Here is a 48,837-nt window from a genome sequence, read left to right on the forward strand (position 1 = left end):
CCCCCGGGCCCTCCGGCCCCGGGCGGGGGGGGGGCCCCCGCGGGGGGGGGGGGGGGGGGGTGCCGCCGCCCCCCCGCCGCTGGTGCCCGAGCCGGAATTCTCCAGGCGCGAAAGCCTGCCCTTTCTGACATTCGTCGCCATCGTGGTGGTGGCCGGGCTGGCGCATCTGACCGGGGCACCAATCTTCATTAGCGTCGCATTGCTGGCAACCGGTCTTGCCGGTCTTGCCCTGCATCTGCGCGCCAGGCGGAGCGAACATCGCACCTCTGCCCTTCTTGACGAAACCACTGCCCGCAGCCGCGCCGAGATCGAGACGCTGGCCGACCGCATGTGGGAGATGCAGGAGAGCGATGAGCGCTTTCGCGGCCTGATCGACGCGCTTGGCGATCTCGTCATCCATCGCGACCGCGATGGCTACATCGTCTATGCCAACAAGGTCTTCGCCGATCTCGTCGAGATCGACCAGCGCGACCTTGCCGGCAAGACCCTGGCAGAACTGGGCATCGAGGTCGGCATGGTTCCCGATGCCGCCTTTTCCGACCATGAGTGCCTGAGTTCCACCGATGTCTCTATCAGCACGCCGAGCGGGCAGCGCTGGTTCTCCTGGATCGAACTGTCGGTGCGCGACAAGGACAGCGGCGCGGTTTCGCACCGCGCCATCGCCCGCGACATCACCGCCCGCAAACGCGCCGAATCCTCGCTGATCACCGCACGCGAACGGGCCGAATATGCCAGCCAGGCCAAATCGCGCTTCCTCGCCACCGTCAGCCATGAAATCCGCACCCCGATGAACGGCATCATGGGGATGGCCAGGTTGCTGGCCGACACCAGCCTGTCGCCGGAGCAGCAAACCTATGTCGGCGCCGTCTCGACCTCGGCCAGCGCATTGCTTGCCCTGATCGAGGATCTTCTCGACTATTCCAAGATCGAAGCCGGGCGTTTCGACCCCGAGCCGCAGCCGATGTCGGTGCGCGAGATCGCCGACAACATCATCGAATTGCTGGCAGCGCGGGCTTTCGCCAAGGATATCGGGCTGGGTTGCCATGTCGAACCCGACGTGCCGCAATTGATCACCGCCGATCCGGGCAAGGTGAGGCAGGTGCTTCTCAACCTCATCGGCAACGCCATCAAGTTCACCGACAGCGGCGGCGTGCTGGTGAGCATAGCACGCGCACGCACCGAAACCAGCGACCGCATATGCTTCACCATCGCCGATACCGGTCCGGGCCTGCGTGATGCCGACCTGGAGCGCATTTTCGAGGAGTTCGAGCAGGCCGACGGCACGTCGACACGCACACATGGCGGGGCCGGCCTCGGCCTTGCCATCTCCAGACGCCTGGTGGCCGCCATGGGCGGCACGATCTCGGTATCCAGCCGGCTCGGCCAGGGATCCGAGTTCGTCTTCGAAATCCCTGCGATAGCGGCCACCGAAGCGCCGCAGGGCCACCAGAATGCTCTCTCGGGCAGACGCGCGGTGATCCTGTCGAAGAACGCCGTCGAGGCCGACGCCATCGCCCGCACCATCCGCGCCAATGGCGGCGCGGTCGACATCGCCACCACTGCCGCACAGGCCGCGCCTTTCGCCGCCGGCTGCGATGCGATCCTGGTCGATGCAGCGATGGAAGAAGGCGACGGAAGGCTGCTCAAGCGCCTGCGCCAAAGCGGTTTCTCCGACTGTGAGGCGATCACGCTGATCGCGCCGACCGATCGCGGCATGCTTGGCGAGTTCCGAGCCAGCGGCTACGCAACCTTCCTGGCCAGACCGGTGCGTGGCGGAACACTTCTGCGTGTGCTGTTGAGCAGCCATGCTCCGAGCCTCGGCCCGCCGCAGCCGGAAAGGCGCGGCGCGCCGACGCTGCGCGCCATCGGCAACCGCCAGCGCGGCCTGTCGGTGCTGATCGCCGAGGACAATGACATCAACGCCATGCTGGCCCGCGCCACGCTGCTGAAGGCCGGGCATCGCGTCAAGGTGGTCGGCAACGGCAAGGCCGCCGTCGAGGCTGTCACCGGCGCCGCGCACAAGGACCGCTTCGACGTGGTCTTGATGGATCTCCACATGCCGGTCATGGACGGGCTGGACGCGATTGCCGCCATCCGCCGCCATGAGGAAGAAAGTGCCGTGCGGCCGGTGCCGATCATGGTGCTGTCGGCCGACAGCCAGGAAAAGACCCGTCATGCGGTGTTGGCCCATGGCGCCAGCGGCTTTGTCACCAAGCCGCTCGACCCCGAGGCGCTGGTCAATGCCGTCGAGGGGCAGGTCGTCGCGGCCTGAGCTTTCCACCGCCATTCGGCACGGGCGATCACTTAAACGTAGCCGGTTGATCGTATTCGCCAGCCGACGAAGTATTGCCCATGACGTCGTATCACGGTACTGTCACAATCCTGTTGCACCTACACCGTATCCCCGTGCCAAGAGGGATGGCTCGAAGGAGAATCACTCGTGCATACAGTTATGCCGGAATGTGACACTCGGCCGAACGCCAGCAGCGCCTTGCTTGCCGGACGTAACGTCGATTCCGTCATAAAGGGCGCTGCGCTGGGCCGTATAGGCAATCTTGAAGTGCGGCTCGCTCGCAACGAGGCCGAGATCGCGGCCGCGCAGGAAGTGCGCTACCGGGTGTTCTACGACGAACTTGGCGCCAGGAAGGACCTGTTCCAGGCCCATGACCGCCGGGACGCCGATCGGTTCGATCCGCTCTGCGACCATCTGCTGGTTTTGGACACCACGCTTTCCGGTCCCGAACATCGCCGCATCGTCGGCACATATCGGCTGCTGCGGCAAGAAATCGCGGCCACGGCCGGTGGCTTCTATTCCGAAGGTGAATTCGAGCTGACCAAGCTCATCGCCCGCCACCCCGGCCAGCGCTTCCTTGAACTCGGCCGCTCCTGCGTGTTGCCGGAATACCGCTCGAAGCGCACCATCGAGGCGTTGTGGCAAGGCATCTGGGCTTACATCAACCATTACGAAATCGGTGTGATGACCGGCTGCGCGTCCTTTCACGGCACCGTGCCGGCGGCGCATGCCGAGGCGCTCACCTACCTAGCCCACCACTGCCGGACGAACTCGGCCTGGGACGTGCGCGCGGTGTCCGGGCGCTATTGCTCGATGGATCTGATGCCGATCGAGGCCGTCAATGCCAAGGCGGCGATCGCCGCGATGCCGCCTTTGGTCAAGGGCTATCTGCGCGTCGGTGCCCGCATCGGCGATGGTTGCGTCATCGATCGCGAATTCTCGACGGTCGATGTGTTCGTCGTGATGCCGGTCAAGGAGATCGGCGCACGCTACGTCAACTATTATGGCGGCGAAGCCCAGCGCTTCGCGGCGTGAGATTGAGTAGGCAGTAGGCAGTAGGCAGTAGGCAGTAGTGATGACGCCACGATTAAGCTCCTGTGACTACTGATTATTCCCTATTCCCTATTCCCTATTCCCTATTCCCTATTCCCTATTCCCTATTCCCTATTCCCCATTCCCTATTCCCTATTCCCCATTCCCTATTCCCTCTCTTCACGGAATATCTTCCGGCCGCCTGCCGGGTCGGCTCTTGTAGGACGGAAACGACCAGCCGAATTTGAGCGCACCACCGCGCACGAGGAACGCCGCCGCAAAACCGGCGAGGTCCGAGGCGAGCGGCGGCAGTCCGGCAAGTTCGCCAAGCGTGTAAAGGCCGGCACCCGCAAGGGCCGCCGTAACGTAGATTTCGGGCCTGAGCAGCACCGATGGCTCGCCGGCGAGGAGATCACGCAGAATGCCGCCGAAAGTGGCGGTGAGCACGCCGGTGATGACGGAGACGACCGGCGAACCGGTAATCGCAAGCCCCTTGGCCGCGCCCATCACCGAAAAAGCGGCGAGCCCGACGGCGTCGAGCCAGAGCAGCCATTTCCAGCGCGATTCGACACGATGCGCGCTGAAGAAGACCAGCACCGCAACCGCGGCGCAGACCAGCACATAGCCGGAGTTGGCGACCCAGAAAACCGGCAGGTTGAGGATAACGTCGCGAAGCGTGCCACCGCCTATCCCGGTGACGCTGGCCAGGAACAGGAAGCCGATAATGTCGAGTTGCTTACGCGAAGCCGCCAGCGCCCCGGTCGCCGCGAAGACGGCGACACCGGCATAGTCAAGAAGCGCGATAGGGTTCATGAGGCCAAGGCAGTAGGGATTAGGGATTAGGCAGTATGAATAGCACGAAGCCGCGCGATTGATACGACTGCCCTAGTTTCCTACTGCCTACTGCCTATCCCCTGCCTCACGCATCTTTCTCAGCCTGTTCGTTCACCGGCCCCGGCTCAACCGGTGCTTCAGCGGCGACGAACTTTGGCCCGCCCTTGGCGACGCCCACCATGGCCGGGCGCAGCACGCGGTCGCCGATCGAATAGCCCGGCTGCACGACCTGGACCACGGTGTTGGCCGGGACATCCGGATTGGGCACTTCGAACATCGCCTGGTGGAAATTGGGATCGAACTTCTCGCCTTCAGGCGCGAGCTTCTTGACCCCATGCCGTTCCAGCGCCGACAGCATGGCGCGCTCGGTGAGGTCGACGCCTTCGATCAGCGCCTTGAAGCCGGCGTCACCCGATGCTTTGGCCTCGGCGGGAATCGCATCCAGCGCGCGGCGCAGATTGTCCGACACCGACAACATGTCGCGGGCGAAATTCGCGACCGCGTAGGTGCGCGCATCGTGCACATCGCGCGCCGTGCGGCGCCGCAGGTTTTCCATCTCGGCCGCCACGCGCAGCGCGCGGTCCTTCAGCTCTTCATTTTCCTTCAGCAGCCGCACAAGGGCTTCATAATCACCGTCGGTGCTGCCTTCCGTGCGCTCGGCTGTGGGCTCGGTCGCCTCGACTTCATCGGGCGCGCGTTCGTCTTTTGCCTGGTCGCTCATCGCCGTTTCCCGTCAATCTCGAATGATGTGGATTTTGTGCCCGATATCGATGTTTGGCGGCCAAAAATCAAGGGGTAAGCGACTATGGAAGCCGCCGGCCAAGGCGGGACAATGACAGGCAAGACATTTCGACTTTAATTCAAATTTTACCTTAACCGCCGGCTTTGCTTGCCACACAGGCATGATGGGGGAACCATTCTCTTGCTGCAGGAGTTTCGAAGCCGAGACAGGATTTTGAGATGATGACCCGCAACATGGGCGAAAAGGCAGAGGGGCTGGCCATCGAGATCAGGCGCCAGTTCGGCGCCGAGGCGGTGACCCGCTTTCTGCGCACCTTGCCGGCCTTCCGCACCGAAGCCGACATCCCCGACCGGCTCAGAGAACTGCTCGACCGCCTCGATGGGGCGGAGCGCGGTGACATCGGCTGGCGCCGGCCGTAACGCAACAATCGATCTTGGCAGCAAACCTCCTATCGGCAATAGCCGGGGAGAGCCGAACCATCTAAGGATAGATGGGTTGGTTCAAATGGAGGACGTAATGCGCAAGGTTTCGATTACCTCATCGCTGATGGCGCTTGTCGGCCTCGGCGCCATAACTTTGGCGGCCTTTCCGGCACAAGCAGACAATCTGCAGCTGCAATTGGGCAAACATGGCCCGCGGCTGAAGCTCATGGAAGATTGCGACCCCGCCTACGACGATTGCGAAGGTCCCCGTCGCGACGATCGGCGCGACCGGCGTCAACGAGGCTGCACGGAAGACCGGGCTCTCGACAAGGCAGAGCGAATGGGCATCCGCCGCGCAAGAATTGAGTCCATCGGCCGCCGGGAGATCACGGTCCGCGGCAGACAGGGTGGCGACCGCGTGCGCGTGACTTTTGGCACCGAGCGCGGCTGTCCTATCCTCGATCGCGAATAGCGGTCGACGTCATCAGCAGGTTGAGCTGGCGGTTGGCTGGCTCGACCGCCAAGCCACGCGACAATTACGCACAGTAATTTTGCGTGATGTTGCCTTGCGGCGGCGAGGCACCGCGCCTATGCTTCCTGATGAACATGATTTCCCCTGAGGCGGTGGCCAACAGCAAGCGCGCCTGGCTGAAGATTCTCGCCCGCTACAAGAAGCCCGACAGGCGGCGCAGCGCCGTCGAACTCGCCATCACCCTCATTCCATTCGCCATACTCTGGGGACTGTCCTCGGCGGCCTATGCCTATGGCCATTGGTGGGGACTGGTCCTCATCCTTCCCGCGGCCGGGTTTCTGGTGCGCATCTTCATGATCCAGCACGACTGCGGCCACGGCTCCTTCTTCGCCAATCGCTACGCCGACGACTGGATTGGCCGCGCGCTCGGCATCCTGACGCTGACGCCCTACGATTGCTGGCGGCGTGCCCACGCGACGCACCACGCCAGCGCCGGCAATCTTGACGAACGCGGCATGGGCGACATCCGGACGCTGACCGTTGCAGAATACCGGCAGATGTCGTGGCGAGGCCGCCTCGCCTACCGTCTCTATCGCCACCCGCTGGTGATGTTCGGGCTCGGTCCGATCTGGCTGTTCATCTTCGAGCAAAGGCTCCCCGTCGGCATGATGCGCGGCGGCCTGACCCCTTGGGTGTCGTCGATGACCACCAATCTTGGCATCGCGGTCGCGGCAGCCATCCTCATCTGGTTCGTCGGCCCAGGCGCTTTCCTGGTGGTCCACCTGCCGATCGTCATCCTCGCCGGTTCGGCCGGCATCTGGCTGTTCTACGTCCAGCACCAGTTCGAGGAAACGGAATGGGCGAAGGATGCCGACTGGGAATTCCAGCACGCTGCCCTGCACGGATCGTCCTATTACGATCTACCGCCGGTGCTGAACTGGCTCACCGGGAACATCGGTGTCCATCACGTCCATCATCTCTCCGCCAAGGTGCCGTGCTACCGGTTGCAGGAAGTGCTGCGGGATTATCCCGAGTTGCGCGACATCGGCCGTGTCACGCTGCTCGAAAGCTTGCGCTGCGTCAAATTGGCATTGTGGGACGAAAACCGCCGCAAGCTGGTGTCGTTCCGCGAGGCACGGGCGGCGGCTTAAGCAATTCCAGGAGAAGTTTGAACGGTTTCCCAGGGAAAGCGCGTAACGTTTTCCCTGGGCAATTGCGTCATAACAAAAGGACCGCCGCGCTATGGGCGCCGCGGCCTGGAGCTCCGATCAGGCAGCCCTGATCATGTCGGCGGCCTTTTCGGCGATCATGATGGTTGGGGCATTGGTGTTGCCACCAATCAGTGTCGGCATCACCGAGGCGTCCACGACACGCAAGGCTTCAAGCCCGCGCACCTTGAGTTGCGGATCGACCACCGCCATCTCGTCGACCCCCATCCGACAGGAGCCGACCGGGTGATAGACCGTGTCGGCGCGGGTACGGATATGGGTCATCAGATCGGCATCGCTCGGCTCGCCGGCGATGTGCATTTCCTTGTGCCGGTAGCGCGTCAGCGCCGGCGAAGCCAGCACCTGCCGGGTGATCCTCACGCCTTTCAGCAGCAGTTCCGCATCGCGCTGGTCGCCGAGAAAGCGCGGATCGATGCGTGGCGCGGCAAATGGATCGGCGCTGGCCAGCCCAACCTCGCCACGTGAGTGCGGCCGCAATATGCAGACATGACAGGAAAAACCGAAGCCGTAGTGCAGCGTGCGCGCATGGTTTTCGACCAGGCCGATGACGAATTGCAGCTGCAGGTCAGGGCGTTCAAGCGCCGGGTCGGATTTGACGAAAGCGCCGCTCTCGGCCGCCGGCGAGGCGATCAGCCCGGTTCCATCCCGGCGCCACTGCGCGATGTGCCTGAGGAAACCCAACGCGCCGCGCGGGCTCATGCCAAGCATATCGGTGTCCTTCGATCTCCAGCCGACGATGAAATCGAGGTGATCCTGCAGGTTCTTGCCGACGCCCGGCAATTCGTGGACGACGGGAATGCCATGCACGGCAAGTTCGGCCGCCGGGCCGATACCCGATAGCAACAGAAGCTGCGGCGAACCGAAGGCACCGCCACAGAGGATCACCTCGCGCGACGCCTGTGCCACTGTCTCGCCTTTGCGTGTCCGGTAGCGGATGCCGGTGGCGCGCTTGCCGTCAAGGACGATGCCTGTGGCGTGCGCCCGCGTGACCACGGTCAGATTGGTCCGCTGCATCACCGGATGGAGATAGGCGGCGGCAGTCGAACAGCGCTCGCCATTACGGGCGCCACCGGCAAACTGGGTCACCTGGAAATAGCCGGCGCCCTCTTGTTCCGGTCCGTTGAAATCGTCCGAGGCGCGAATCTGGTTTTCGCCACAAGCCTCTATGAAGGCCTTGGCGATCGGCCTCGGCGAGCGCTGGTTCGACACTTTCAGCGGGCCGTCCCCGCCATGCAACGCATCAGTGCCGCGCTCATTGCCCTCGGCGCGCCGGAAATAGGGCAGCACCTCATCCCACGACCAGCCCTCGCAGCCTAGATTTGCCCATTCGTCATAGTCGCTGCGATGGCCCCTGACATAGAGCATTGCATTGATTGCGCTGGAGCCGCCCAGCGCCTTGCCGCGCGGCTGGTAGCCCTTGCGGCCGCCAAGACCTTGCTGCGGCACGGTCTCGAAGGCCCAGTTGTTGATTCTGGGCCGGCCGGAAAGCATGCTGATAATGCCAGCAGGAGCGCGGATCAGCATATCCCTGCCCTCGCCGCCAGCTTCGATCAGGCAGACCGTTTTCGATGGATCTTCCGAAAGCCGCGCGGCAAGCGCACAGCCGGCGGACCCACCGCCGGCTATGACATAGTCGTAACGCATGAAGACCCCTCCCCGATCGTCCACGGATTTCCATCCGGATGATCAAGAAAAGGCCTGAACACGACTGATGTAAAGACGCGCGGAATTACCGCAACGTCAGCTGCTGCGAACGCGCCGCCAGGAGTATTTCGGGCCTTTTGGTTCCGGCACGGCGGCTGGCTGGTAGTAGAGCCCCAATCCGCCGGTACGGTCCTCCTCCAGGCGCTTCAACAGCACCGGATTGGAAATCTCGAACTCGTCGAAGCCCAGCCGCAGCATATGCGGCAGCTGGTCCACCAGCACCTGGCCCGTGGCGCGAACGGCACCTTCGAAATGGTAGCGGCCGCGCAGCAGTTCTCCCTTGGAGAACGAGCGGCCGTCGCTGAAGGCCGGGAAGGCCAATGCCACCAGCGACAGCTGGTCGAGCAGGTCGGCAATCTTCTCGAGCTGATCACCCGGCTGCAGCACGACGCCGAGCCGTTCCTTGGCCGAGCGGCGTACCTCCGGATCGAGATCGAGGAAGGCTTGCAACGGCAGGATGAAGCGGCCGTTGCCGGACAGCGCATCGGCGCTTTCGGCATGCGTCCACTCATCCTCGTGAAAACCCGCAGTGGTCCAGAGTCGGGTCTCCGGTGTCGTCGGTCCAGTCATAAAGATTCCTAAAGCCCCAAGATCCAGGTCCGCTGAAAGTCCATCCCACGCAAAGCCGGCGGTCTCCGGACGAAGGTCGCCGTTTGCAGGCCGGCTGAATTTCGGCATACCCTATAGTGATGCGTCGGTCAGCGACTTCTCCAGCCCCGACAGGTGAATGCCGCACTCGGTCTTGGCATGACCGGCCCAGCGGCCGCTGCGCGCGTCCTCGCCCGGCTGCACCGGCTGCGTGCACGGGAAGCAGCCGATCGACAGATAGCCATAGGCGACCAGTGGATTTTCGCGCAGCGCATGCGCGCGCATATAGTCGGCCTGGTCCGATGTCGTCCAATGCGCCAGCGGATTGATGCGGATGCGTGGACCGACCGCCTCGAACACCGGCAGCGCTGCCCGCGTCGCGGCCTGGAAACGCTTGCGGCCGGTGAGCCAGGCTCGAAATGGCGCGACACCGCGCGCCAGCGGCTCCACCTTGCGCACGTCGCAGCAGGCGTCGGTGTTGCTCTGATGCAGATTGCCCGTCGGATCGATCCGTTCGAGTGCTGCTTCCTCGGGTTTGATCACCCTTATGTTGGTCAGCCCGAAATCGGCGGCGAGCGCGTCGCGATAGCCGAGCGTCTCCTCGAAATGCTTGCCGGTGTCGAGGAAGATGACCGGCAGTGTCCGGTCGATCTTGGCGATCATGTGCAGCAGCACAGCCGAATCCGCGCCGAACGACGACACCGCAGCGATCTCGTCAAGGAACAGTTCGCGGGCCGAGCGTTCGATGATCTCGAGCGGCTTCAGATGACCGTAGAGCGCATCGAGCCCCGCCGCTTTGGCGGCGATGCCGTCATCGACGTCTCCAATACGGTCAAGCGGCCTTGGCTTCGCCAGCATAGAGCGCCTCCTTGAACGGCGCGGGACCGACTCGGCGGTAGGCGTCGATGAATTTCTCTTGTGGGTCGAGCCGAAGGCCGAGATAGGTCTCGACGATCTGTTCGATGGCGTCGGTGATCTCTTCCGACGAGAAGCCGCGGCCGATGATCTCGCCGACCGAGGTGTTCTCGTCTGCCGAGCCGCCCAGCGTCACCTGATAGAGTTCGGAGCCCTTCTTCTCGACGCCGAGGATGCCGATGTGGCCGACATGGTGATGACCGCAGGCGTTGATGCAGCCGGAGATCTTCAGCTTCAGTTCGCCGATCTCGCGCTGCCGTTCCAGCGAGGCGAAGCGTTGCGAGATTTCCTGCGCGATCGGGATCGAGCGCGCCGTGGCCAGCGCGCAATAATCGAGGCCCGGGCAAGCGATGATGTCCGATATCAGGTTGGAGTTGGCTGTCGCCAGACCGATGCCGACCAGCGCATCATAGACCGCCTTGAGGTCGGCGCGGGCCACATGCGGCAGGATCAGGTTCTGCTCATGGCTGACACGCAGCTCGTCAAAGCCATATTTCTCGGCGATGTCGGCGATCGCTTCCATCTGGCTGTCCGAAGCGTCGCCGGGCACCTCGCCGATGCCCTTCAGCGAGATCGTCACCGCCGCATAGTCGGGATGGCGGTGCGTCACGACGTTCTGGTCGAGCCACTCCGAAAACCCCTTGGAATCGAGCCGCGCCAGCTTGACCGCCTGGTCGCCTTCCGGCCGCCCAGCGAGCACCGGTGGCGCGAAATAGGCCTCGATCGCGCGGATGTCGGCTTCCGGCAGCTTCAGCTCGGCGTCCTTCAACTCCAGCCACTCGGCCTCGACCTGACGGGTGATCTCCTCGACGCCGGTCTCATGGACGAGGATCTTGATGCGCGCCTTGTACTTGTTGTCCCGGCGGCCATAGAGGTTGTAAACGCGCAGGATCGCCGTGCAGTAAGACAAAAGATCGGCTTCCGGCAGGAAGTCGCGGATTTTCCGGGCAACCATCGGCGTGCGGCCCTGGCCGCCGCCGATATAGACGGCAAAACTGAGTTCGCCGGCGGCGTTCTTCTTCAGGTGCAGGCCGATGTCGTGGGTCTGAATGGCGGCGCGGTCGCGCTCGGCGCCCGTCACCGCGATCTTGAACTTGCGCGGCAGGAACGAGAATTCCGGATGCACCGACGACCACTGGCGCAGGATTTCCGCGTAGGGACGCGGATCGGCGACTTCGTCGGCGGCAGCGCCGGCGAAGTGGTCTGCGGTGACGTTGCGGATGCAATTGCCGCTGGTCTGGATGGCATGCATCTCAACGCTCGCGAGATCCGCCAGGATCGCCGGAATGTCAGACAGCGCCGGCCAGTTGAACTGGATGTTCTGGCGCGTGGTGAAATGGCCGTAGCCCTTGTCGTATTTGCGGGCGATGTGGCCAAGCATGCGCAACTGCTTGCCGTTCAGCGTGCCGTACGGCACCGCGATGCGCAGCATGTAAGCATGCAGTTGAAGATAGACGCCGTTCATCAGCCTCAATGGCCGGAACTGGTCCTCGGTGATCTCGCCGGCAAGACGACGCTGCACCTGGTCGCTGAACTCGGCAACGCGGGCCTGGACAAAATCGTGGTCGAACTCATCGTAACGGTACATGCTTGGTCTTTCAGGGCGCGTCCGCCCATGCCTGGTGTCTTGGTTATGCTGCCCGCGCAGCCTGCTTGCCGAGATCGTTGCGAATGGTCGGGCCGGCGGCGCGGATCTTCTCGCGCAGCCGCACCGGTTGGACGACGCCGTTGACGACTTCAGCGTCGATCAAATTGACGTCGACCACTTCGTTGGCGGCATAGGCCTTGGCGCCGGTCGCCTCGAGCCTGTCCTCGGCTGCCTTGTCATGGGCGAGGTCGGCATGGTCCACCGTCTCGGCCCAGCCGCCATCGGCGTACCAGACGGCAATACCGTCGGTGAGGCGGTTGGCGGTAAGTATCTTCATTGCTGAACTCCTTCGGCGACCGAACTGGACGCGCCTTCATGCCTGTGTGCCGCCAGCGGCTCGGACCGTTCAAAGTTGGCGCCGGCGACCGCATCGCCGATGATGGTCATGACCGGGCCGGAAAGATCGGCGCGCGTTTCCAGCGACGGCAGGTCGGCAAGCGTGCCGTGGAAGCGACGCCGGTTGGCGAGGCTGGCATTCTCGACCACGGCCACCGCCGTATCTGGCGACAGACCCGCCTCGATCAGCCGTCCGGCAACCTCGGCGGCCACCGAGCGGCCCATATAAACGGCGACGGTGGCGCCGGAAATGGCGAGCTTGGCCCAGTCGGGCAGCGAATTGCCCTTGAGGTCGTGGCCGGTGGTGAACACCATCGACGAGGAGACACCGCGCAAGGTCAGCGGCAGTTCGAAATCGGCGGCGGCGGCAAAGGCCGCGGTGACGCCCGGAACCACCTCATAGGCGATGCCGGCATCGCGAAGTGCCGCCATCTCTTCGCCGGCCCGGCCGAACACCAGCGGATCGCCTGACTTCAGCCGCACGACACGCTTGCCTTCACGGCCAAGCTCGACCAGCAGCGCATTGATCTCAGCCTGGCTCTTGGTGTGACAGCCCTTGCGCTTTCCGACCGGCAGACGCTCGGCATCGCGGCGACCCATGGCAACCACCGCCTCCGGCACCAGCGCGTCATGGACGATGACATCGGCTTCCATCAGCAGGCGGTGTGCGCGCAAGGTCAGAAGATCCTCGGCGCCCGGACCGGCACCGACCAGCGCGATGTGGCCGCGAGCCGGCGCATTCGAAAGCAGGAGATCGACGGCAGCATCATGCGCCTGCGAAAGCTGACCGATTTCAGCCGCGCGTGCAGGAGCACCAGTGAAGAAATCATTCCAGAAGCGGCGCCGGGCATTGCCTCTCGGCAGCAGCTTCTCGGCAGCCCCGCGAAACGAAGCGGCAAGCGTTGCCAGCGGCCCGAGCGACGGCGACAGCATACGGTCGATGCGGCCGCGCAGCATCTGCGCAAGCACCGGCCCGGCGCCTTCGGTGCCGATGGCGATGGCGACTGGCGCGCGGTTGACCAGCGCCGGGGTGAAGAAATCGCAAAGCTCAGGCCGATCGACGGCATTGACCGGAATGCTTAGGCGGCGCGCATCCGCAGCCACCCGACGGTCGAGTTCCTCGTCGCCGCTGGCGGCAAACACCATGATCGCGCCTTCGAGCTGCGATGCGTCGTAAGCGGCGGCAAAATGGCTCGCGCCGGCCTGGGCGACGAAGGCGAGCAGGTCAGGCTCGGCGTGTTCCGCGATAATCCGCAGGACCGCACTCGACTGTCCGATCAGCCGCGCCTTGGCCAGCGCCTCTTCGCCGCCGCCAACGATGGCCACAGCTTCGCCCTCGACCCGCATGAACACGGGGAAGGCATTGAGCTTGGGAGCAGTGTGCGACATGGACGCGAGCGGAATCCTGAATGAGCTTGCAGTTCTACGCGCGGGCGCGAGAAACCAGAAGGAACGCACTCGCGCATCCCTTATCGGGATGCAATTGCTTTTCTGAAAGCATCCCGGCCAAGAGAAAAATATTTCTCGTTTACAGATGGAGCGGATTCAAGCTGCTGTCGCAGGCCTTGTTTTCCGGGTCTTTTAGCGCCCGGGGAGAAAAGCCGCAAAACCGTTTTTTCTAAATTCTACCAAATTAGTAGATTAAAGCCGCGAACTCTGGATAGCCAGAATGTCCAACGCCGACGCGGCTGCCGACTGGAACATTAGTGGCTCGGGGCGCGTTCTCAAAAGGCCTGTCATATCGGATCGAAACCCCGGCTGCGGAACGCCACGAAAGGCCACCACGCGGCTGAAAAGGAGCCTGTCATCATGAACACAATCATACTCAAGCACGGTATCTGGGTCATGGTGGCCGATGGCGAGAAGGCGCTTTTCCTCCGAAACGCCGGCGACAACAAATATCCGAATCTCGAGGTGGTGCAGGAAATGCAGCAGGACAACCCGCCCACCCGCGAGCAAGGCAGTGACAGCCCGGGCCGATACAATGATGGTCCCTCCGTACACCGCAGCGCAGTCGAGGATACGGACTGGCACCGCATCGGCAAGGAGCGTTTCGCCGATGAAATCGCCGCCCGGCTCTACAAGCTCGCGCATGACGGCGAATTCAGCGAGATCGTGCTCGTCGCACCGCCGCTGGTGCTTGGGACAATGCGCAAAAAGCTGCATAAGGAGGTCGGGGACAAGGTGACCGCCGAAATTCCCAAGACATTGACCAACCATGCCATACCGGAAATCGAGGCCTTGCTGCAGGCAGCCTGATCATTGTCGATCGGCCCTGACCGATCGAGACGAATAGCACCGCACAAATTCCGATTTGACCGGCAGCTTTCTCGGCTGCCGGTCAAATATTTGCGGCAGCGCCGTCGATTTCATGGCTTTGCGGGTTGCATCGCCGACATACCATCCACCATATTGCAAACAGGCGGCGGCTTTGGGCGGCGCTCATCCAACATCGCTGTTTTTGAAAGGCGCTCCATAGACAATGCCGCATGACACGCCCCTTATCGCCACCATCGTCGCCGGTCTGGGGCTGGCTTTCGTCTTCGGGGCTCTCGCCAATCGCTTCCGCATTCCGCCGCTGGTCGGCTATCTCGTAGCCGGCGTGCTGGTCGGGCCGAACACGCCTGGCTTCGTCGCCGATGCCGGCCTTGCCAACGAACTGGCCGAAATCGGCGTCATCCTCCTGATGTTCGGCGTCGGGCTGCACTTCTCGCTCAAGGATCTGCTGTCGGTGCGTGCCATCGCCGTGCCGGGCGCCATCGTCCAGATCGGCTTTGCCACCGCACTTGGCGCCGGTCTTGCCTGGATGCTTGGCTGGTCGATGGGCGCGGGGCTGGTGTTCGGCCTGGCGCTGTCGGTGGCCTCGACCGTGGTGCTGCTGCGTGCCCTGCAGGAACGGCGGATGATCGAGACCGAGCGCGGCCGCATCGCCGTCGGCTGGCTGATCGTCGAGGATCTGGCCATGGTGCTGGCGCTGGTGCTGCTGCCGGCGCTGGCCGGCGTGCTCGGCGGTCAGGAGCAGGCTGACGCCCATGCGAGCGGCCTGCTGTCGCTGCCGGCCAGCTACGGCATCTGGGGCGTCGTCGGCATCACGCTGGCCAAGGTCGCCGCTTTCGTGATCGTCATGCTGGTGGTCGGCCGCCGGGTCATTCCCTGGATCCTGCATTACGTCGCCCATACCGGCTCGCGCGAACTGTTCCGGCTGGCGGTTTTGGCCATCGCGCTCGGCGTCGCCTTCGGTGCGGCAAAACTATTCGGTGTCTCGCTGGCGCTGGGCGCCTTCTTCGCCGGCATGATCATGAGCGAGTCCGAGCTCAGCCACCGCGCCGCCGAGGAATCGCTGCCGCTGCGCGATGCCTTCTCCGTGCTGTTCTTCGTCTCGGTCGGCATGCTGTTCGACCCGTTCAGCCTGATCAGCAATGGCTGGCCGATCCTGGCGACGCTGGCCATCATCGTCATTGGCAAATCACTGGCCGCATTCGCCATCGTTGTCGCCTTCGGCTATCCCATCGCCACGGCGCTGATAATTTCGGCAAGCCTTGCCCAGATCGGCGAATTCTCCTTCATTCTGGCTGAACTCGGCGTCGGGCTGAAGCTGCTGCCGGAACAGGGCCGCGACCTCATTCTGGCCGGTGCGATCCTGTCGATTGTCCTCAACCCGCTGATGTTCCTGGCCATCGACTGGATGAAGCCGTGGCTGGAACGGCGCGCCGCCAGGACGGCACCACCGGTCGAGGCAAAACCGGTTGGTCCGGCGACGGAGCCGGGCCAGGTAGCCTCTGTCGCGGCAACGACGAAAAAGGAGGACGGCCCGCCTCCAAAGACGGCACTCACCGGCCATGCTATCCTGATCGGCTACGGCCGTGTCGGTGGCCTGGTCGGCTCGGCGCTGAAAGACGCGGCAATGCCCTTCCTGGTCATCGAGGACGCCGACAAGACGCTGGCGAAATTGAAAGCGGACAGCATCGAGACCGTCGCCGGCAATGCGGCCAATGCCGAAGTGTTCGCCGCCGCCAATCCCGAAGGCGCCAGCCGGCTGATCCTTGCCATCCCCAATGCCTTCGAAGCCGGCCAGATCGTGCTCCGAGCCCGCACCGCCAACCCTGGCATCAACGTCATCGCTCGTGCCCATTCCGACGCCGAGGTCGAACATCTCAAGGGTTTGGGCGCCGATACGGTGATCATGGGTGAACGCGAGATTGCGCGCGGGATTGTGGAAGAAGTTCTCGGTCCCAAACCGGAGTTGAGGCGCGAAACCGCCGAGCCATCGGTGGCCTGAGTTCCAAAGCCCAGGCTGCACTCTCGCACGCTGGCACCGTGATCGGCTCGACCACCCTTTCAAGCGAGCATCACGCCACGAATGCAGAGCCGCCATTTTGCGCGATACCACTGAGGTATTTGGCCGGCGGCTTCCCAAGCGCCTTCTTGAACATGGTGATGAAGGCCGTAACGGAACCATAGCCGAGATCGCCCGAGACCTGCTGGACACTCTTGCCGGAAGCCAGTTCCCGAATTGCAACGATCAAGTGCAATTGCTGGCGCCAGCGCCCGAAACTCAGCCCTGTCTCCTTTGTCACAAGGCGGGCGAGGCTGCTTTCGCTGAGCGCGACGCGATTGGCCCATTCCGCCAGTGTGCTGCGGTCGGCGGGGTCCTGCGCCAACGCTTCGGCGATCCTGTTCAAGCGCGGCTCGGATGAGATCGGCAGGTGCAATTGCTGGACAGGCATGCGTGGCAACTCGGTGAGCAGTATCTTGGTCAAGAGCTCGCCCCTCGCCTCGTCGTCCTGCAGCCGATCGGAAAGCTCGATGATCAATTCGCGCAGCAGTGGCGAGATCGAAAGTGTGCAGCACCGCTCCGGCAGGTCGGCGGCGCCCGGCTCTATGTAGACGAAAAAAATCCGGGCGTTGGCGGTTGCGACATTGCTGTGCTCCATGCCGCCGGGGATCCACACCCCGCAATGCGGCGGCACCATCCATAGACCGCTTGGAACGCGGCATGTGACGCCGCCGCCGAGCGCGAAGACGAGCTGGCCTTTGCGGTGCCGATGGGCGGGGACTTCCGCTCGGGTGTCGGGGATGTCGACGCGCACGGCAATCGCCAGCGCGGCTGGGTCATCCACATCGAGATCGAGCCAGGGGTAGCTGAGGGGCTGTCTCATGATTGACTGTTATTAGCGATGAAACGCCACGATAGCTAAATTCTTTAACCGCGAAAGTCGATAGGCTTCGGTTCGCGCAGGGTTGATCTCGTGACGCTGCGCGCCCCCGGCGGTATGGCCCGCTACCTACGTGGGTACTCAGCTTGCAGTGCTTTCCAACGCAAGCTGGCACCGACAAGCCAGCAACAAGGTACGCCCATGCTTGCCCTGGTCATCTCTCCAGAAAACGCGACCGGGTTGAGGCTCGCCGACGTCGCCGAGCCTCAACCGGCCTCGAATGAAGCACTTGTCTCGGTCCACGCGACTTCGTTGAATCGCGGCGAACTGCGCCTGCTTGCCATACGCCCCAAGGGTTGGATACCCGGCCAGGACATTGCGGGGATTGTCGAACGAAGAGCAGCCGATGGTTCCGGGCCAACCGTCGGCGCCCGGGTTGTCGCGTTGGTCGACGAGGCTGGTTGGACCGAACGCATCGCAGTCCCAACCGACCGTCTCGCCGTCCTGCCGGATGACGTCAGCTTCGTTTCCGCAGCTACGCTTCCGGTCGCCGGTACGACGGCGCTGAGGACTCTACGCCATGGCGGGGACCTCGCCGGCCAGCAGGTCTTGATCACCGGCGCAAGCGGTGCGGTCGGTCGTTTCCAGATCCAGCTCGCCCGCCATCAGGGCGGATTCGTGACCGCTGTCGCCGCCGCCCGGCACGCCGAGGATCTCCGCGGCCTTGGAGCCGAGCAGGTTGTCGAAGCGATCGATCTGGCCGAGGGACCGTTCTCGCTGATCACGGAGTCGGTGGGCGGCAAAAGCCTCGCTCACGCGATCGAGCGCGTCGCACCTAGCGGGACCATCGTCATGTTCGGTTCGAGCAGCGGCGAACTGACGCCCATTGGATTTCGCCAGTTCGTTCCGGATCACGAAGGGGCGAGGCTTCAGACTTTCGCGTACTACACGTCTGGTCCAGGCATTGGCGAGGACATCGCCTCGCTGCTCGCTCTGGTCGCAGCCGGCCGGCTCGAAACGCGCGTGGCCTTGACCGTGCCGTGGACAGACAGCGCCCAAGCGCTGAACGCACTGCGACAGCGCAGCTTCAGCGGCAAGGCCGTTCTCACCATAACAGGATGAGCATCCTGTTTTGTCACACGTGCTGGCCGCCATTGATGTGGATTTCCGAGCCGGTCACGTAGGACGCCTGCTGCGAGCACAGGAAGAAGATGATGTCGGCGACTTCCGCCGTGGTGCCAAGGCGCCTGAGAGGGATGGTCCCGACGATCTTGTCAGTGCCCGGCGACAGGATCGCGGTGTCGATCTCGCCGGGCGCAATGGCATTGACGCGGATGCCGTGCGGGCCGAAATCATGTGCCATCTCGCGCGTCAGCGAGCCGAGTGCCGCTTTCGATGTGGCGTAGGCCGTGCCGGCGAAGGGATGCACGCGGGTTCCGGCGATCGAGGTTACGTTGACGATCGAGCCCTTGGCCGCCGCCAGTTCCTTGAACAGGCCGCGCGCCAGCATGATCGGCGCGAAGAAATTGACCTGGAACACGTCGCGCCAGACATGCATCGGCGTGTCGATCGAATCCATGCGGCTGTTGCCGTCCTTGAGCTTCGGCGAAATGCCGGCATTGTTGACCAGCGCATGCAGCTGGCCGCCATGCGCTTCCAGCCGGTGGCGGATTTCGGAGACGGCGATGCCGACATCCTCCTGATCGGCGAGATCGACCTTGATGTGGTCTTCCGGCCCGGCCGGCCACGGGCAGTCCTCGGCGAAAGCCTGCCTGGAGCAGGTGATGACGCGCCAGCCCTCGCGCGAAAAACGCTTGACGGTGGCGTGGCCAATGCCGCGGCTGGCGCCGGTCAGCACGATGGTCTTTCTGGTGTCGAGTTCAGTCATCTCAGGGTCTCCAGCCGGCAGATGTAGCCGAACGCCGCCGAGGTGGCGAGAGGCCGAAATGTCACCATTCACGTCAAAGGAGGAACCGGGAAGCCAACTCGCCGTTGGTTCGGGGAGTGCAGGACAAGGGTGCGGGGTTTCACATCAAATCAATCGGACAGAGCCATGACACAGACAGCACCCCTCGACATCGCCACCGCCTTCACCAAGGCGTGGACAGGCCACGACCTCGAAAAGGCAGCATCCTATGTCGCCGACGACGTCGTTTTTGATGGGCCGATGCAGCAATCGACCGGCAAGGCCCCCTACCTGAAGGGCCTGACCAAACTTTCACAGGATGTGACCGGTGTGCGCATGATCGCTGCTTTCGGCGACGATCACCAGGCGCTGCTGATGTATGACTTGATGACAAAGTCGTCCGGCGCGCTTTCCTGCGCCAAGCACCTCACCGTCCGCGATGGCAAGATTCACAGCGACAAACTGACCTTTGACAGCAAGAAATTGGGCAGCGCCAAGCCACGGAATTAGCGGATCGGATCAGCCGCCAAGGAGGTCGAGGATCGAGGTCTGCCGCTTTTTGCGCGGACCGCCGACGTCGCCTGGCGGCACCGGGTGCTTGATCGATGCGGTGGCGCCGTCATCCTCCGGCATGGAAAGGCCATCGGCATCGACGGTTTGGGCGGGACGGGCTGCGCGGGACGGCGCTTGGGCAACCGGCGCTGCTGGCCGCGCCGGAACCTGCTGGCCGACCGACGTTGACGGAACCGGCGCCGTGTTGTTCGCCGAGGGGATCTCGTCGGGGACGATTGTGTCGGCCGGCGTCGATTTCCAGGTGCCGGGCAGCGGCCGCACCGGCACACCCTCGTGGGCCGCAACCATGAACTCGTGCCAGGCCTGCGCCGGCAGTGCGCCGCCGGTGACCTTCTTCATCGGGCTGCCATCGTCATTGCCGAACCACACACCGGTGGTGAGGTTGGCGGTGTAGCCGACGAACCAGGCGTCGCGCGAATTCTGACTGGTGCCGGTCTTGCCGGCCGATGGCCAGGCGAAAGCCGCTTTCCGGGCAGTGCCGATCTCAACCGTGCCCGTCATCATCGAGTTCATCATGCCCACGATCTCAGGCTTGACGACGCGCGGCGCGCTGCCGCCGCCGCTGTCGTAAAGCACTTTGCCCTCGGTGGTCGTCACGCGCCGGATGAAGTGGATGTCGGGCTTGTAGCCGCCATTGGCGAATGGGACATAGGCCGAGGTCAGCTCCAGCGGCGTCACTTCCGAAGTGCCGAGCGCGATCGAGGTGTTGGCTATCAGGTCGGACTGGATGCCCATGCGGTGGGCCGCCTCGACTACCGCGTTCGGCCCGACCTCCATGGTCAGCTGCGCGGCCACCGAGTTCAGAGACTTGGCCAGCGCGGTGGCCAGCGTCACCTTGCCGAAATACTTGCCGCCGTAATTGTCGGGTGTCCAATTGCCGATCTTGATCGGCGCATCGTTGCGGATGCTGTCGGGCGTGCGACCGGCTTCGAGCGCGGCCATATAGACGAACGGCTTGAACGCCGAGCCCGGCTGGCGACGTGCCTCCGAAGCACGGTCGAACTGGCTCGTCGAATAGTCGTAGCCGCCGACCATGGCGCGCACCGCGCCGGAATCGTCGATCGACACCAGGGCGCCCTGGCTGACGTTGAGCTTCTTGCCGCTGTCGTCGATCAGCCTGCGGATCGACTGTTCGGCGAGCTTTTGCAGGTTCAGGTCGACGGTGCTGTCGATGACGATGTCGCCGCGTACGTCGCCGATCAGGTCGGGCAGTTCCTCCATAATGGTATCGGCGACGTAATTCTCCGAGCCGGTCCAGTAGGACGGCGCACGCGTTGCCGGCGCGCTCATTGCCGAGGTCAGTTCTTTGGCGCTGATCTTTCCCTCGTCGCGCATGGCGGCAAGCACCAGTTGCGAGCGTTCCTCGGCGGCCTTCGGATCGCGTGCCGGCGACAGCCGCGACGGCGCCTTCAACAGGCCGGCAAGCAATGCGGCTTCCGACAGGGTGACGTCACGCGCGCTCTTGCCGAAATAGCGGCGCGAGGCGGCCTCGACGCCATAGGCGCCGGAACCGAAATAGACCCGGTTGAGGTACATTTCGAGGATCTGGTCCTTGGTGTGCTTGTGCTCCAGCCACAGCGCCAGCAGCACTTCCTGCACCTTGCGCTCCAGCGTGCGGTCGGGTGTCAGGAACAGGTTCTTCGCCAATTGCTGGGTCAGCGTCGAACCGCCCTGCGAGAAATGCCCGCCAAGCACATTGGTGACCATGGCGCGAGAAAGCCCGATCGGGTCGATACCGAAATGCGAGTAGAAGCGCCGATCTTCAATAGCGATGACGGCTTCCGGTATATAGGGCGACATTTCATGCAGGCCGACGGCCTCGCCACCGCTCATGCCGCGATTGGCGAGCAATTGGCCGTCGGCAGAGACGATCTTGATGTTGGGGGCGCGGTCGGGAATCGACCAGGTCGTCGCCGCCGGCATCTTGGCGCCATAGTAGACGACGATGCCGGCCACCGCGATGCCGCCCCAGATGGCGAACACAAAGCACCAGTAGAACAGCCGGCCGAGCACGCCGAACAGGCCGCGCCGGCTTCTGCCGCGCTTGACCCGCGACGATTTCCCTTTGGCCGGCTTGCGTTTTGCGGAGGCTTTGCGATTGCTCGGCACGACGCGATCCTCCTCGTTCACCGAAAGACCCGCCGAGGACCGCGCCTGCGGCGGCCCCTCGAAACTGGGTTCGATGCGACTGTCCCTGCGGTTCGCCATGCGCTGTGCTTGATATCCCCGATGCCTATGGCGTTCGGGTTGAAGAGTAGATGCGGCGGTTTAAAGGCGGGTTAAGTCGTGTTCGAATGCCGGCCTTGGGGTTGGGCAGCGAAAAGGCCAGCGTCCGCTCTTTGCAGGTCACTGCCACCACGCTGTTCGGTGTCTCGTTCAGATGGGCTCGAACTTCACGTCCGGCTGGTCGGGACCGCCCGCTTGCCGCAACAGCGCGACAATGTGTTCGCCCCTGTCAGCCGGCTGTCGCCTCCAGTTCGAGGCGTTCGTCACGTGCAGCCAGCCATCGACCACCATGAAAAAATCCTCGGATTGATCATGTCCAGCGCCGAAGCGAAGCGATTTGTTTTCAGCGAACCGAACCATCGCCGGGTCGATCGACCTGTAGAGCACCGGCCAGTTGCCGCCGCCGGAATCCATATGAAACTTGTAGCTCGGGGCGAAATCCAGCCGCCGCCGCAACAGGCTTCCATCGAAAAAACAGAAGCCGGGCCACAAGAACCAGCCGCCTGGTGTCGGCGTATCGCGCCGCACGCTGCCGTAGAGGCTCTTGCCCTTCATCCGGTCGCGGATCGAAAATGGTTCAGTTGGAAAGATGTCATGATCGATGAAGCCGAAAAGCTTCGGCCCGAACCCAGGCAAGAAATTCCGCACGATCCAGTTGAGCGCTTGACCGTGCGATCTGCTGACGACCAGCCTGTTCTTCGGCAATGCGACATAGGGGACATGCTGGCGACGGCAGAGATCGCGGATCGCTTTCCTCGCCTCGTCCTTCTTGCTGTTGTCGAAGACGATGTAGCTCTCGTGCTCGGCAAGGTATCGGCGCACCAGGTGGATCTGCCATTCGATCACGTCGGGCCGGTTGAAGGCCACGGTGGCGACGACCGCATCACGGAATACCTGCTCTTGCCCCTGCAATTCGCTGACCGGCGCGGATGTCCTCAGAAAGCGAAACACCCGCCAATGATAGCGCAGCAGCGCCTCACGCCTCGGCGGCCTGTTCAGCCTCTCCCATTCCGCCACGGTAATCCCAGGCTGATCGACGCCTTCCGGGGCGTCAGAAGCAACCATGTCGCGCTCCCGCATGGCTTAGTTCTGCTGGATCGAAATGCCCTTGTCGTCGATCTTGAGTTCGACGCCTTTGGGTTTGGTCTGCTCGCGATAGACGTAGATGCCGAGCGCAATGACCACGACGACGAGCGCGCCAATGACGAGATAGAGCGTATTCTGTTTCATGGCGCGCTCTTTGCGTTGTCGAGCCTCAGGCTCTTTTCAGGACCTTGACCAGCACCAGCAGGATGATGGCGCCGATTGTGGCATGGATGATCGCGGCGAGAGTGCCGCCGCCGATGGAAAATCCGATCCTCGGAAACAGCCAGCCAGCGATGAACGCGCCGACGATACCGACAATGATGTTGCCGATCAGACCGAAGCCGAAGCCGGAAACGATAAGACCGGCGAGCCAGCCGGCGATGGCACCGATGATGATGAAGACGAGCAGGCTTTCGACACCCATAGAGAGTTCCTCCGAGCAAGAGGACGACGGCGGAACGGAAAGCTCCGAATCGGCCTCGATATCAACGGCTTCAGGCTATTCGAAAGCGGCCGGCCTCACCAGCGGCGCCATCATTGATCGTCATCGTCGCTTGCGGCAGGGCGCCAACTGGTCGGCTCGACCTTCTTTTGCGTGTGACTGTCGATATAGACCCACCAGCCGTCGTCGCGATATTGCGCGATGGATTCGTTGATGACGCCGTCGCTGTCCTTCCAGGTCACGGAGACCTTGGAGCCATCTGTCGGTGCGGTCGCAATCGGCTTTCTGTCCGCCATGTCATCATCCCCCAATTGCACCGACAAACTGAGCCGACAGAACGCGGCGGCCTGCATCCGGTTCCAAACGCTCACCGGCCGCGGAGCGCGCCGACGACCGTCAGCTATGGGCGAAGATATCCTCTTCGTCCCAGCCCATCAGGTCAAGCTTGGCACGCGTCGGCAGGAAGCGGAAGCAGGCATCGGCTTCCTTGATCCGCCCATCGCGCGCCAGCCGTCCGGCAAGCACATCGCGCAACCGGTGCAGATAGAGCACATCGGAAGCTGCATATTCGAGCTGTTCGGGCGACAGCGTCTCGGCCGCCCAGTCCGACGATTGCTGCGCCTTGGAGAGGCCGACGCCAAGAAGCTCGAAGCAGATGTCCTTCAGCCCGTGGCGGTCGGTGTAGGTGCGGGTCAGCCGCGAGGCGATCTTGGTGCAGAACACCGGCTCGGGCATGACGCCGAACGCATTGTAGAGCACGGCGAGGTCGAAGCGTCCGTAGTGGAACAGCTTGGTTACGCCGCGGTTCCGCAGCAGGCTGACGAGGTTCGGCGCCTTCTTCTGGCCGGGCGCGATCTGGATCACATCGGCCGTGCCGTCGCCGGGCGAAATCTGCACCACGCACAGCCGGTCGCGATGCGGATTGAGCCCCAGCGTTTCGGTGTCGATGGCCACTGCCCCGACATTGTAGTGCGAGAGGTCGGGCAGATCATGCTTGTGGAAACGGATATCGGCCATTGTCTTCTCCGGTCGAGCCTTGCGCGTCCCTTGACCCGCAAGGGACGCTGTAGCGCTTTGTCTTGTGGCCCGTCCTCGCCGCGTTCCGCTGAAAAATCAACTGAAAGTTGATTTTCACGCCGCGTCAGCGGGTCAGCGCATCGAGAATCCGCGCCCAGGAGCGCTGGCCCTTGTGGAAGGAGCTGAGCTCGTATTTCTCGTTGGGCGAGTGGATGCGGTCGTCGTCGAGGCCGAACCCGACCAGCAGCGATTCCATGCCGAGATAGGTCTGGAAGTCGCCGACCACCGGGATCGACCCGCCGCTGCCCGTCGTCACCGCCGGCTTCGGCCATTCGTCGGACAGCGCATCCTTGGCCTTGGCCAGGAAGGGCGAGTCGTAGGAAAGCTGGATTGCCGGCGAGCCGCCATGCGGATGGAATTCGACCGAGCAGTCGGCCGGAATCCGCTCCTTGACGAATTTCTGGAACGCCGCGCGGATTTTCTTGGGATCCTGCTTGTGTACGAGGCGAAACGACACCTTCGCCGAGGCTTCGGCCGCGATCACCGTCTTGAAGCCCTTGCCGGTGTAGCCGCCGATGATGCCGTTGAACTCGGCCGTCGGCCGCGCCCAGGTCAACTCCAGCACGGAGCGGCCCTCTTCGCCCGACGGGATCGACAGGCCGACTGGCCCGAGGAACGTCTCGGCCGTCTCGCCCAGCGTCTCCCAAGATTTCAGGATCTGCGACGGCGTTTCCTCGACGCCGTCATAGAAGCCGGGAATGGTGATGTGACCGTCCTTGTCGTGGATATCGGCCAGCACCTTGGCCAGGATGCGGATCGGGTTGGCGGCGGCACCCCCATAGAGGCCCGAATGTAGGTCGCGATCGGCCGCCTTCACCGTGATCTCCTCACCGACCAGCCCGCGCAGCCCGACGCAGATCGACGGCGTGTCGCGGTCCCACATGCCAGTATCGCAGACCAGCGCGAAATCGGCCTTGAGTTCGTCGGCATTGGCTTCGAGGAACGGCTTCAACGAGGGCGAGCCGGATTCCTCTTCGCCCTCGAACAGGATGGTGATGCGGCAAGGCAAATTGCCGTGCACCTGCTTCCAGGCGCGGCAGGCCTCGACGAAGGTCATCAGCTGGCCCTTGTCGTCGGCCGAGCCGCGTCCGGTGATCACCTTGTGATCCGGGCCGACCTCCTTGACCGCGGGGGCGAACGGGTCGCTTTCCCACAATTCGATCGGATCGACCGGCTGCACGTCATAATGGCCGTAAAACAGCACATGCGGCGAACCGGCCGGGCCATCGTGATGGGCGACCACCATCGGGTGTCCGGGCGTGTCGCGCACACTGGCATCGAAGCCGATCAGCTTGAGCTCCGCCACGAGCCATTCCGCCGCCTTGCGGCAGTCGGCGGCATAGGCCGGATCGGTGGAGATCGACTTGATCCTGAGCAGGCCGAACAGGCGTTCGAGGCTCTGGTCGAGATTCTTGTCGAGACGGTCGAGGACGGGGGAAACTGCGGACATATGTGAAGCCTTTCGATTCAGAACCCGAACCGTAAAGGCAGGACAGCAAAACGAAAAGCCCGCGATCATTGGACCACGGGCTGCAAACGTCTGTCTGGGATAAAAAAGACCGCCGTGGTGGAGGGGGAACCACGGCGGCCTTCTACTCGAAACGATGCGGCAGCCCGGAGAGGGGGGATAGGCTGCCGCAGGTGTCCGGGATAGGCGGGGGACGGGCCTTGCTCCGGACTCGGCGAAAACTGCCGATGACGTGTATTTGGGTCTCTGAACATGGCGATTCAAGGGCACGAAAATTACAGTTTTGTAACATAGGCGTGAGCGGGGTGACGGCGATCTGTCAGGGTGTTGCCGGAACCGATAGTTGAGGCTGCCTTTGGCATGGACCAAGCCGCCGCGCCGCGCTATCCCTGCCGGCATGAAAAAAGGCGATCATCTCTTCCTTGTCGACGGCTCCGGCTACATCTTCCGTGCCTATCACGCGCTGCCGCCGCTGACCCGCAAATCCGACGGCCTCCCGGTCGGCGCCGTTTCCGGCTTCTGCAACATGCTGTGGAAGCTGATGCTCGACGCCCGCAACACCGATGTAGGCATTGTGCCGACGCATTTCGCCGTCATTTTCGATTATTCGTCGAAGACCTTCCGCAACGACCTCTACCCCGAATACAAGGCCAACCGCTCGGCACCGCCGGAAGATCTGATCCCGCAATTCGGCCTGATCCGCCAGGCGACCAGGGCGTTCAACCTGCCCTGCGTCGAGATCGAAGGCTACGAGGCCGACGATCTGATCGCCACCTATGCCAGGCTCGCCTGCGAAGACGGCGGCGATACCACCATCATCTCCTCCGACAAGGACCTGATGCAGCTGGTTGGCGATACGGTCGCCATGTACGACCCGATGAAGGACCGCCAGATCGGCATTCCGGAGGTGATCGAGAAATGGGGCGTGCCGCCGGAAAAGATGGTCGACCTGCAGGCACTGACCGGCGATTCAGTCGACAATGTGCCTGGTGTGCCCGGCATAGGGCCGAAGACGGCGGCGCAACTGCTCGAACAGTTCGGTGACCTCGACACGCTGCTGGCCCGGGCCGGCGAGATCAAGCAGGACAAGAGGCGCGAATCGATCATCGCCAATGCCGACAAGGCGCGCATTTCACGTCAGTTGGTGACGCTGATGAACGACGTGCCGGTGACCGAGGGACTGGAGGATTTCGTCCTGCACGCGCCGGACGGCCCGAAGCTGATCGGTTTCTTGAAGACCATGGAATTCACGTCACTGACCCGCCGTGTGGCGGAAGCGACCAGCACCGAGGCCGGCGACGTCCAGGCCGTCGCGGTCACCGTCGAACGCGCCGATCATGCTCATGGCCCAGATGTCGGGGCCGGGTTGCCGCCGGTTGCCCGAAACGCGTCCGGCACTGAACCGGACGAAGCCGGCGGGACGGCGGAGACGTCAAAACAAGGCGATACCCCTTCCCTGCTCGCGGCATTGCGGCTGGAGCGCGCGGCCACCGGCAAGATCGATATTTCTGCCTATCATTGCATTCGCGATGTCTCGACCCTGAAAGCCTGGGTGGCCGAGGCACGGGAGGCGGGCATCGCCGCCTTCGATGTCAGGGCAACATCGGCTGATCCGATGCAGGCCGAACTGATCGGCATGGCCATCGCCACGGCGCCCGGGCGTGCCGCCTATATCCCCTTTGCCCACATGAGCGGCAATGGCGACCTGCTCGGTGGTGGCGCGCTCGAAAACCAGATTCCGCTGCGCGACGCGCTGGCGGTGCTGAAACCGCTGCTGGAGGACAGATCGGTTCTCAAGATCGCGCAGAACCTGAAATACGATCTTGTCATCATGAGCCGCTACGGCATCGATGTCGCACCGTTCGACGACACCATGCTGATCTCCTACGTGCTCGATGCCGGCACGCCCCATGGTCACGGCCTGGACTCGCTAGCCGAGAAATGGCTGGGTCATACCCCTCTCCTGCTCAAGGACGTCACCGGCTCCGGCAAAAGCTCCGTCGGTTTCGATCAGGTCGACATCGACAAGGCGACCGCTCATGCCGCCGAAGACGCCGATATGACGCTGCGGCTCTGGCTGGTGCTGAAACCGCGGCTTGCCGCCAAAGGCCTAGTGTCGGTCTATGAGCGGCTGGAGCGGCCGCTGGTGCCGGTGCTGGCGCGCATGGAACAGCGCGGCATCTCGGTCGACCGGCAGATCCTGTCGCGGCTCTCGGGCGAACTGGCCCAGGGCGCCGCTCGCCTCGAAGAGGAAATCTACCAGCTCATCGGCGAGCGCATCAACATCGGCTCGCCAAAACAGCTTGGCGACATCCTGTTCGGACGCATGGGCCTGCCCGGCGGTTCCAAGACCAAGACCGGCCAGTGGTCGACCTCGGCGCAGCTTCTCGAAGATCTCGCCGCCGAAGGTCACGAACTGCCGCGCAAGATCGTCGACTGGCGCCAGCTGACCAAGCTGAAATCGACCTATACCGATGCGCTGCCGGGCTTCATCCACCCCGACACCAAGCGCGTTCACACCTCCTACGCGCTGGCCGCGACGACGACGGGACGCCTGTCGTCCTCCGATCCGAACCTGCAGAACATCCCGGTGCGCACCGCCGAAGGCCGCAAGATCAGGACCGCCTTCATCACCGACAAGAGCCATCGGCTGGTCTCGGCCGACTACAGCCAGATCGAACTGCGGGTGCTCGCCCATGTCGCCGAGATCCCGCAATTGCGGCAGGCTTTCGCCGACGGCGCCGATATCCACGCCATCACCGCGTCTGAGATGTTCAACGTGCCGGTCGAGGGCATGCCTTCGGAAGTCCGTCGCCGCGCCAAGGCGATCAATTTCGGCATTATCTACGGCATCTCGGCCTTCGGCCTCGGCAACCAGCTGTCGATCCCGCGCGAGGAGGCCGGCAACTACATCAAGAAATATTTCGAGCGCTTCCCCGGCATCCGCGATTACATCGAGGAGACCAAGGCCTATGCCCGCGAGCATGGCTTTGTCGAAACGATCTTCGGCCGCCGCATCCATTACCCCGACATAAGATCGTCCAATCCCTCGCTCCGCGCCTTCAACGAACGCGCCTCGATCAACGCCCGCCTGCAAGGCACCGCCGCCGACATCATCCGCCGCGCCATGATCCGCATGGAGGAGGCGCTGGAAAAAGCAGGGCTTTCCGCACGCATGCTGCTGCAGGTGCATGACGAACTGATCTTCGAGACAGTCGAGGCGGAAGTCGAGGCAACGATCCCGGTCGTGCGTCACGTCATGGAAAACGCGGCGATGCCGGCGGTATCGATGTCGGTGCCGCTGCATGTCGATGCGCGGGCCGCCAACAACTGGGACGAGGCGCATTGAAGCCTATCGTGGGCATCGGTCGCGATCCTTCACACCCCCCTCTGTCCTGCCGGACATCTCCCCCGCAAGGGGGGAGATTGGCAGCTTCGCGGGCAGCGCTTTTATTTCAACGCTGGTAATTGGTGGAAGCAGAAACGATATCCGATCTCCCCCCTTGCGGGGGAGATGTCCGGCAGGACAGAGGGGGGTGCTGTCCCGCCAGCATCGAAGGTTTCTTCACGCCTGACTTGGCTTCACGCCGCTTCCGCCAAACACTTGGCACACGTCCCGCGAAACTCGATCACCGCCTTCTTGGCGGCGAAGCCTGTCGAGCGCACCCATTCGTCCAACCGGTGGCCGACATCGTGGTCGGACATTTCGGTCACCTGCCCACATGTGTCGCATATCGCGAAGGCGGTCATCGAATGGCTGTGGTCGTGCGGCTCGGCGCAGGCGACGAAAGAATTGATGCTTTCGAGCCGGTGCACGAAACCTGACTTCACCAGCGTGTCGAGCGCTCGGTAGACCTGCAGAGGCGCGCGAAAACCGCGCTCGCGCAGTTGGTCGAGCAAGGTATAGGCACTGAGCGGTCCGCTGGCGGTCTCGAGTTTCTCGAGCACGCACAGCTGGTTCTTCGTCAGCACATCCCTTGCCGCCATGATCCTGTTTCCAACTCGCCTTCCGTCGCTTGCGCCGCGCACAAACTATCCATGTACCCATCCAGATAGCGACGAACAGGCATTTTTGCTACTGTTTCCAGCATTCTGCCCGCAAGGCGGTCGAGAACATCGATCGGAGCGGGGCAACAGGCAGGTTGCTCTGCGATGTAACGTTCAAAATACTGACAATATCTTCAGCGAGGATTGCCGCGCTTGGAATTTCGGTCGGGCTTGGGGAAGCAATCATGATCAAATTGACGCGGCGGACGCTGCTGGTCGGCACGTCCGCTTTGACCATGGCCGGCATGGTGTCGTTCCCGACCATGGCCGCATCGCGCACCTATCATGCGCTGCTGGTCGCCTGCACCGAATATCCCAACCTGCCGCAGAGGAACTGGCTGGTCGGGCCGAAGAACGATGCAGCCCTCATCCGCGACTATCTCCTGAAGAATGTGCCCGACCCGGTGCGCTTCGCGCCGGAGAACGTCACGCTGCTCGCCAAGGATGTCCCCGGCGCCAGTGGCCTGCCGACCCATGCGGCCATCAAAACCGCATTGGCCGACCTTGCCGCCAAGGTTCAGCGCGACGACTTCGTCTATCTGCATCTGTCTGGGCATGGCGCCCAGCAGCCGCAGATGGTCAAGGGCGACGAAACCGACGGGCTCGACGAGATCTTCCTGCCCGTCGATATCGGCAAATGGATCAACCGCGATGCCGGCGTGCCCAATGCGCTGATCGACAACGAGATCGGCGCGGCACTCGACGCCATTCGCGACAAGGGCGCTTTCGTCTGGGCCGTGTTCGACTGCTGCCATTCCGGCACCGCGACACGCGCCGTCGAGGTCAATGACGAGCTGGAGCGCAAGGTCGAGTTCGCCGACCTGGTCGGCGGCAACGAGGCCGAACGGGCTGCCGCGATCAAGGCCTATGACGAGGTGATTTCGTCCGCCGGCTCGCGCGGCATCGACGACAATGGCACGCGCAAGCCTGCCTTCAGCCTGAGCCCTACCGGCGGCGAACCGATCGCCAAGGGCAAGCTGGTCGCCTTCTATGCCGCGCAGACGGTGGAGACGACACCGGAAATGCCGCTGCCGAAGGGCACGCCGGATGCGCCCCGGTTCGGCCTGTTCACCTTCACCATCCTGTCGAAACTGGCCGAAAACCCCAACGTCACCTATCGCCAGCTCGGTCAGGCCGTGCTGCAGCAATATTCGGCCGACAGCCGCACCCGGCCGACGCCGCTGTTCGAGGGCGAGTTGGACGCACGGGTGTTCGGCACCGACAAGACCGACGCGGTCATGCAATGGCCTGTCGTCATCAAGGACGGCGAAGCGACGATCGGCGCCGGGCTGCTGCATCGCCTCACTCCGGGCAGCAAGCTTGCCATCCTGCCTTCAGCGCTATCGCCGCTGTCCGACGCTGTCGGATTTTTGGAAGTGCAGTCGGCAAAAAACCTGGAAAGCCGCGTCAAGTCGGTCGAGTTCGACAAGAAGCCGGCGCTCAAAGTCGCCGACATTCCGGCCAACGCCTATGCGCGGGTGGCGGAGATCGCCGTCGACTACAAGCTCGTGTTGGCGCGGCCGGCCATAGCCAAGGGACTTGAGAAGGAAACCGGTCTGGTCAATTCGGTTCTCGACGAACTGGCCACAGCCAGGGAGACCGGCTTCAACATCGAGCTGGTCGAGCCCGGCAAGAGCGCCGACCTCCGCCTCGCGATGATGCGCGAGAATGCTGTTCCCGGTGCCCCCAAGGATGCGACAGACAAGCCGGCGCTGTGGTTCCTGCCGGCATCGGGCGACGTGAGCCTGAAGGAGGGCGGCAAACCGCCGCTGATCATCATTCACGACCGCCAGAAACTGGCCGATGCAATGGCCAGGAACCTGCGCACCATCTTCCGCGCCACCGGGCTTTCGCGGCTGGCGGCGGCCTCGGACTACAAGCCCGAGGACGTCGACGTCCAGTTTCAGGTCAAACGTCGCGACAAGGACGGCCTCGAACCGCTGCAGGCTTCGGTTGTGCCGCGCGTGTCGCCGGGCGACGAAGTGCATGTGCTGGCCAAGAACGGCTCGGATCTGCTGGTCGACATCAATGTGCTCTATGTCGGCAGCGACTACTCGATCACCCACATCGTTGCCGAACGCCTCGCCCCGCAAGCCATGCTAGAAGAGGGGCTGCTGGCTTTCACCGACACCAGTTTCGGCATGGAGCGGATGATCGCGGTTTTGACCGAGGCGCCGCCGGAGAGCGAGAAGCAGGATCTGAGCTTCCTGGCGCAGGACGGCGTCGCCTCGGCGACACGCGGAATGGGCTCCGCCGGCTTCTCCGACATGCTGACCGATCTCGGCATGGCGCCGGCAACCCGCTCGGTGATGCGGCTTGCCGACAAGAGTGGCCCGAAAGGCGCGGTGATGATCTTCCCGATGGAGACGGTGCCGCGCGCCTGAGCGGATGCCGGCGCCGCATGGCTCTGCCGGCTCTTGCGCGATCGGCGCGATATGAGAACATTCCCGGCCGCTGACGCATGACGGCGGATGAAACGGATAGGATCGATTGTGAAGAATTCTGTGTTTTCCTGGCGTGGAACGCTAGCCGGCCTTGCCGGCGGCCTGTTGCTGATCGCCAACGCTTCGGCGGACGAGGCCTGCGGCCTGTGCGTCAAGCAGATCGTCACCAACTCGGAACTGGCGACGTGTTTTCTCGATCAATACGACCAGTTCGCCAAAAGCGGCAGCGACGCGGTTGTCGTCGATCTCAGCAACTGCCACTCGCGTGGCGTCGTCGAAGCCTTGCCGTCCCCGAACAAGGGGGCGGCGGAGCCTGACGTACAGTTCATGATTTCGCGCCTGCAGTTGCAATGCCTGAAAAAGAAGCTGGAGACGCCGGGCATTGTGCTTGATCCCTCCGCCACCATTGAACTGGACAGCTGCGGATGAAGAAGCCGACGGGCAACACCAGGCAGACAGCAATGACCGCACCCGCAAAAGCGCAGGCCGGCAAACCGGCCCTGCAGGAAACCACCGAGGGTTTCCCGTGGCCAAGCAGCCACGAGATCAAGAAGGAGAGCAACCCCTTCACAGACCGCGATTGGCGGATGCTGGTCTATGCCTGGTCGGGCATGGCCGTGCGTCTCGCCATCATCTTCACCTTGATGTTCTCGGTCTACCAGTTCCTGGCCAACCAAGAGCAGAAGCGTGTCGAGCAGACCATGTCGCTTGTCGAACTTTGGGAGAACAAGGACTACCAGCAGGCGCAGCGCGCGCTGAAAGATCGTCTGACGGCGCTCAACGCCAAATATGACAATCTGCTCAGCGCCAACCCCTCGCCAACCGAGGAGCAGGTGTTCCGGCAACGCATCGGCATCGAGGCGATGACCGCCTCCGGCGGCGACATGCCGCTCGCCGATTTCAGCGAGAATTTCGATCGCATCGTCTATTTCCTCAACCGGCTGTCCTTCTGCATCGACGGCGATTTGTGTTCGCGCAAAGTGACCGATGCTTATTTCCGTGACTATGCCGTCTCTTTCTGGAGCTATTTTGCCGGCTACATAGATAAGCAGCGCAAGGCGGGTTCTCCCACTTTCGCTTCGGCAATCGAGAACTATGTGCGCAACGGCCCGCCTGCACCCGCAGCCAAATAGCGACGCGAAAATCCGGCCTCCGCCTCCATGCGCGCCTGCCGCTGGCCGCGTGCAAAGGGTCGCAACGAATGCGTCCGCCAGAAAAAAGGCGGCGGGATTGCGCCGCCGCCTTTGTCTCCACCGCGAAATGCGCAGCGATTACTTATACAGGCTGTTGATCCACTGGACGTTGGCGGCGTTCAGGCGCACGGCGGTGTTCGCGTCGGGGCTTTCCGCCACGTTGATGCCGGTGATGATGCGCTGCTTGGCCTTGTTGTCGTAAGCATAGACCGAGCTGCCGCTCGACCCTGGGAACGTATCGCAGTCATACTGGAAATATTCCGGCGCGATGTTTTCGGCGTGCACTTCGCAGTTTGCCTTCCACATCGTGCCCATCGGCTTGTCGCCGGGATAGCCAACGAGATTGGCGGTGAAGTCGCCAAGATCGTCATAGTTCGCATAGCCCAGCCAGCCGAGATTGGTGCCGACATCCTGCTTCAGCGTGACTATGCCGAGATCCCACAGCAGGACCGACCCATAATAGCCCTGGTAGTTGTCGATGAAGCCTTGCAGCACATAGGCGCTTTCGAAGGCGAAGGCGCCGAACGGTGCGTCGTCGGCCGTGCTGCCGTTGAGGCCCGGCACGAACAGGTAGTCGGAGAGCCAATCCTTGTCCTCATGACTGTAGAGGCAGTGCGCGGCGGTGAGCACCGTGCGCGGGCCTATCAGCGTTGCCGAACAGCTGCCGAAGCTGCCCGTCTTCGGCGATTTGGCTTCGAGATAGCCGATTGCCGAGAACGGATAGGTCTTGGTGTTCTTGACCTGCTCGCGATCGTCGGTGCCGAAAACCTGACGGCCGGCTTCGCCTTCGCCGAGGTCCGGATCCTCGGTCTTGCGCTCAGCCCCGTCTTTTCCAGTGGCCGGAGCGTTCAGTTCCTTGATGATAAGCTCCCGCAACGCTTCGCTCGGCTCGATCTTGATCTCCTTGCCATCGGCGGACCGTCCGACGATGCCGTAGGATTTGACAGCCGTTGCCTCGTCGGCAAGCGGCGCGGCGCGGCTGTCTTCGTCGGTCAGCTTCGGTGGCGCGATTGGCTTTGCCCGCCCGGGCTTGTAGTCGCCTGAAGTCGCGTCGCGCGCGCTTTCGCCATTGCCGGCACTGGCGGAGCCAGGATCGGCGGCGAAAGCTGGAACCGCCCACATTGCGGCGGAAAGTAATGCGGACGCAATGAGTGCGTTTGTCAGTTTTGTCATGGTGAGACTCTCCCAAAAGTCAGCAAGGACTGGATCAAAATACAGAAATATTGTCGAGATCGTGGTGGCGTCGAAAAAGGAGTTTGGTTACCGCACTTGAAATATGACCATCGCCTATGCGGTCGGTCAAAGCCCCCGCCAAAGACACCGGCGCGGATATATTGCCTAAATTAATACAACATTGGAATGACAATTAGCTTCCACATAGCCCGTGGGGGGCTATAGGGTTTTGAGCGGGGTCTGCACAGGAACGCGATAAGCGAAGCAGTGCCTGACTTGGTGTCCCTGCCGTGCTGCTACAACAAAAGCTGCGCGGCCTGACCATCAGTCTGAGGCTTGCTTTGTTGATCATGCGCTGGGGCTGGTCCGCTCGGGAACATATCAGGAGGGCTTCAGATGAACATCATCCATCGGTTCAGGCCGATCGCCGCCGCATCGCTGCTCGGCATCGCGGCCGCCCTTGCGGCAGCCAATTCCACCCAGGCCGACGAAGCGGTCACCCGACCGGAGGCAGCGGTCTCGCCAATGAAGCGCGTGACGGAAGCCAGAGCGAAAGCAGCGGCGGAGAACCCCGACGCGGCCGACCGCGTCTATGGCGGCAACCAGGCCGAAAAGGGAGCCTACCCGTTCCAGGTCGCGCTGCTCACCACCGACAGGCTGGACGAGAATCCAGCATCGCAGGCCAACGCCCAATTCTGCGGCGGCAGCCTGATCGCGCCTGAATGGGTGCTGACGGCAGCACACTGCCTCAACGACAAGGGCCAGCCGGTTTCGCCTGAGAGCGTCACCGTGCTGACCGGTGCAACCGATCTCAGCGAGGGCAAGCGCCACAAGGTGGTGGAGGTCATCGTCAACGAAGGCTACAGCGAGCAGACCCTCGACAACGACCTCGGGCTGCTTCGGCTTGCCGAACCGGCCGACGCGCCGACCATCAAGGTCGCCCAGGACACAACGCCCGACACCGGCAAGACGACCGTCACCGGCTGGGGCAAGATGCAGGACGGCACCTTTCCGACCACGCTGATGGTCGCCGACCTCGACCTGCAGCCGAACCAGGCCTGCAACAGCGGCATCAAGGCCATCTATGCGCGTGATCTGAAGGCAGCACTCGGTGATCTGTCCCGCCGTATGCGCTATTCGGAAAAAGGCATCGACGCGGCGGCCAATGCGATCGCCGCCGACATGACCGACCCGCTGACCGGCAACATGATCTGCGCCGGCACCACCAGCGGCGTGCGCGATGCCTGCAACGGCGACAGTGGCGGCCCGCTGTTCATGACCGGTGCCGAAGGCCCGGTCCAAATCGGCGTCGTCAGCTGGGGCGAAGGCCCGGCTGACGGCAGTGCGGCCTGCGGCCACAAGGACGCCTACGGCATCTACACGCGGCTGGCCAACTACACCGGCTGGATCGAGGCGAAGATGAAAAGCTCTGCTCCGGCGCTTGCCAAACCCAAGGCGGGACTCGGCACGGCGCAGAAACCGAAAACGCCCTGAACCGCGGCCATTTGGCTTCCCATGAAAAACGGCGGGAGTGCCCGCCGCTCTTATTTTGCCGGCTTGAGTGGTTTATTTTCGCGGCGGGCCTTTGCGCTCGGCCGAAGCTGCCCACAGATTGATGTCGGACTCCCGGGCATAGGTATCGATCTCGGCGAGTTCGGCATCGCTGAAGTCGAGCACCTTGAGCGCGCCGACGCAGTCCTCGACCTGCTCCGGCCGGCTGGCACCGATCAGCGCCGAGGTCACCCTGCCCTTGCGCAGCACCCAGGCCAGCGCCATCTGCGCCAGCGTCTGCCCACGCTTGCTGGCGATGGCGTCGAGCGCCTTGATGTTGGCGATGGTCTTGTCGTTGATGAAGGCTGTCTTCAGCGACTTGCCCTGGGAAGCACGGCTGCCGTCCGGAATGCCGCCGAGATACTTGTTGGTCAGCATGCCTTGCGCCAGCGGCGAGAACACGATGGAGCCGACACCGAGCCCTTCGAGCGTGTCGAGCAGGCCGTCTTCCTCCACCCAGCGGTTCAGCATCGAATAGCTCGGCTGGTGGATGACGCAAGGCGTGCCAAGCTGCTTCAATATATCGGCGGCCTCGCGCGTGCGCTGCGAATTGTAGGACGAGATGCCGGCATAGAGCGCCTTGCCCGAGCGCACGGCATGGTCGAGCGCACCCATCGTTTCTTCCAGCGGCGTGTCGGGGTCGAAACGGTGCGAATAGAAGATATCGACATAGTCGAGCCCCATGCGCTTCAGGCTCTGGTCGAGGCTGGCCAGAATGTATTTGCGCCCGCCCCATTCGCCGTAGGGACCGGCCCACATTTCGTAGCCGGCCTTCGTCGAGATGATCAGCTCGTCGCGGTAGGCGGCGAAGTCGGTGCGCAGGATTTCGCCGAAAGCGGTCTCGGCAGAACCGGGCGGCGGACCGTAATTGTTGGCGAGGTCGAAATGCGTGATGCCGAGGTCGAAGGCCTTGCGCGCGATCGCCTGCTTGGTCTTGTGCGGCGTGTCGTTGCCGAAATTATGCCACAACCCCAGCGAGATTGCCGGCAGCTTCAGGCCGGAGCGGCCACAGCGGTTGTAGATCATCTTTTCATAGCGGTTTTCGGCAGGCGTGTAGGGCATCGGAAAATCCTCAAATGGAAACGAGCCGATCGGCTGCATCGCGACAACGCGGCGAGTTGGCTCTGCCCCTCACCCTTACCCTCTCTCCGTCGAAACGGGGAGAGGGTTGAGGTGTGCTGCCTATTTCTTCTTCGCCAAAAGCGCCTTGGCTTCCTTGACGCCAAGTGCCGCCGGCCGTTCGCAGGTGGTCTGCATGGCGACGAACTTGCCGGTTTCGCCGGAACGCAACAGCCCGGTCATCACGTCGACGGCGTGCAGCGCCAGCTCCATCGAACAGCGGTGCGGCCGGCCTTCCGCGATTGCCACCGCCATATCGGCGAGGCCTGATGTGCGGTAGTTGGCCATCATGCCTTGCGAATGCATCTCGTTGGGCACGCCGAACGGATGCGGCCAGTTCGGCAGCTTCTTGACCGGCTTGGCCGCGTCGGTGAAGCGAACGTCACCGCCGAAGAAATTCGGATCCGGCACGAACACCGTGCCTGTCTCGCCATAGAGTTCCATCGGCGCGTGGCCGTGAGCCCAGACGTCCCAGCTGGTGTTGAGCGTGATAACGGCGCCGTTCTCGAACTCCAGCAGCCCATGGATGGTCGTCGGCGTGTTGACCGGTATCTTTTCACCCGCGCGCGGCTTTGAACTGATCGTCCGCTCCTTGGCCGGCGTCGTCGCGAAGGCCGCGACCTGCTTCACCGGCCCGATCAGCTGGATCAGATTGGTGATGTAATACGGTCCGATATCGAGCACGGGACCGGCGCCCGGCTGGAAGAAGAAATCCGGATTGGGGTGCCAATGCTCCATGCCGTGGCCCATGACATGACAGGTACCACTCGTGACCTTGCCAAGCTTGCCGGTGTCGATCAGGTTGCGCACCAGCTGGTGCGCGCCGCCGAGGAAAGTGTCTGGCGCCGAGCCGATCCGAAGACCCTTTTTCTGCGCCCGCTTCTTAAGGTCGAGCCCTTCCTTGACCGACAGCACGAACGGTTTTTCCGAATAAACGTGCTTGCCGGCGTCGAGTATCTGCTTCGACACCTCATAATGCACCGCCGGGATGGTCAGGTTGACGATGATGTCGATGTCGTCGGCCCTGAGCAGGTCTTCGACGGTCTCGGCGCGCAGCTTGAACTCCTTCGCCCGAGCCCTGGCCGCCTCCATGTTGATGTCGGCGCAGGCACGCATCTCGATGCCGCGAAACAGCGGCGCCAGCGAAAAATACGCTTTCGAGATGTTGCCGCAGCCGATGACGCCGATGCCAAGTTTCTTTGCCATGCTGATTGCTCCTAATAGGTTTTGGCGGCTGCGATGGAGCGGCGGGCGAAACGCTCGATGTCGTTGGGGTTGTCCTGTTCCATGACGTAGTATTGGGCCGCACTCTTGGCACGCAGCACCTTGATCAGACCGGCCCAGTCGATGGTGCCATGGCCGACATCCGACCAGCCATCCTCATCCAGCCCCTCGCCGGGCTTGGCCATGTCCTTGACGTGGACGGCACTGATGCGCTTGCCGTGTTTCTCGATCCACGGCAACGGATCATCGCCGCCGCGCACCACCCAGGCAACGTCCATCTCCCAGCTGACATCGGGCGCGGATGACAGGATGTGGTCCTGCGGCACCGATCCGTCGGCAAGTTTCTTGAACTCGAAATCATGGTTGTGCCAGGCAAAGCCGTAGCCAGCCTTTTTCGCGGCGTCGCCGACCTTTGCCAGGCGTTCGCCGAAGCCGCGCCAGCCGGCCACCTCGGATGGTCGCTGATCGGGCATCAGGAAAGGACAGATGAGCAGCGTGACACCGAGTGCGTCGGCGGTTCTGCGCACGCCGTCGAAATCGTTCTCGAGCGCATCGATCGAGAAATGCCCAGTCGGCATGGCAAGCCCGTTCTTGTCGAGCTCGGCACGGAATGCTCCGGGATCATCATAGACGCCGCCAAAACCTTCGACCTGGGCGTAGCCGAGCTTGCCGAGCATGGCGAGCACACCGTCCCAGGGTTGGAAATTGCGGGCGCTGTAAAGTTGGAATGACCAATTCATCATCTCTGTCCGTTTCACTTGGGGATTGTCGTTGGAAGGTTGGTTCTCGGAAGCTAGATGCGTGTGCCGGTTGCGGTGTCGAAAAGCGAAGCGCGCATCGGATCGAAGCCAAGCGTCACCGCCTCGTCGTTCTTGGGCGTGCGTTCCGAGGTCACCCGGACGCTGAAATTCTGCTGGGCAAGCTTCAGCCAGACCAGCGTGTCGGAGCCCATGGGTTCGACCACCTCGACATTGGCGGCTATCGAGAACGGCCAGCCGGTGCCACTGTTCAGGCTGACATGCTCGGGCCTGATACCGAATGTGACGGGGCCGGGAGCCGGAGGCTTGGCAAAGTCGTAAGTGCCGAGCGGGATCTTGATATCCTCGGCCGCGAACCGCCAGCCGCCGTCCGCGTCTTCCAGACGGCCATCGACGAAGTTCATTGCGGGCGAGCCGAGGAAGCCGGCGACGAAGCGGTTGACCGGACGGTTGTAGATGGTCTGCGGCGCATCGAGCTGCTGGATGACGCCGCCCTTCATCACCGCGATACGGTCGGCCAGCGTCATCGCCTCGATCTGGTCGTGGGTGACGTAGATCATGGTGTTCTGCAGCTTGCGATGCAGCAGCTTGATCTCGACGCGCAGTTCGGCGCGCAGCTTGGCATCGAGATTGGACAGCGGCTCGTCGAACAGGAACACGTCGACATCGCGCACCAGCGCCCGTCCGATGGCGACGCGCTGGCGCTGGCCGCCGGAAAGTGCGGCCGGCTTACGCTGCAGCAGCGGCTCGATCTGCAGGATTTCAGCCGCCCGCGCGATCCGCTTGGCGATCTCTTCTCTTGGCGTGCCAGCGACACGCAGCCCAAAGGACAGGTTCTTCTCCACCGTCATTTGCGGATAGAGCGCATAGGACTGGAACACCATGCCGATGCCGCGGTCCTTGGGCTCTTCCCAGGTGACGTTCTTGCCCTTGATGAAGATGCGGCCTTCGGAGACATCGAGCAGGCCGGCAATGCAGTTGAGCAAGGTCGACTTGCCGCAGCCGGACGGCCCGAGCAGCACGATGAACTCGCCATCGGCGACATCGAGATTGAGCGTCTCCAGGACGGTCACCGCGCCGAAATTCAGCGACAGGTCCTGGATCGAAACGCTGGTATCGTTGGCTGCCGTCATCGCCGTCACCCCTTCACCGCGCCGGCGGCGATGCCGCGTACGAAAAGCTTGCCGGAAATGAAGTAGACGATGAGCGGCACAAGTCCGGTCAGGATGGTTGCGGCCATGTTGACGTTGTACTCCTTCACGCCTTGCACCGAATTGACGATGTTGTTGAGCTGCACCGTCATCGGATAGGTGTCGGGGCGGGTGTAGACGACGCCGAACAGGAAGTCGTTCCAGATGCCGGTCACCTGCAGGATGATGGCGACGACGAAGATCGGCAGCGACATCGGCAGCATGATGCGCAGGAAGATGCCCCAGAAGCCGGCGCCGTCGACGCGTGCCGCCCGGAACAGCTCTTCCGGCATCGAGACGAAATAATTGCGGAACAGCAGCGTCAGGATCGGCATGCCGAAAATGGAATGGACGATCACCAGCCCGCTGAGGCTGCCATAGAGGCCGATCTCGCGCAGGATGATGACGATCGGATAGATCATCACCTGGTAGGGAATGAAGGCGCCGACGATCAGGATAATGAAGAACGTATCGGCGCCCTTGAAGCGCCAATTGGCCAGTGCATAACCATTCACCGAGGCGATGGCGATCGACAGCAGCACCGACGGCACGGTGATCCGCACCGAATTCCAGAAACCGCGCGAGAGCCCGTCGCAGTTAAGGCCAGTGCAGGCCGTTGACCACGCCTTGACCCACGGCTCGAAGGTGATCTCGAGCGGCGGTGAGAAGATGTTACCGAGCCGGATCTCCGGCATGCCCTTGAGCGAGGTGACGACCATGACATAGAGCGGCAAGAGGTAGTAGACCGCCATGACGAACAATGTGCCGTAGAGGAAGACGTTGCGGCGCGAAATCACGCGGCGCGGCTTTGGACCGTAGGGCCCTGCGATGTCCTGGCGCGCGCCGGCGGCAGTGCTTGCTTGAGCGGTGATGTCTGCAATGCTCATTTGCGTCGCCCGAACTCGAGATAGGCCCAAGGCACGATGACGATCACCACCGAGAGCAGCATCATGGTCGAGGCGGCAAAACCCTGGCCGAGGTTCTGGGCGAAGAACATATAGTCGTAGACGTATTTGGCCGGCACTTCGGAGGCGATGCCCGGGCCGCCGCTGGTCTGGGCCACGACCAGGTCATAGACCTTGACGATGCCGGCAGCGATGATGACGAGCGTGGTGATGAAGACCGGCCGCATCATCGGGATGACGATGAACAGATAGGTCTTCCACATCGGGATCCCATCCACGCGCGCCGCCTTCCAGATGTCTTCGTCGATACCGCGCAGGCCGGCCAGCATCAGGCACATGATGAGCCCGGTGCCTTGCCACAGCGCAGCGATCGATATGCCGTAGATGACGATGCTGGAATTGTAGAGCGGGTCGAAGCTGAAGCTCGTCCAGCCCAAGTCCCGCACCACATGCTGGATGCCGAAATCCGGATTGAGCAACCACTGCCAGACCAGGCCGGTGACGATGAAGGAGAGCGCGAAAGGATAGAGGAAGATGGTGCGGAACGTGTCCTCGAAGCGGATCTTCTGATCGAGCAGCGCGGCAAGCAGAAAACCGATGACCAGCGAGAACACCAGCGAGATCGCGCCGTAGATCAACAGGTTCTCGATCGAGATCAGCCAGCGCGGCGCCGCCCACAGGCGGTAATACTGGTCGAGCCCGACGAAATTCAGGCGCGGCAGGAGCTTCGAATTGGTGAAGGAATAGAGCACCGTCCAAACGGTGCCGCCGACGAAAACCACCATGGCGGTGAGGATCATCGGGATCGAGGCGACCTTCGCATTGAGGTTGCGGAACAGAAGGTTGGGGCGTTCGCTCTTGCTCATCTCGTCAGCCGGCTGGGTAAGGGCGGTGCATTCCCGGCCCTGCATTCGCAAGGCCGGGAATGAGGCGGGTTGCCTCCAGCGTCAGTCCGCCGAAGCGATGAGGTCGGCGAAGCGCTTCTGCGCGTCTTCGATGGTCAGTTCCGGCTTGGCGAAGAATTCGGCGAAAAGGTCTTCCTTCTGTTTCTGGGTGTCCTGTGAAAGCAGTTGGTCCGTCCACGGCATGACGGCGCCCTTGGCAAGAATGGCGAGGCCCTTCTTCATGCAGTCGTTGGCCGCATTGAGATCGACGTCGCCGCGCACCGGCAGGGATCCCTTCTTTAGATTGAAGGCAACCTGCGTCTTGGGATCGAGCAGCATCTCGGCCAGCACCTCCTGCGCCTTGCTCTTGTCGGCATCCTTGAGCAGCGGGAAATAGAAGGCGTCACCGCCCGTGGCTATGACCTCGTTCAGCCCAAGGCCCGGCAGGCAGGTATAATCCTTGCCGGCGGTCTTGCCGGCAACCTGGAACTCGCCCTGCGCCCAGTCGCCCATGATCTGGCCAGCGGCCTTGCCGGTGATGACCAGGTTGGTCGCCTGGTTCCAGTCCTGCACATTGGTGTTCTTCGCCATCTTGCGGGCATCGTCCGCGGCCTTGAAGACCTTGGCGACTTCGGGCCCGGCGGCGAACTTGGCATCCTTGTCCTTGTAGACCTTGAGGAATGTGTCCGTACCGCCCACAGCCGCAAGCAGGACGTCGAAGGCACCGGAGGATTGCCAGGCCTGACCGCCGACGGCGAGCGGGATGATGCCGGCCTTTTCCAGCGCCGGCGCTGCCGCCACGAATTCATTCCAGTCCTTCGGCAACGGCACGCCGGCCTTCGCGAAGGCTTCGTTGGACAGCCACAGCCACTGCCAGGAATGGATGTTGACGGGCACGCAGTAGATCTTGCCGTCGATGGTGCAGCCGTCGAGCAGGCTCTTCGGCCGGACGACATCAGTCCACTTGCCCTTGGTGGCGACGTCGGTGAGGTCGCGCATCAGGCCGGCCTGCACCAGTTCCTCCGCCTGCCGGCCATGGTTGAACTGCGTGGCGCCCATCGGATCGCCACCGGTGATGCGGCTGATCATGATTGGCCGCGCCGTGCCGCCGGAGCCGGCAATGGCGCCATCCACCCAGTGGTTGCCGGTTGCATCGAATGCCTTGGCAAGTTCCGCAACCGCCGCCGCCTCGCCGCCCGACGTCCACCAATGGGTGACTTCCAGGTCCGTCGCGGCCGCCTGGCCGGCAAACTGCAACGCGGCCGTCGCTGCCAGCGCAGCGGTCAAAAGTTTGTATCGCATTTCGGCTCCTCCCAGAATCTGAAACGTTACAGATTTTCGATACGGCAATTGCGCGGGCTGTGCAACCCATCAACGAAGCGCCCTCGATATTTTTTCGGACCGCGAACAAATTCGCATGAATGATCGCGCTTCCCATGCACTGCAGCATGGTTTGCTGCGGCGCAAACACCGAAATGCCGCCTGATACGGGCAAAAGGCGGCGGCAGAGGCGATTTCTCCTGGAATCCCAATGCGTTTCGCAAAAGAACCATCCACCTCGTGGCGAGGGACATGTAACTCGATATGGCAATCTGTAACGTTTCAGTATATTGAGGCTTTGCCGGGGCTGGAACGCATATCGTACCGCTATGGCGGCGATTGCCGACATGGCTCGCGGCTGCTATGCGCCTGACGGGCGGGACGAATGGACAGACAGCGTACGGACAAGAACGGGGAGACCTCGGCACAGGGACGGCCGACGTTGAAGACGCTTGCCTTCATGACCGGGCTCGGCGTCACCACCGTGTCACGCGCCTTGAAGGATGCCCCGGAAATCGGCGCCGAAACCAGGCGTCGCGTCCAGCTCGTCGCCAAGCAGATCGGCTACCGGCCGAACCGCGCCGGCGTGCGTCTGCGCACCGGCAGGACCAATGTCATCAGCCTCGTGCTCAACACCGACCGCGAGATCATGAGCTTCGTCTCGGACATCATCTACGGCGTTTCGGAAGTGCTCGCCGAAACGCCCTATCACCTGATCGTCACGCCCTATTCCCGCTCGCAGGATCCGATGGAGCCGATCCGCTATCTCGTCGAGACCGGCTCGGCCGACGGAGTCATCATTTCGCGCACCCAACCGAACGATCCGCGCGCCCGCTACATGCTCGAGCACGGCATGCCCTTTGCCACGCATGGGCGCACCGACATGGGCCTCGTCCATCCCTACCATGACTTCGACAACCATGTTTTCGCGATGGAAGCCGTGCGCCGCCTGGCGAGCATGGGCAGGCACAAGCTGGCGCTTCTGTCGCCGCCGCCCGGGCTGACCTATTATGGCCACACGCTGAACGGCTTTGCCGATGCGCTAAGCGAGGTCGGAGCCAGCGAAATTCCGTTCAACACCGTTTCCATCGATCACACGATCGAGCAGATCAGGACCAGAACCGCGCAGGTGATGCGCCGCGAGAACAGGCCGGACGGCTTCGTCAGCAGCGCTGCCGCCGCGACACTGGCGATCGTCGCCGGCATCGAGGATGCCGGCCTCAAGCTTGGCCGCGACGTCGATGTCGTGTCCAAGCAGTCGTCGGACCTGTTGCACCTGTTCCGGCCGGAATTGCTCGTCGTCAACGAGAACTTCCGCCTGGCCGGCTCCGATCTCGCCCGCTCCGTGCTCGGCTGGATCGGCGGCGCCGCACCCGGCTCGTTGCAGCGCCTGGTCGCCACCAGCGAGGTTCGGGCGTTCAGCCCGCCGGTTTCCGTTTAGGCCCTTGGGCTAACCAGCCGCACCGCTTCCCCACGGCCCATGGAACGCGCCTTTGTCGTCGATACGCTCGAAGCCGTGCGCGCCGAAAAAGTCGCGCTGCGCCTGGATCAGGTTCGACGTGCCGCGGCCCTGGCGGTAGCTGTCGAAATAGGCAAGTGCGGAAGACAGCGCCGGAACCGGCGAGCCGGCCTCCGAAGCCCTCGCCACGATGCGCCGCAGCGACGGATGCGCTTCCTGCATCAGCGCGATGAAGGCCGGGGCCATCAGCAGGTTGGTCGAGGCGCCGCCCTTGCTGAAGGCCTCCGCCATGGTGTCGAGCATCTGCGAGCGGATGATGCAGCCGGCGCGCCAGATCCTGGCGATGGTCGGCATTGGCAGGTTCCAGTTGAATTCCTTGGAGGCGCCGCTCATCACCGCAAAACCTTGGGCGTAGGCGGCGATCTTGCCGGCGAACAGCGCCAGTTCCAGATCTTTCAGCAAGGCGTCCTTGTCACCGGAAATCTTCGTCACGCCGATGTTGCCATAGGCCTTTTCCGCCGCCAGCCGCTCGTCCTTGATCGACGATAGAACGCGCGCCGCCACCGCCGCCTCGATCGCGGTGGCCGGGATGCCGAGCTGCTGCGCCTCGATGACAGACCATTTGCCGGTGCCCTTCTGGCCGGCGCGATCAAGGATGATGTCGACCACCGGCTTGCCGGTCTTCGGATCGTCTGATGCCAGCACCTTGGCGGTGATCTCGATCAGGTAGGAATTGAGCCGGCCCTTGTTCCAGTTGGCGAACACCGTGCCGATCTCCTTCGGGTCCATGCCCAGGCCGTCGCGCAGGATGCCGTAGATCTCCGCGATCATCTGCATGTCGGCATATTCGATGCCGTTATGGATGGTCTTGACGAAATGTCCGGCGCCGTCGGTGCCGAGCCATGCCGCGCAGGGTTCGTCCTTGAACTTGGCGGAGATCGCCGTCAGCACCTTCTCGACGCGTTTCCATGAGTCCTCCGTGCCGCCGACCATGATCGACGGTCCGTGGCGCGCACCCTCCTCGCCGCCGGACACGCCCATGCCGATGAAGGTGAGACCCGAGCCGGAAAGCTCGGAGAAGCGCCGCATCGTGTCGCGGAAATTGGCGTTGCCGGCGTCGATGACGATGTCGTTGGCCGACAGCACGCCGCGCAGAGCCGCGATCTGTTCGTCGACCGGCTTGCCGGCCAGCACCATGATGATGATCGGGCGCGGCGGCCGGATCGCGGCGGCAAGCTCTTCCAGGCTGTAGCAGGGCACGACCATGTCCCTGAGCGCGCCGGCATTCTCGATGAAAGCGTCCGTGCGCGCCCTGGTGCGGTTGAAGACGGCGATGCGATGCCCGTGCTCGGCGATGTTGAGCGCCAGGTTGGAGCCCATCGTGCCAAGGCCGATCAGGCCGATTTCGGCTTTTTCCATCGTTTTTTTCCTGCCTTCGGATTTTGTTGAGATCGCGTTTTGCCGCGATGATTGACGGGCCTTTCGGGCTGCGTCAACCGCCTCGCCGAATTGTGTTGATGCCGCGGCGTGTGAGATTCAGGTCAGGCCGAGTCGAGAATGGTGGTTTCCGAGAACCGGAGCGGAGCGTACTTAAAGTACGTGAGCACCGGAAGCGCAGGAAGCCGCCGTTCGCAGGCCGGCATCACCTGAATATCACTCGGCGCGGATGTCGACGGGCGCCTCGATCTTCACCATCTCGAAGTCCGAGACCAGTATGTCGATGCGCACCGTCCACCGGCCGGCCACCGGGATGACGAGGTTGTCGACACGCCAACTGCCGTCGCCGGGCTTGGCCGCCGCGCGCTTCAAGGGCTCGATGCCCGAATCGGGTTTCGACAGCACAAGCGTCACCTCCTTGGCGTCGAGCGGGCCGAAATCGCCGCTCATGATGATCATCGAGGCGACGACCGGTCCGGCATGGCCCGGCGTGATGCTGAGATCGGCCATCGCTTTCAGCGCGTGGATATGGACCGACACCGGTTGCGCTGCCGCAATCGCGAGGGCTCGTGGCGGCGGCGTGAAGCGCCAGCCCGCGGCAACGCCGAAAATCGCCAACACGATCAACATCTCGACGCCGATCGAGCGGACCAGCCTGCGTTGAACTTCCGTCGATCCCGCCTCGGCCGATGCCGTGAGTTTCCAGCGGTTGACGGCGGCGAGCGTGAACAGAAAGACCAACAGCCCGAGTTTGATCAGCAGCAGCCTTCCATAGGCGGTGTCGACCAATGCCGCGGGTGTTTGCACCTGGATGACGGCAAGCACGATGCCGGCAGAGGCAAGCACGGCCACCACCGGCAGGATCGCCCAAGAAAACCGCCGCAGGAATGGCGTGGCCCCCGCCGATTGCCCCTTCAGCGCCAGCCCGAGTGGGACCAATGCGCCGGCCCACAACGCGATGCCTACGCCGTGCAGGAACACCATCGGCCGCGTCAGCCATTGCGGTTCGGCGGCACTGGCATGGCCGCTGGCGGCAAGGGCAACCCCCACCCCGGCCAGACCTGCCAGCGCAAGTGGTTTGGCGGTGGCGCGGGGGCCGGCCAGCGACAGCAGGCCAAGCCCCAGCGCAATCAGCGCGACCAGCACCGTCCAGCCGAAACTGGTGCCGAGTCCGGTCCGCCAGATAACCGCCTGTGCCAGATGGGAGAGCGGTGCCCCGAGCGCATCAAGCCCCTGCAAGCCGAGCGACAAGGGCGCCGCGACAAGTCCGCCCAGGATTGCGGCTGCAACGAAGCGCTGTCCGGCGCGGCCACCTTGGGACAGCCAGGCGAGGGCGAAAGCGCCGCCGACGCCGAGAAAAAGGCCGAGGTAGAGAAAAACCTTGCCGAGCCAGATCGCCGACCGCAACGGCCAGTCGACGGCTTCGGACACGGCGGGCGGCTCGCTGGGCGCGCCGATGGAAAACAGCAGCGATCCGCCGACGGGATGACCGTCTGCGGAGATGACGCGCCAGCTCAAGACATGCGTACCGGATTTGAGCGGTTGCGGATTGTCGATCTCGAGCCTCTGGTCGCTGAGCCGGAATGACGTCAGAGCAACCGGCGTGCCGTCGGGCTTCACCAAGGTCAGCACCAGCGGCGAGACCGGCTCACTGAAGGTCAGCGAGAACTGTGCCGGCCCCTGTTCCAGCACCGCGCCGTCGGCCGGATCGGTCTTGATCAGCGCGGCATGGGCAAAGGCCTGATCTGACACGGCAAGGCTGGCAAGAAACACGATCACGGCCAACAGGCCGGCGGCAAGCCGGCCGGCAGGTTTGCAGGCCATGGAAGCCGTTTGCAGGAGGGGGGTCGTGCTCATGTCACCGCCACGAAAAAGAGCGGCGCGCGCGGAATAGCGGCCCGCCGTGGAGATAATTTTTTGGGGAAAAGCAGGGTGTCTTTTTAACATAGGGCGCGGGCGACGCTATTGAGTTTGTAGGTGGAGG

At 63.1% G+C, this 48,837-nt stretch carries 43 protein-coding genes; 15 read left to right on the plus strand and 28 right to left on the minus strand.

The features are described 5' to 3' along the window. The first annotated feature begins 79 nt into the window (after window positions 1-79). Together NKH06_RS29630 and olsB are read left to right on the plus strand one after the other, a co-directional pair. The gene (locus tag NKH06_RS29630; protein WP_502914516.1) at window positions 80-2,272 is read left to right on the plus strand and encodes a response regulator; all 2,193 of its coding nucleotides are present in this window, start codon (window positions 80-82) and stop codon (window positions 2,270-2,272) included. A gap of 180 nt (window positions 2,273-2,452) precedes the next feature. Beyond that, window positions 2,453-3,328 carry a l-ornithine N(alpha)-acyltransferase gene (gene olsB / locus NKH06_RS29635; protein ID WP_023812526.1) on the plus strand — a complete coding sequence of 292 codons (876 nt, stop codon included), beginning with the start codon at window positions 2,453-2,455 and terminating at the stop codon, window positions 3,326-3,328. 177 nt (window positions 3,329-3,505) lie between these two features. On the opposite strand, the gene NKH06_RS29640 is transcribed toward olsB, so the two are convergent. Together NKH06_RS29640 and grpE are read right to left on the minus strand one after the other, a co-directional pair. After that, window positions 3,506-4,138 (minus strand): trimeric intracellular cation channel family protein, encoded by a 633-nt coding sequence (locus tag NKH06_RS29640; RefSeq protein WP_352440853.1) that lies wholly within the window; start codon window positions 4,136-4,138, stop codon window positions 3,506-3,508. Between the two features lie 106 nt (window positions 4,139-4,244). Continuing rightward, entirely contained in the window at window positions 4,245-4,880 is a 636-nt protein-coding gene (grpE, locus tag NKH06_RS29645; RefSeq protein WP_127296395.1) for a nucleotide exchange factor GrpE, read from the minus strand. A 239-nt stretch (window positions 4,881-5,119) separates the two neighbouring features. Between grpE and NKH06_RS29650 the strand changes: the two genes are divergently transcribed. The 3 genes from NKH06_RS29650 (at window position 5,120) to NKH06_RS29660 (ending at window position 6,946) form a co-directional block, all read left to right on the plus strand. After that, window positions 5,120-5,320 (plus strand): hypothetical protein, encoded by a 201-nt coding sequence (locus NKH06_RS29650; RefSeq protein WP_023812523.1) that lies wholly within the window; start codon window positions 5,120-5,122, stop codon window positions 5,318-5,320. Window positions 5,321-5,417: 97 nt separating this feature from the next. Then, the gene (locus NKH06_RS29655) at window positions 5,418-5,795 is read left to right on the plus strand and encodes a hypothetical protein (RefSeq protein WP_023812522.1); all 378 of its coding nucleotides are present in this window, start codon (window positions 5,418-5,420) and stop codon (window positions 5,793-5,795) included. Between the two features lie 128 nt (window positions 5,796-5,923). Beyond that, window positions 5,924-6,946: a fatty acid desaturase gene (locus NKH06_RS29660; RefSeq protein ID WP_023812521.1), complete on the plus strand. Its 1,023-nt coding sequence runs from the start codon at window positions 5,924-5,926 to the stop codon at window positions 6,944-6,946. Window positions 6,947-7,063: 117 nt separating this feature from the next. Here the strand turns inward: NKH06_RS29660 and NKH06_RS29665 are convergent, their stop codons facing one another. From NKH06_RS29665 to cysG, 6 genes are all read right to left on the minus strand, one after another. After that, a complete protein-coding gene (locus NKH06_RS29665) occupies window positions 7,064-8,668 on the minus strand; it encodes a GMC family oxidoreductase (RefSeq protein WP_023812520.1) in 1,605 nt (534 codons plus the stop codon). A 96-nt stretch (window positions 8,669-8,764) separates the two neighbouring features. Next, window positions 8,765-9,298, minus strand: a complete 534-nt coding sequence (locus NKH06_RS29670; RefSeq protein ID WP_023812519.1) for a DUF934 domain-containing protein — start codon at window positions 9,296-9,298, stop codon at window positions 8,765-8,767. Window positions 9,299-9,409: 111 nt separating this feature from the next. Continuing rightward, window positions 9,410-10,174: a phosphoadenylyl-sulfate reductase gene (locus tag NKH06_RS29675; protein ID WP_023812518.1), complete on the minus strand. Its 765-nt coding sequence runs from the start codon at window positions 10,172-10,174 to the stop codon at window positions 9,410-9,412. After that, complete coding sequence (locus tag NKH06_RS29680) at window positions 10,149-11,819, minus strand: nitrite/sulfite reductase (RefSeq protein ID WP_352894884.1); 1,671 nt, start codon at window positions 11,817-11,819, stop codon at window positions 10,149-10,151. The genes NKH06_RS29675 and NKH06_RS29680 overlap by 26 nt, the downstream gene beginning before the upstream one ends. Window positions 11,820-11,862: 43 nt before the next feature. Beyond that, window positions 11,863-12,156, minus strand: a complete 294-nt coding sequence (locus NKH06_RS29685) for a DUF2849 domain-containing protein (protein WP_023812516.1) — start codon at window positions 12,154-12,156, stop codon at window positions 11,863-11,865. Further along, window positions 12,153-13,604 carry a siroheme synthase CysG gene (cysG, locus tag NKH06_RS29690; protein ID WP_023812515.1) on the minus strand — a complete coding sequence of 484 codons (1,452 nt, stop codon included), beginning with the start codon at window positions 13,602-13,604 and terminating at the stop codon, window positions 12,153-12,155. Before cysG ends, NKH06_RS29685 begins: the two co-directional genes overlap by 4 nt. Before the next feature lie 420 nt (window positions 13,605-14,024). Here cysG and NKH06_RS29695 point away from each other — a divergent pair, with 420 nt between their 5' ends. Then, on the plus strand, window positions 14,025-14,474 hold the full coding sequence (locus NKH06_RS29695; RefSeq protein ID WP_352894886.1) for a baeRF12 domain-containing protein: 450 nt from the start codon (window positions 14,025-14,027) through the stop codon (window positions 14,472-14,474). Between the two features lie 223 nt (window positions 14,475-14,697). After that, window positions 14,698-16,494, plus strand: coding sequence for a cation:proton antiporter domain-containing protein (locus NKH06_RS29700; protein ID WP_352610164.1), 1,797 nt, complete (start codon window positions 14,698-14,700; stop codon window positions 16,492-16,494). Between the two features lie 70 nt (window positions 16,495-16,564). On the opposite strand, the gene NKH06_RS29705 is transcribed toward NKH06_RS29700, so the two are convergent. Next, window positions 16,565-17,374 (minus strand): AraC family transcriptional regulator, encoded by an 810-nt coding sequence (locus NKH06_RS29705; protein ID WP_023812512.1) that lies wholly within the window; start codon window positions 17,372-17,374, stop codon window positions 16,565-16,567. A gap of 198 nt (window positions 17,375-17,572) precedes the next feature. Between NKH06_RS29705 and NKH06_RS29710 the strand changes: the two genes are divergently transcribed. Further along, window positions 17,573-18,493: a zinc-binding dehydrogenase gene (locus tag NKH06_RS29710; RefSeq protein ID WP_352440933.1), complete on the plus strand. Its 921-nt coding sequence runs from the start codon at window positions 17,573-17,575 to the stop codon at window positions 18,491-18,493. Window positions 18,494-18,506: 13 nt separating this feature from the next. Here NKH06_RS29710 and NKH06_RS29715 read toward each other — a convergent pair whose 3' ends face one another. Next, window positions 18,507-19,259, minus strand: coding sequence for an SDR family NAD(P)-dependent oxidoreductase (locus NKH06_RS29715; RefSeq protein ID WP_352440850.1), 753 nt, complete (start codon window positions 19,257-19,259; stop codon window positions 18,507-18,509). A 165-nt stretch (window positions 19,260-19,424) separates the two neighbouring features. On the opposite strand from NKH06_RS29715, the gene NKH06_RS29720 reads away from it, so the two are divergent. Beyond that, on the plus strand, window positions 19,425-19,787 hold the full coding sequence (locus tag NKH06_RS29720) for a nuclear transport factor 2 family protein (protein WP_128303226.1): 363 nt from the start codon (window positions 19,425-19,427) through the stop codon (window positions 19,785-19,787). Window positions 19,788-19,796: 9 nt separating this feature from the next. Here the strand turns inward: NKH06_RS29720 and NKH06_RS29725 are convergent, their stop codons facing one another. From NKH06_RS29725 to NKH06_RS29755, 7 genes are all read right to left on the minus strand, one after another. Continuing rightward, window positions 19,797-22,058 carry a transglycosylase domain-containing protein gene (locus NKH06_RS29725; protein WP_352554976.1) on the minus strand — a complete coding sequence of 754 codons (2,262 nt, stop codon included), beginning with the start codon at window positions 22,056-22,058 and terminating at the stop codon, window positions 19,797-19,799. Between the two features lie 168 nt (window positions 22,059-22,226). Further along, window positions 22,227-23,141, minus strand: a complete 915-nt coding sequence (locus tag NKH06_RS29730; protein ID WP_352894890.1) for a hypothetical protein — start codon at window positions 23,139-23,141, stop codon at window positions 22,227-22,229. Between the two features lie 18 nt (window positions 23,142-23,159). After that, complete coding sequence (locus tag NKH06_RS29735; protein WP_013529552.1) at window positions 23,160-23,306, minus strand: hypothetical protein; 147 nt, start codon at window positions 23,304-23,306, stop codon at window positions 23,160-23,162. 25 nt (window positions 23,307-23,331) lie between these two features. Then, on the minus strand, window positions 23,332-23,586 hold the full coding sequence (locus NKH06_RS29740; protein WP_013529551.1) for a GlsB/YeaQ/YmgE family stress response membrane protein: 255 nt from the start codon (window positions 23,584-23,586) through the stop codon (window positions 23,332-23,334). A 110-nt stretch (window positions 23,587-23,696) separates the two neighbouring features. Then, window positions 23,697-23,900: a hypothetical protein gene (locus NKH06_RS29745; RefSeq protein WP_013529550.1), complete on the minus strand. Its 204-nt coding sequence runs from the start codon at window positions 23,898-23,900 to the stop codon at window positions 23,697-23,699. A gap of 100 nt (window positions 23,901-24,000) precedes the next feature. Further along, window positions 24,001-24,621, minus strand: a complete 621-nt coding sequence (locus tag NKH06_RS29750) for a ribonuclease D (RefSeq protein ID WP_031213535.1) — start codon at window positions 24,619-24,621, stop codon at window positions 24,001-24,003. A gap of 124 nt (window positions 24,622-24,745) precedes the next feature. Then, window positions 24,746-26,131 carry a M20/M25/M40 family metallo-hydrolase gene (locus NKH06_RS29755; protein WP_352894893.1) on the minus strand — a complete coding sequence of 462 codons (1,386 nt, stop codon included), beginning with the start codon at window positions 26,129-26,131 and terminating at the stop codon, window positions 24,746-24,748. Window positions 26,132-26,546: 415 nt separating this feature from the next. Here NKH06_RS29755 and polA point away from each other — a divergent pair, with 415 nt between their 5' ends. After that, window positions 26,547-29,498 carry a DNA polymerase I gene (gene polA, locus NKH06_RS29760; protein WP_352894913.1) on the plus strand — a complete coding sequence of 984 codons (2,952 nt, stop codon included), beginning with the start codon at window positions 26,547-26,549 and terminating at the stop codon, window positions 29,496-29,498. A 233-nt stretch (window positions 29,499-29,731) separates the two neighbouring features. Here the strand turns inward: polA and NKH06_RS29765 are convergent, their stop codons facing one another. Next, window positions 29,732-30,136, minus strand: coding sequence for a Fur family transcriptional regulator (locus tag NKH06_RS29765; protein ID WP_027037743.1), 405 nt, complete (start codon window positions 30,134-30,136; stop codon window positions 29,732-29,734). Window positions 30,137-30,381: 245 nt separating this feature from the next. Here NKH06_RS29765 and NKH06_RS29770 point away from each other — a divergent pair, with 245 nt between their 5' ends. From NKH06_RS29770 to NKH06_RS29780, 3 genes are all read left to right on the plus strand, one after another. After that, complete coding sequence (locus NKH06_RS29770) at window positions 30,382-32,580, plus strand: caspase family protein (RefSeq protein WP_352894895.1); 2,199 nt, start codon at window positions 30,382-30,384, stop codon at window positions 32,578-32,580. A 165-nt stretch (window positions 32,581-32,745) separates the two neighbouring features. After that, the gene (locus tag NKH06_RS29775; protein ID WP_352894897.1) at window positions 32,746-33,069 is read left to right on the plus strand and encodes a hypothetical protein; all 324 of its coding nucleotides are present in this window, start codon (window positions 32,746-32,748) and stop codon (window positions 33,067-33,069) included. Beyond that, window positions 33,066-33,773 (plus strand): DUF4760 domain-containing protein, encoded by a 708-nt coding sequence (locus NKH06_RS29780; protein ID WP_352894899.1) that lies wholly within the window; start codon window positions 33,066-33,068, stop codon window positions 33,771-33,773. The genes NKH06_RS29775 and NKH06_RS29780 overlap by 4 nt, the downstream gene beginning before the upstream one ends. 138 nt (window positions 33,774-33,911) lie before the next feature. Here NKH06_RS29780 and NKH06_RS29785 read toward each other — a convergent pair whose 3' ends face one another. Continuing rightward, complete coding sequence (locus tag NKH06_RS29785; protein ID WP_352894901.1) at window positions 33,912-35,006, minus strand: trypsin-like serine peptidase; 1,095 nt, start codon at window positions 35,004-35,006, stop codon at window positions 33,912-33,914. A 396-nt stretch (window positions 35,007-35,402) separates the two neighbouring features. Between NKH06_RS29785 and NKH06_RS29790 the strand changes: the two genes are divergently transcribed. Continuing rightward, window positions 35,403-36,500, plus strand: a complete 1,098-nt coding sequence (locus NKH06_RS29790; protein WP_352894903.1) for a S1 family serine peptidase — start codon at window positions 35,403-35,405, stop codon at window positions 36,498-36,500. A gap of 72 nt (window positions 36,501-36,572) precedes the next feature. Here the strand turns inward: NKH06_RS29790 and mgrA are convergent, their stop codons facing one another. From mgrA to NKH06_RS29825, 7 genes are all read right to left on the minus strand, one after another. Next, window positions 36,573-37,619 carry an L-glyceraldehyde 3-phosphate reductase gene (gene mgrA / locus NKH06_RS29795; protein ID WP_023812497.1) on the minus strand — a complete coding sequence of 349 codons (1,047 nt, stop codon included), beginning with the start codon at window positions 37,617-37,619 and terminating at the stop codon, window positions 36,573-36,575. A 120-nt stretch (window positions 37,620-37,739) separates the two neighbouring features. Beyond that, complete coding sequence (locus NKH06_RS29800) at window positions 37,740-38,882, minus strand: Gfo/Idh/MocA family protein (RefSeq protein WP_023812496.1); 1,143 nt, start codon at window positions 38,880-38,882, stop codon at window positions 37,740-37,742. 11 nt (window positions 38,883-38,893) lie between these two features. After that, window positions 38,894-39,640: a sugar phosphate isomerase/epimerase family protein gene (locus NKH06_RS29805; RefSeq protein WP_352894906.1), complete on the minus strand. Its 747-nt coding sequence runs from the start codon at window positions 39,638-39,640 to the stop codon at window positions 38,894-38,896. Between the two features lie 53 nt (window positions 39,641-39,693). Beyond that, the gene (locus tag NKH06_RS29810) at window positions 39,694-40,791 is read right to left on the minus strand and encodes an ABC transporter ATP-binding protein (RefSeq protein WP_023812494.1); all 1,098 of its coding nucleotides are present in this window, start codon (window positions 40,789-40,791) and stop codon (window positions 39,694-39,696) included. A gap of 5 nt (window positions 40,792-40,796) precedes the next feature. Continuing rightward, entirely contained in the window at window positions 40,797-41,735 is a 939-nt protein-coding gene (locus tag NKH06_RS29815; RefSeq protein ID WP_128303237.1) for a carbohydrate ABC transporter permease, read from the minus strand. Next, window positions 41,732-42,619 (minus strand): carbohydrate ABC transporter permease, encoded by an 888-nt coding sequence (locus tag NKH06_RS29820; protein WP_352440839.1) that lies wholly within the window; start codon window positions 42,617-42,619, stop codon window positions 41,732-41,734. Before NKH06_RS29820 ends, NKH06_RS29815 begins: the two co-directional genes overlap by 4 nt. Before the next feature lie 81 nt (window positions 42,620-42,700). After that, window positions 42,701-43,939, minus strand: a complete 1,239-nt coding sequence (locus NKH06_RS29825) for an ABC transporter substrate-binding protein (protein WP_352894909.1) — start codon at window positions 43,937-43,939, stop codon at window positions 42,701-42,703. A gap of 403 nt (window positions 43,940-44,342) precedes the next feature. On the opposite strand from NKH06_RS29825, the gene NKH06_RS29830 reads away from it, so the two are divergent. Beyond that, window positions 44,343-45,398: a LacI family DNA-binding transcriptional regulator gene (locus NKH06_RS29830; protein WP_023812490.1), complete on the plus strand. Its 1,056-nt coding sequence runs from the start codon at window positions 44,343-44,345 to the stop codon at window positions 45,396-45,398. A gap of 9 nt (window positions 45,399-45,407) precedes the next feature. On the opposite strand, the gene gnd is transcribed toward NKH06_RS29830, so the two are convergent. Beyond that, window positions 45,408-46,835 carry an NADP-dependent phosphogluconate dehydrogenase gene (gnd, locus tag NKH06_RS29835; protein WP_023812489.1) on the minus strand — a complete coding sequence of 476 codons (1,428 nt, stop codon included), beginning with the start codon at window positions 46,833-46,835 and terminating at the stop codon, window positions 45,408-45,410. A 234-nt stretch (window positions 46,836-47,069) separates the two neighbouring features. Next, complete coding sequence (locus NKH06_RS29840; protein WP_352894911.1) at window positions 47,070-48,710, minus strand: copper resistance CopC/CopD family protein; 1,641 nt, start codon at window positions 48,708-48,710, stop codon at window positions 47,070-47,072. Window positions 48,711-48,837 lie beyond the last annotated feature (127 nt).

Source organism: Mesorhizobium sp. M1342, from assembly GCF_040317955.1.
Taxonomy (GTDB): domain Bacteria; phylum Pseudomonadota; class Alphaproteobacteria; order Rhizobiales; family Rhizobiaceae; genus Mesorhizobium.

Bases quoted from the DNA above. Each gene is read 5' to 3' on its own strand.
- olsB (WP_023812526.1), top strand. From the start codon at position 2,453: ATGCCGGAATGTGACACTCGGCCGAACGCCAGCAGCGCCTTGCTTGCC.
- NKH06_RS29640 (WP_352440853.1), bottom strand. From the start codon at position 4,138: ATGAACCCTATCGCGCTTCTTGACTATGCCGGTGTCGCCGTCTTCGCG.
- grpE (WP_127296395.1), bottom strand. From the start codon at position 4,880: ATGAGCGACCAGGCAAAAGACGAACGCGCGCCCGATGAAGTCGAGGCG.
- NKH06_RS29650 (WP_023812523.1), top strand. From the start codon at position 5,120: ATGATGACCCGCAACATGGGCGAAAAGGCAGAGGGGCTGGCCATCGAG.
- NKH06_RS29655 (WP_023812522.1), top strand. From the start codon at position 5,418: ATGCGCAAGGTTTCGATTACCTCATCGCTGATGGCGCTTGTCGGCCTC.
- NKH06_RS29660 (WP_023812521.1), top strand. From the start codon at position 5,924: ATGAACATGATTTCCCCTGAGGCGGTGGCCAACAGCAAGCGCGCCTGG.
- NKH06_RS29665 (WP_023812520.1), bottom strand. From the start codon at position 8,668: ATGCGTTACGACTATGTCATAGCCGGCGGTGGGTCCGCCGGCTGTGCG.
- NKH06_RS29670 (WP_023812519.1), bottom strand. From the start codon at position 9,298: ATGACTGGACCGACGACACCGGAGACCCGACTCTGGACCACTGCGGGT.
- NKH06_RS29675 (WP_023812518.1), bottom strand. From the start codon at position 10,174: ATGCTGGCGAAGCCAAGGCCGCTTGACCGTATTGGAGACGTCGATGAC.
- NKH06_RS29680 (WP_352894884.1), bottom strand. From the start codon at position 11,819: ATGTACCGTTACGATGAGTTCGACCACGATTTTGTCCAGGCCCGCGTT.
- NKH06_RS29685 (WP_023812516.1), bottom strand. From the start codon at position 12,156: ATGAAGATACTTACCGCCAACCGCCTCACCGACGGTATTGCCGTCTGG.
- cysG (WP_023812515.1), bottom strand. From the start codon at position 13,604: ATGTCGCACACTGCTCCCAAGCTCAATGCCTTCCCCGTGTTCATGCGG.
- NKH06_RS29695 (WP_352894886.1), top strand. From the start codon at position 14,025: ATGAACACAATCATACTCAAGCACGGTATCTGGGTCATGGTGGCCGAT.
- NKH06_RS29700 (WP_352610164.1), top strand. From the start codon at position 14,698: ATGCCGCATGACACGCCCCTTATCGCCACCATCGTCGCCGGTCTGGGG.
- NKH06_RS29705 (WP_023812512.1), bottom strand. From the start codon at position 17,374: ATGAGACAGCCCCTCAGCTACCCCTGGCTCGATCTCGATGTGGATGAC.
- NKH06_RS29710 (WP_352440933.1), top strand. From the start codon at position 17,573: ATGCTTGCCCTGGTCATCTCTCCAGAAAACGCGACCGGGTTGAGGCTC.
- NKH06_RS29715 (WP_352440850.1), bottom strand. From the start codon at position 19,259: ATGACTGAACTCGACACCAGAAAGACCATCGTGCTGACCGGCGCCAGC.
- NKH06_RS29720 (WP_128303226.1), top strand. From the start codon at position 19,425: ATGACACAGACAGCACCCCTCGACATCGCCACCGCCTTCACCAAGGCG.
- NKH06_RS29725 (WP_352554976.1), bottom strand. From the start codon at position 22,058: ATGGCGAACCGCAGGGACAGTCGCATCGAACCCAGTTTCGAGGGGCCG.
- NKH06_RS29730 (WP_352894890.1), bottom strand. From the start codon at position 23,141: ATGGTTGCTTCTGACGCCCCGGAAGGCGTCGATCAGCCTGGGATTACC.
- NKH06_RS29735 (WP_013529552.1), bottom strand. From the start codon at position 23,306: ATGAAACAGAATACGCTCTATCTCGTCATTGGCGCGCTCGTCGTCGTG.
- NKH06_RS29740 (WP_013529551.1), bottom strand. From the start codon at position 23,586: ATGGGTGTCGAAAGCCTGCTCGTCTTCATCATCATCGGTGCCATCGCC.
- NKH06_RS29745 (WP_013529550.1), bottom strand. From the start codon at position 23,900: ATGGCGGACAGAAAGCCGATTGCGACCGCACCGACAGATGGCTCCAAG.
- NKH06_RS29750 (WP_031213535.1), bottom strand. From the start codon at position 24,621: ATGGCCGATATCCGTTTCCACAAGCATGATCTGCCCGACCTCTCGCAC.
- NKH06_RS29755 (WP_352894893.1), bottom strand. From the start codon at position 26,131: ATGTCCGCAGTTTCCCCCGTCCTCGACCGTCTCGACAAGAATCTCGAC.
- polA (WP_352894913.1), top strand. From the start codon at position 26,547: ATGAAAAAAGGCGATCATCTCTTCCTTGTCGACGGCTCCGGCTACATC.
- NKH06_RS29765 (WP_027037743.1), bottom strand. From the start codon at position 30,136: ATGGCGGCAAGGGATGTGCTGACGAAGAACCAGCTGTGCGTGCTCGAG.
- NKH06_RS29770 (WP_352894895.1), top strand. From the start codon at position 30,382: ATGATCAAATTGACGCGGCGGACGCTGCTGGTCGGCACGTCCGCTTTG.
- NKH06_RS29780 (WP_352894899.1), top strand. From the start codon at position 33,066: ATGAAGAAGCCGACGGGCAACACCAGGCAGACAGCAATGACCGCACCC.
- NKH06_RS29785 (WP_352894901.1), bottom strand. From the start codon at position 35,006: ATGACAAAACTGACAAACGCACTCATTGCGTCCGCATTACTTTCCGCC.
- NKH06_RS29790 (WP_352894903.1), top strand. From the start codon at position 35,403: ATGAACATCATCCATCGGTTCAGGCCGATCGCCGCCGCATCGCTGCTC.
- mgrA (WP_023812497.1), bottom strand. From the start codon at position 37,619: ATGCCCTACACGCCTGCCGAAAACCGCTATGAAAAGATGATCTACAAC.
- NKH06_RS29800 (WP_023812496.1), bottom strand. From the start codon at position 38,882: ATGGCAAAGAAACTTGGCATCGGCGTCATCGGCTGCGGCAACATCTCG.
- NKH06_RS29805 (WP_352894906.1), bottom strand. From the start codon at position 39,640: ATGAATTGGTCATTCCAACTTTACAGCGCCCGCAATTTCCAACCCTGG.
- NKH06_RS29810 (WP_023812494.1), bottom strand. From the start codon at position 40,791: ATGACGGCAGCCAACGATACCAGCGTTTCGATCCAGGACCTGTCGCTG.
- NKH06_RS29815 (WP_128303237.1), bottom strand. From the start codon at position 41,735: ATGAGCATTGCAGACATCACCGCTCAAGCAAGCACTGCCGCCGGCGCG.
- NKH06_RS29820 (WP_352440839.1), bottom strand. From the start codon at position 42,619: ATGAGCAAGAGCGAACGCCCCAACCTTCTGTTCCGCAACCTCAATGCG.
- NKH06_RS29825 (WP_352894909.1), bottom strand. From the start codon at position 43,939: ATGCGATACAAACTTTTGACCGCTGCGCTGGCAGCGACGGCCGCGTTG.
- NKH06_RS29830 (WP_023812490.1), top strand. From the start codon at position 44,343: ATGGACAGACAGCGTACGGACAAGAACGGGGAGACCTCGGCACAGGGA.
- gnd (WP_023812489.1), bottom strand. From the start codon at position 46,835: ATGGAAAAAGCCGAAATCGGCCTGATCGGCCTTGGCACGATGGGCTCC.
- NKH06_RS29840 (WP_352894911.1), bottom strand. From the start codon at position 48,710: ATGAGCACGACCCCCCTCCTGCAAACGGCTTCCATGGCCTGCAAACCT.